The 57,671-nt window shown below is 40.8% G+C and carries 43 protein-coding genes and 2 pseudogenes (2 of these 45 only partly in view); 7 read left to right on the top strand and 38 right to left on the bottom strand.

Annotated features, from left to right (window positions below; translation table 11 throughout):
• Position 1: a 1-nt sliver of an ankyrin repeat domain-containing protein gene (locus BS614_RS07740; RefSeq protein WP_074093532.1), read on the top strand. It extends 1,055 nt beyond the left edge of the window; a 1-nt sliver of its 1,056-nt coding sequence is all that appears in the window; its start codon lies beyond the left edge, outside the window; only part of the stop codon is in view: it crosses the left edge, with 1 base visible at position 1.
• A gap of 96 nt (positions 2–97) precedes the next feature.
• On the opposite strand, the gene BS614_RS07735 is transcribed toward BS614_RS07740, so the two are convergent.
• Complete coding sequence (locus tag BS614_RS07735; protein WP_074093531.1) at positions 98–1,072, bottom strand: tRNA dihydrouridine synthase; 975 nt, start codon at positions 1,070–1,072, stop codon at positions 98–100.
• Between the two features lie 381 nt (positions 1,073–1,453).
• Between BS614_RS07735 and BS614_RS07730 the strand changes: the two genes are divergently transcribed.
• From BS614_RS07730 to BS614_RS07720, 3 genes are all read left to right on the top strand, one after another.
• Positions 1,454–1,660 carry a DUF2536 family protein gene (locus BS614_RS07730; protein ID WP_036668351.1) on the top strand — a complete coding sequence of 69 codons (207 nt, stop codon included), beginning with the start codon at positions 1,454–1,456 and terminating at the stop codon, positions 1,658–1,660.
• 262 nt (positions 1,661–1,922) lie between these two features.
• Positions 1,923–2,804 (top strand): GNAT family N-acetyltransferase, encoded by an 882-nt coding sequence (locus BS614_RS07725; protein ID WP_074093530.1) that lies wholly within the window; start codon positions 1,923–1,925, stop codon positions 2,802–2,804.
• Positions 2,805–3,089: 285 nt separating this feature from the next.
• Positions 3,090–4,856, top strand: a complete 1,767-nt coding sequence (locus BS614_RS07720) for a leucine-rich repeat domain-containing protein (RefSeq protein WP_244898285.1) — start codon at positions 3,090–3,092, stop codon at positions 4,854–4,856.
• A gap of 110 nt (positions 4,857–4,966) precedes the next feature.
• On the opposite strand, the gene BS614_RS07715 is transcribed toward BS614_RS07720, so the two are convergent.
• On the bottom strand, positions 4,967–5,548 hold the full coding sequence (locus BS614_RS07715; protein ID WP_017690637.1) for a TetR/AcrR family transcriptional regulator: 582 nt from the start codon (positions 5,546–5,548) through the stop codon (positions 4,967–4,969).
• 149 nt (positions 5,549–5,697) lie between these two features.
• Here BS614_RS07715 and BS614_RS07710 point away from each other — a divergent pair, with 149 nt between their 5' ends.
• Positions 5,698–6,639, top strand: coding sequence for a ketopantoate reductase family protein (locus tag BS614_RS07710; protein ID WP_074093528.1), 942 nt, complete (start codon positions 5,698–5,700; stop codon positions 6,637–6,639).
• Between the two features lie 125 nt (positions 6,640–6,764).
• Here BS614_RS07710 and BS614_RS07705 read toward each other — a convergent pair.
• The 19 genes and pseudogenes from BS614_RS07705 to BS614_RS07620 all read right to left on the bottom strand — a co-directional run.
• Positions 6,765–7,175, bottom strand: a pseudogene (locus BS614_RS07705) (class I SAM-dependent RNA methyltransferase); the annotation flags it as partial.
• Positions 7,102–7,451 (bottom strand): annotated as a pseudogene (locus BS614_RS32440) (AIPR family protein). The pseudogenes BS614_RS32440 and BS614_RS07705, both read right to left, overlap by 74 nt.
• A 411-nt stretch (positions 7,452–7,862) precedes the next feature.
• Entirely contained in the window at positions 7,863–8,897 is a 1,035-nt protein-coding gene (locus BS614_RS07700; protein WP_074093527.1) for a hypothetical protein, read from the bottom strand.
• Positions 8,898–8,943: 46 nt separating this feature from the next.
• Entirely contained in the window at positions 8,944–9,897 is a 954-nt protein-coding gene (locus BS614_RS07695) for a class I SAM-dependent methyltransferase (protein WP_051446948.1), read from the bottom strand.
• Between the two features lie 5 nt (positions 9,898–9,902).
• Positions 9,903–10,751, bottom strand: coding sequence for an FkbM family methyltransferase (locus BS614_RS07690; RefSeq protein WP_036606035.1), 849 nt, complete (start codon positions 10,749–10,751; stop codon positions 9,903–9,905).
• Positions 10,752–10,791: 40 nt separating this feature from the next.
• Positions 10,792–11,604 (bottom strand): ABC transporter permease, encoded by an 813-nt coding sequence (locus tag BS614_RS07685; protein ID WP_017690645.1) that lies wholly within the window; start codon positions 11,602–11,604, stop codon positions 10,792–10,794.
• 4 nt (positions 11,605–11,608) lie between these two features.
• Positions 11,609–12,418 carry an ABC transporter permease gene (locus tag BS614_RS07680; RefSeq protein ID WP_017690646.1) on the bottom strand — a complete coding sequence of 270 codons (810 nt, stop codon included), beginning with the start codon at positions 12,416–12,418 and terminating at the stop codon, positions 11,609–11,611.
• Positions 12,396–13,400 (bottom strand): ABC transporter ATP-binding protein, encoded by a 1,005-nt coding sequence (locus tag BS614_RS07675; protein ID WP_074093526.1) that lies wholly within the window; start codon positions 13,398–13,400, stop codon positions 12,396–12,398. Before BS614_RS07675 ends, BS614_RS07680 begins: the two co-directional genes overlap by 23 nt.
• A 32-nt stretch (positions 13,401–13,432) precedes the next feature.
• On the bottom strand, positions 13,433–14,611 hold the full coding sequence (locus tag BS614_RS07670; protein WP_074093525.1) for a radical SAM/SPASM domain-containing protein: 1,179 nt from the start codon (positions 14,609–14,611) through the stop codon (positions 13,433–13,435).
• Positions 14,612–14,654: 43 nt separating this feature from the next.
• Positions 14,655–15,749, bottom strand: coding sequence for a radical SAM/SPASM domain-containing protein (locus tag BS614_RS07665; RefSeq protein WP_074093524.1), 1,095 nt, complete (start codon positions 15,747–15,749; stop codon positions 14,655–14,657).
• Between the two features lie 27 nt (positions 15,750–15,776).
• Entirely contained in the window at positions 15,777–16,892 is a 1,116-nt protein-coding gene (locus BS614_RS07660) for a UDP-glucuronosyltransferase (RefSeq protein WP_074096735.1), read from the bottom strand.
• 44 nt (positions 16,893–16,936) lie between these two features.
• Positions 16,937–18,295, bottom strand: a complete 1,359-nt coding sequence (locus BS614_RS07655) for an ATP-grasp domain-containing protein (RefSeq protein ID WP_074093523.1) — start codon at positions 18,293–18,295, stop codon at positions 16,937–16,939.
• Positions 18,292–18,543 carry an acyl carrier protein gene (locus BS614_RS07650; protein ID WP_036668367.1) on the bottom strand — a complete coding sequence of 84 codons (252 nt, stop codon included), beginning with the start codon at positions 18,541–18,543 and terminating at the stop codon, positions 18,292–18,294. The genes BS614_RS07655 and BS614_RS07650 overlap by 4 nt, the downstream gene beginning before the upstream one ends.
• A gap of 13 nt (positions 18,544–18,556) precedes the next feature.
• Positions 18,557–19,504, bottom strand: coding sequence for an NAD-dependent epimerase/dehydratase family protein (locus tag BS614_RS07645; protein WP_244898284.1), 948 nt, complete (start codon positions 19,502–19,504; stop codon positions 18,557–18,559).
• Between the two features lie 371 nt (positions 19,505–19,875).
• The gene (locus tag BS614_RS07640; protein ID WP_074093522.1) at positions 19,876–20,931 is read right to left on the bottom strand and encodes a hypothetical protein; all 1,056 of its coding nucleotides are present in this window, start codon (positions 20,929–20,931) and stop codon (positions 19,876–19,878) included.
• Positions 20,932–20,980: 49 nt separating this feature from the next.
• Entirely contained in the window at positions 20,981–22,474 is a 1,494-nt protein-coding gene (locus BS614_RS07635) for a class I adenylate-forming enzyme family protein (protein ID WP_084174447.1), read from the bottom strand.
• A complete protein-coding gene (locus BS614_RS07630; RefSeq protein WP_074093520.1) occupies positions 22,471–22,713 on the bottom strand; it encodes an acyl carrier protein in 243 nt (80 codons plus the stop codon). Before BS614_RS07630 ends, BS614_RS07635 begins: the two co-directional genes overlap by 4 nt.
• 798 nt (positions 22,714–23,511) lie before the next feature.
• Positions 23,512–25,221, bottom strand: coding sequence for a recombinase family protein (locus tag BS614_RS07625; protein WP_074093519.1), 1,710 nt, complete (start codon positions 25,219–25,221; stop codon positions 23,512–23,514).
• A gap of 74 nt (positions 25,222–25,295) precedes the next feature.
• On the bottom strand, positions 25,296–25,442 hold the full coding sequence (locus BS614_RS07620; protein ID WP_074093518.1) for an SHOCT domain-containing protein: 147 nt from the start codon (positions 25,440–25,442) through the stop codon (positions 25,296–25,298).
• Positions 25,443–26,106: 664 nt separating this feature from the next.
• On the opposite strand from BS614_RS07620, the gene BS614_RS07615 reads away from it, so the two are divergent.
• Positions 26,107–27,291, top strand: a complete 1,185-nt coding sequence (locus tag BS614_RS07615) for a hypothetical protein (RefSeq protein ID WP_157116044.1) — start codon at positions 26,107–26,109, stop codon at positions 27,289–27,291.
• Between the two features lie 121 nt (positions 27,292–27,412).
• On the opposite strand, the gene BS614_RS07610 is transcribed toward BS614_RS07615, so the two are convergent.
• The 10 genes from BS614_RS07610 to BS614_RS07565 all read right to left on the bottom strand — a co-directional run bounded on the left by BS614_RS07610 (position 27,413) and on the right by BS614_RS07565 (position 47,761).
• Positions 27,413–30,523 (bottom strand): hypothetical protein, encoded by a 3,111-nt coding sequence (locus BS614_RS07610; protein ID WP_074093516.1) that lies wholly within the window; start codon positions 30,521–30,523, stop codon positions 27,413–27,415.
• 1 nt (position 30,524) lies between these two features.
• Positions 30,525–32,537 carry an SNF2-related protein gene (locus tag BS614_RS07605; protein WP_074093515.1) on the bottom strand — a complete coding sequence of 671 codons (2,013 nt, stop codon included), beginning with the start codon at positions 32,535–32,537 and terminating at the stop codon, positions 30,525–30,527.
• Between the two features lie 304 nt (positions 32,538–32,841).
• The gene (locus tag BS614_RS07600; RefSeq protein WP_074093514.1) at positions 32,842–34,674 is read right to left on the bottom strand and encodes a DUF262 domain-containing protein; all 1,833 of its coding nucleotides are present in this window, start codon (positions 34,672–34,674) and stop codon (positions 32,842–32,844) included.
• Positions 34,675–34,677: 3 nt separating this feature from the next.
• Positions 34,678–35,949: a DUF262 domain-containing protein gene (locus BS614_RS07595; RefSeq protein WP_074093513.1), complete on the bottom strand. Its 1,272-nt coding sequence runs from the start codon at positions 35,947–35,949 to the stop codon at positions 34,678–34,680.
• Positions 35,950–36,016: 67 nt separating this feature from the next.
• Entirely contained in the window at positions 36,017–37,930 is a 1,914-nt protein-coding gene (locus tag BS614_RS07590; protein ID WP_084174444.1) for an ImmA/IrrE family metallo-endopeptidase, read from the bottom strand.
• 42 nt (positions 37,931–37,972) lie between these two features.
• Entirely contained in the window at positions 37,973–40,882 is a 2,910-nt protein-coding gene (locus BS614_RS07585) for a type I restriction endonuclease subunit R (RefSeq protein ID WP_074093512.1), read from the bottom strand.
• Positions 40,883–40,992: 110 nt separating this feature from the next.
• Positions 40,993–42,126 carry a restriction endonuclease subunit S gene (locus BS614_RS07580; RefSeq protein ID WP_074093511.1) on the bottom strand — a complete coding sequence of 378 codons (1,134 nt, stop codon included), beginning with the start codon at positions 42,124–42,126 and terminating at the stop codon, positions 40,993–40,995.
• The gene (locus BS614_RS07575; RefSeq protein WP_074093510.1) at positions 42,119–43,618 is read right to left on the bottom strand and encodes a type I restriction-modification system subunit M; all 1,500 of its coding nucleotides are present in this window, start codon (positions 43,616–43,618) and stop codon (positions 42,119–42,121) included. The genes BS614_RS07580 and BS614_RS07575 overlap by 8 nt, the downstream gene beginning before the upstream one ends.
• Complete coding sequence (locus tag BS614_RS07570; protein WP_074093509.1) at positions 43,611–46,031, bottom strand: N-6 DNA methylase; 2,421 nt, start codon at positions 46,029–46,031, stop codon at positions 43,611–43,613. The genes BS614_RS07575 and BS614_RS07570 overlap by 8 nt, the downstream gene beginning before the upstream one ends.
• Positions 46,032–46,138: 107 nt before the next feature.
• A complete protein-coding gene (locus BS614_RS07565) occupies positions 46,139–47,761 on the bottom strand; it encodes a restriction endonuclease subunit S (RefSeq protein WP_074093508.1) in 1,623 nt (540 codons plus the stop codon).
• A 556-nt stretch (positions 47,762–48,317) separates the two neighbouring features.
• On the opposite strand from BS614_RS07565, the gene BS614_RS07560 reads away from it, so the two are divergent.
• Entirely contained in the window at positions 48,318–48,530 is a 213-nt protein-coding gene (locus BS614_RS07560; RefSeq protein WP_074093507.1) for a hypothetical protein, read from the top strand.
• Positions 48,531–49,122: 592 nt separating this feature from the next.
• Here the strand turns inward: BS614_RS07560 and BS614_RS07550 are convergent.
• The 7 genes from BS614_RS07550 to rlmD all read right to left on the bottom strand — a co-directional run.
• Complete coding sequence (locus BS614_RS07550) at positions 49,123–49,599, bottom strand: hypothetical protein (RefSeq protein ID WP_074093505.1); 477 nt, start codon at positions 49,597–49,599, stop codon at positions 49,123–49,125.
• Between the two features lie 266 nt (positions 49,600–49,865).
• Positions 49,866–50,810, bottom strand: coding sequence for a ParB/RepB/Spo0J family partition protein (locus tag BS614_RS07545; RefSeq protein WP_244898283.1), 945 nt, complete (start codon positions 50,808–50,810; stop codon positions 49,866–49,868).
• On the bottom strand, positions 50,758–51,585 hold the full coding sequence (locus tag BS614_RS07540; protein ID WP_074093504.1) for a ParA family protein: 828 nt from the start codon (positions 51,583–51,585) through the stop codon (positions 50,758–50,760). Before BS614_RS07540 ends, BS614_RS07545 begins: the two co-directional genes overlap by 53 nt.
• Positions 51,586–51,747: 162 nt before the next feature.
• Positions 51,748–53,169, bottom strand: a complete 1,422-nt coding sequence (locus tag BS614_RS07535) for a PIN-like domain-containing protein (protein ID WP_074093503.1) — start codon at positions 53,167–53,169, stop codon at positions 51,748–51,750.
• A gap of 335 nt (positions 53,170–53,504) precedes the next feature.
• Positions 53,505–54,722: a hypothetical protein gene (locus BS614_RS07530; protein WP_074093502.1), complete on the bottom strand. Its 1,218-nt coding sequence runs from the start codon at positions 54,720–54,722 to the stop codon at positions 53,505–53,507.
• Positions 54,723–54,770: 48 nt separating this feature from the next.
• Positions 54,771–56,288, bottom strand: a complete 1,518-nt coding sequence (locus BS614_RS07525; protein WP_074093501.1) for a hypothetical protein — start codon at positions 56,286–56,288, stop codon at positions 54,771–54,773.
• A gap of 810 nt (positions 56,289–57,098) precedes the next feature.
• Positions 57,099–57,671: the 3' end of a 23S rRNA (uracil(1939)-C(5))-methyltransferase RlmD gene (rlmD, locus tag BS614_RS07515; RefSeq protein WP_074093500.1), read on the bottom strand. It continues 1,203 nt past the right edge of the window; 573 of the gene's 1,776 nt are visible here — the last part of the coding sequence; the start codon falls outside the window, past its right edge; it ends in the stop codon at positions 57,099–57,101.

Below are 57,671 nucleotides of genomic sequence, written 5' to 3'. Positions count from 1 at the left end.
AACAGCAAAGCAAAAAAAGAAGCGGAAGAGTTACCGCTTCTTTTTTTGCTTTTAAATCTACCTGAATCATACTCCGTATCCATGATTACGTCTTACTCTACTTCACCTGTTCATTACTTTCAAACTCATTGAGCAATTCACGTACTTTAGAAGTGGTTTTGGCGTTCATCAAGCTGTTTCTCAGCTCACTAGCACCGCGGAAGCCACGAACATAGATTTTGAAAAACCGGGCCAGCGGGCTGAACGAACGCGGTTCAAGCTCGGAATATTGATCATGGAGATCCAAATGCAGCCGCAGTAGATGAAGGAATTCCTTACTGCTGTGTTCCTTCGTCTCCTTCTCAAAAGCAAACGGATTCTGGAAAATACCGCGTCCAATCATAATGCCATCCACGCCATATTGCTCAGCTAGTCTCAGGCCTGTCTCACGGTCAGGAATATCCCCGTTAATCGTCAGCAGTGTATTAGGAGCTATCTCATCCCGCAGTTTTTTAATCTCTGGAATCAGTTCCCAGTGAGCGTCTACTTTGCTCATTTCTTCTCTCGTACGCAGGTGAATGGACAGATTCACGATGTCTTGCTGCAAAATATGAGTTAACCAGTCGCGCCATTCATCGACCTCAGTAAATCCGAGACGCGTTTTTACACTGACCGGCAGCCCCCCGGCTTTCGCCGCCTGAATGATCTCCGCCGCAAGGGCTGGCCGGCAGATCAATCCACTTCCTTTTCCATTCTCGGCTACATTCGCTACCGGACAACCCATATTGATATCGATGCCTTTAAAGCCTTCTTTCGCCATACCGATACTCATCTCACGGAAGAATTCCGGTTTATCTCCCCAGATATGAGCCACAATCGGCTGTTCGTCCGCTGTAAAAGTCAGACGCCCTCGCACACTATGGTGCCCCTCCGGGTGACAATAACTCTCTGTGTTCGCAAACTCCGTAAAAAACACATCCGGTCTGCCCGCTTCACTTACGACATGCCGGAACACAACATCCGTCACATCTTCCATCGGTGCCAGTATAAAAAATGGTCGTGGCAATTCACGCCAAAAGTTTTCCTTTGTCATCTCAAAAGCTCCTCTATACCTTCCAGGACAGTCTCTGTCCTCATTAATAGTTAAAATAGTAAAACTCGTAACTCATACATCTGCTTGCTATCATTTACATGATCATTCGTTTTTCGTTGCAATTCACATTATGGTGTCCTAGCTTCTTCACTTATACCATGCAAATGAACTTCCTTCAAACAGCAGTATCTGTTATTACTTCCATTAGATCTTCAAATTATTGAAAGTTCGATGATCTCAAAATTGCCCTTTCCCGATTTTATCACGTCTTTATTAGATTTTCAGCCCGATTGCTCTTGCCGAACTGGAAAAGCTCCTCTAAAATGAAGCTCGACAGGCTTTTAACCTGCAAATCAAGATTTAAGGAGGCCTGAATTATATATGGAAATTTCACTGGATATGATTAAAGATAAAGTCGAATGCTTGCAGGCTTATGACTTCCGTGAACTGGAACGAGCGATTGAAGAACGAATCGGAATGAACAAAGCATTAATGCTGCGCGTGAAACAAGTTCAACATCAAGTAACGTTTGACCCTTTTCGCAACAAGATGTTATATAGTGCAATCGTGCATTTTGCCGTAGATTAATGGACCAAGATTTTCAATAGTGAAAAATAGTTCACTGACGCAATTGCATTTAAGCATATCCTATAAAGCATGCAAAAAAGAAGACGCGAATTCGCTCGCGTCTCTTTCCATATCATACTCCACTTTCTCTTGTTACAAATCTTGCTTAAACCAACAACAACTTATAAGCAGAATTGTCACCTGCAATCATATTTTACATAGTTAAATACGGAATCGTACCACTATACAAACAGTCATTTTTGAGGATTAAGGGGGTAATACCATGCAAGAATTAATATTTATGAAGAATTATAAAAACAATGAAGTACTGCGCAAGAGTTTTTTCGAGCTTGCTGTCAACACGTTTGAGATCAATTTTGAAGATTGGTATCAACAAGGATACTGGGGCGAGCGTTACATTCCTTATTCATATGTCGATGGAGACCAGGTTATTGCCAACGTTTCTGTTAACATCCTTGAGCTCATCATTCACGGTGAGAAGAAAAAAGCGATTCAAATCGGCACGGTGATGACACATCCTGATTATCGGGGGAAAGGACTCTCTACACGTTTAATGAATAAAGTTTTAGAGGAATACGAGAACAAGTACGATTACATGTACCTTTTTGCCAATGAATCGGTGCTTGATTTTTACCCCAAGTTTGGGTTTAAGCCTGTGGAAGAACATCTTTTTTCAATGAATTATACGGCAAAAAAATCACCTGAGCCTGCGAACATCCGAAAACTAAATGTAACTAACGCGGAGGATTTACGTCTTATTCAAAAATTGGCATCGGAAAGATTGCCTGTTTCTCAGCATTTAGCAACCCATCATTCTCAAGGAATACTCATGTTTTATTGCCTGAATGTCTTTAGTGATGATATTTATTACTTGGAAAACGAAAACGTCATTGTTATTTATCAGAAAGAAGACAATCATATTGAGCTCTTCGACGTTGTTAGCTTAAACGAAATGAATATGAAAGATATCTTGGATAAGATTGCAGATGAAGATACAGAGAAAGTAATCTTTCATTTCACTCCAGATGCAACAGATGATATCGTTCTAAAAAGTTCGATCACCAATGAAGGTTTATTTGTAAGAACCCATGGTGAACATCTCTACCCTCTGCACGTTAAACATCCGATTACATCTATTGCTTGATGATTTATTTAATAAGACCTACCACCAGACCATACTTAAAAAAGATCAAAAAGGAGCAGGATTCCCCCTGCTCCTTTACTATGTGAAACTTCTTTCTCTCATCAAACGTAAATTCACAAGGTATAATGAAATCAGATGACCGTTCAGCATGATCTTATGACCACCATAATGAAGGAGGGGACATTCGTGGCGTTTATCCCGCTAAACTGCCCCAATTGCAACGGAAGAATTGAATACAAGAAGGATGAGGTTTTAAAGTGTCCCTATTGTGAAACAGAACTTTTATTGAAGCAAAATCATGTCTATTACGTAGACCAGACTATTAATCATTACCATGGAACGCCCCCTAAAGTACCACCGAAGCAGACTGCCTTTGTAAAGGTAATGCTGATACTGATGTTAGTCCTAACTGGCGCGATCGGTACATATTTTTATTATAGCAACAGCTCCACCTATCCAAAAACAGAAGCCAATCTGCCTGTACGAAAGATGCCTGAAAGCGAGGTTCTGCTCTCATTTTTGCGAGATATCTTTGATAAAGGGGCCGCCTTGCTAACAGAGGAGGAATTGGCTCGTATTCGCTATTTAACCGTAGAGCATTCGGAGAATGATCAGTGGAAGTTTACATATAGCCTCTCCGATCCCTTCAGCGATGAACAGGCCGAGAAGATCACTTATATTACTCAGGACAAGAAACTGAATAGCCAGCGGATTGATCAGCGAGATTTTGAAGCTTTTAAGGGACTGACGGCATTGGACCTGACGAATACCTATGAAATATCCCAAACGGATCAAACCACTTTGGCCCATATGCCCGGATTAAAAAGTTATGGTGGCGCTTTTAACGAATCCTTTAGTACATTTTCGGGCTACTTTGGCGACAAGTCTAAAATTACGGAGCTTACCACTCAGCTTCGCAGCAATCAGGAGTTGGCCATGCTGCTGGAATTCCCCAATCTGAACTCTTTATCCATTACCTATGTGGATGAGTCCGTAACAGATTTTCACTTGTTAAACCAATTGCCAATCAAGTCCCTGTCGCTCACCTTTGTCGATGAACTCGGATGGTTGTCGTCCATGACCGGGCTATCATCCTTGTCTATACAGTACAGTGAAACCACAGACCTGCAGCCGCTGTATGCCTTGACCCAGCTTCAGGAGCTTCAGTTGTCCTATTTAACGAACGTAAAGTCCATCGACTTTGTGCAAAATATGCCTGCTCTACAAACGTTAGATATTGAAAATGTAAACTTCTCCAGTCTGGAGCGCTTGACCGGCAAAAACTCTATTACCACACTACGCCTGGCTTCTCTAAGTGAGCTTGGCTCGGTAAAGGCCATAAACAGTCTGCCCTCTTTGCGGGAATTAACGTTGTCCGGCTACTACGAGAATGCAGAAGCGCTGACACTGCCTAAAGTAGAGCGAGTGGAAATTCCAAGCTCCTTTCTCCCCGGGCTAAAGGCCCCGGTTACAACCAGTCTGACGCTCCGTGGCGGAAGTGGGGAATTGAACTTGGCTGCGCTGGGGAAATTCCCGAAACTGGAGCAACTCTCGCTCTGGGAGATCGATGAAATAACCCGTCTTGCCGCCCTGGACGGCTTGTTCCGCCTAGAGACTTTAAACATTTACGACTCGTCACTGTTCAAGGAAAGCGACGCCTTATTTCGTTTGAAGCAGGTGAAATCTTTGGTGTGCTCCGAGTGTAGGCTGAACTTTGAACAAAAGGCGGCCGCGGAGAACAGCGTACTTGAACATTTGACCTTAAACCAGTCATATTTTAGCATGAACAATACCTCTGTTACTGAAATTGATCAAATGATGCCTTACTTTGCCAAAATGTCCGCTCTGCGTTCCTTCACCATGCAGGATAGCAATTTGGCTTCTCTCGAATTCATGAGTAAATGGAAGGCCATAGAAGAGCTTCATCTCGAGAACAACGCCATTTCCAATATCGAGACCCTAAGCCAGCTGCCTAATCTGCAAAAGGTATATCTATCCGGTAATTCCGTACAAAACAAATCCGTGCTTGGTAAGGGTGTGCATGTGTATTAGACTACTATAATTAATGGATGGTATTGAAACAAAGACAAAAAAAGGGGTTCGAGAATCATGTATCAATTCTCGAACCCCTTATGTTTTGTTTAGCTTTCTAACCATCATCGCTACACTCCAGAACGCTGCGGATTGACCGTGCCAAAGATATGATACGGTGTTATCCCCTTTGAAAATAGACTATCGATCAGTTTGATCAATTCCTCCGACGATAGATCTTTGTCGTTGCGTATCCAAAGACGAAACATAGATATTAATGTTGAAATGTAAAACTCAATGATATATGGTGCCAAGACATCATCTGTTGGAAAATCCACAATCAATCGCTCAAAGGGAATTTCTCTTTTCAAGCGTTCCACAAAATGAACAGAACCATAGTCGCCCAATATAGCTTTAAGAACTGAAATCTCCTCTGCATTTTCTAAGCATTGAAGTGCATCTTGAATAGTATGTGTAGAAAACTCTCTGCCTGCCATTTCCTCCTTAATAGATTTCAAAATACGCTCCTCAACGCAGTCCAACAACTCATAGATATCTGTAAAGTATTGATAAAATGTACTCCGATTATATCCTGATTGGTTAGCAATCTCTTGAATAGATATTTTTTCGATGGGTTTTTGGCTATATAAATCGCAGAATACATTTATGAATGTCTGCCTTGTTTTGTCCGTAATTTCAGGTTGCTTTTTCATTATTTTCCTCCGTTTGCTGTTCGATCAATTATCCGACAGATATTAAAAATCTGATGGTTGATGACCGTATAGTGAATCAATACAATAATATTATACAACACGTTGTTGGATCATCAACAAGGATGAATATTGATTATTAGGAGGCTAAGATGAGAATTTTATTTTTCGGTAGAGGTGTAATATCGACCCAATACGCGTGGGCTTTCGAAAAGGCAGGCCACACCGTTGAGTTTTACGTTAGAAAAGGGAGAAAAGAAACCTTCGGAAGTCATATAGCTCTTGAAATGTGGGACGCACGAAGAGCGAAACGGTTAATCAAGGAAAACTGGAAAGTCAAGCTGCATGAGGAGATAAGCCCAAATTACGATCTTATTATTGCGAGTGTCAACACGAAACAACTTCCCGAAGCAGCACAATTACTATCGACTACCGCGGGTAACATCCCGATCCTTATTTTCAATAATATTTGGCAGGATTTAAAATCATCGATCTTGCCCTTGTCTATGAACAATGTTGTCTTTGGTTTCCCAGGAGCAGGAGGCGGCATTGAGGACAATAAGCTTAGGGGCGGCTTCTTAAAAACGATATTTCTGGAAAAACCACGTGTAGGCACGGAACAGATAAACAACAAGGTCAAAGAACTATTTGAAAGCGCCCATTTTAAAATCAATTGGATAAAGGATATGCAAAGCTGGCTATGGAATCACTTTGCCGTGAATGCGGCGATGGAGACCGAGGTGTTAAAACGGGGAAGTTTTCCAGCACTTATGAATCATCGTGACTCATTCGCAAATGTTGGTAAGAATATGCGGGAAATGGCACCTGTACTTAAAGCAAGAGGCGCAAAGATGGACGCGATTACTCTACTGTTGACCAAAATTCCATCAGCACTTCTCGGCACGCTGTTTAACAAGGTTATTTTTGCAAAGGGCAGCTTACCGCGACTTTTCATTGAATACAACAATAGTAAAGCCGGTTTTGCAGTACTTGAAGTTGTGAGAGAAGCAAAAAAGTTAGGTATACCTTCACCACGTCTTACTGCGGCATTTGCAAACACTGAGCAACAACACAAAGCTATTGAAAAAGGATAAACTGGAAAACTTGATATTGTTCAGACCAACATCAACTCTACTAATGGTTATAACAACTATAGCCCGAGCTTTAGAAGCTTCGGGCAAAGTAATTTATTAAAACAGGTAAATGTAGCTTCAAAACACTACACCCTAACCAACATCGCTACACTATCCACATGCACCGTATGTGGGAACATATCCACCGGCGTTACCTCAACCGTGCGATATCCATCATCCTCAAGCACACGAAGATCACGTGCCAACGTACTCGGATTACAGCTCACATACACCACTCGCTCTGGCTTCATCTCCAGGATCGTTTCAAGTAAAAGTGGATCACAGCCCTTGCGCGGTGGATCAACTACGATCACATCAGCTTCAATACCTTGTTCTTTCTAGCATGGAATACCTTCCTCGGATGCGCCAACTTCGAACTTCACGTTACGCATCTCGTTCAAGAACGCATTGCTGCGAGCATCTTCAATCGCTTCGGGCACGATCTCCACCCCGTATACCTGATCCGCATGTTGCGCCAGGAAAAGAGAGATCGTTCCACTCTGTGATGTAATCTGCGAAAGAAGCAAAGCTATACTGCGCCACCTTGGATACAACATCTGGCTTTTTAAGCCAAGAATTTTCACTCTTAGATAGAGAGGTTTTTTCAATGAGTTGAGTTTTCGGATTTTCGAGCTGAAATTTAGTTTTTCTGTTTTTGTCAGATACGCCTGTTCGATGAGATATTCTCCACTTACTCTTTCATAAAACCAATGTGTTCTGCGTTGTGACCCTCCTATATTTGGAGCCCACACACGCTGTGAATTGCTTTTCATTTCTTTATAATATGGATTATTTGAAGAAAAGTCCTTACATTTTGCTCAAAAAGCCTCTGTCCGAATTAATCATAGATCTTTACAAGATCATCACCTGTCATAAATGAAAGATAAGACGGCCTCGTTGAACTAACGGGACACGGTAGTTCAGAGGGAAAAAGAAAAAGAGGGGTTAATTGCCCCTCTTTGCTATTTCCGCCAATACATCTCAACTATTAGTCTTTCCTGACCAACAGTGAGTAACACTCCACATGACTAGTGTGCTGTAACAAAATCAAAACAAAAAAACGGCATCTCTGCCGTTTGTGTTTAAAGTGTTGACGCAGACAGCGGCGGTTTTCATACGATGAAAAGACACATGCACAGTATGCCTGTTGATGCGGCTCATTTCTAGCAATAATAGATGTGATTTTACCTGAAAGCCTTTAACATTAAAAATAATTGATTATGAAAATGTACTTCATTCGTATATATTTTTGTAAATAAACCAATGCACTTATCTATGATTTCCCCAGTGAACTTTTGGGACATGATGGCTTTATTCGAATAGATCCTTACTGTCTTCCAGTCATGAATAATTTGGTCCAATAACGGGTCAAGCGTATGTTTTGCATTGATATGATCAATGTTGTACTTATAGAGAGTATTTAACCTGTATTTCTCAGAACATTTTCTATAAATAGTACTGCTCAATGTTTCTATAATCGTTTCATTTTTTATAATGAGCTCGTAATTTTCTGCCAACAACAGTATATTATTCAAACTTTCCGTTATTTCATTTTGATACCTGCACATATTTTCTACGAATGTATCGATGGTTGTGTGTGCTAAATTCTTATTGTTCAAGATCTCATGATTACCGGGGGGCACTAGCGCATATTCCCAAAAGTAGTCTGGCATCTTTACGTGTTCCGAAGTCATACATGACCATTTAAATTCTGAAAATGGCAGAGAATATTGTCTATATTCTGTAATATCATCAACCGTATATATTTCCTCGTTCGTAAGATTGAAGCCATAGACAAAAACAGGGTGCAGTCCATGTTTTTTGTTATAGTAAAAGTCTCTCCCGCGTTGATAAAATAAATCAATAAATATGGAAATCGGATGACCACTTGAAATAGAGTTTATGATCTCATCTTGTAACGTATCTAGTTCAGGGGATTTTTTACGAATAGAGATCCCCATTTCCTCAAGGATCTGATCTCCCTCCTCAAGATCCAACACCTCTAACTTGAAATATCCTCTTGTTTGTATTTTTTGTTTATCAAATCTATAAATACTAATAACATTATTCAAAATCGGCAACTCATCTTTTTTAAAATATCTGGCAAGCGTTAACAACAAATTATAGCCGCAATTAAAATAAGGAAAATTATGATGAGGATACATTTTTGTCATGCCGTCGAAGGGCTGAAAGGTGTCCAGGGAAATAATTTCTTCCATAAAATATTTCTCCTATACTAAAATTATTGTTGATATTACGGCTATATTACCTCTTAACAAGGTTCATCATACGGTATTGTCGCGTTCCAGCCTTCATCTCTTCATATTTCTTCGAGCCGGGCAATGCGATGAATTCATTGATATCTCCAATATTCGTGCTCGCTTTGGCGTTGCTCGCAATCCCTTGTGTGCCAGTACGCTGCTTCGCACTCTCATCGCATGATAGAAGAACATTCGAAGTCACATCCTGATTGCGGATTACAGACAGGCCTGCTTCCTCTAACAGCCTGATGTTCTGCGCTACCTGATCTCCCAGCATCAGCTCCGTATACAGAAATACGCCGCCAACTCTCATTATCCGGTACACCTCTTCATAGAATCGTGATCGGTTTGGATAGGCATGTGCGGATTCTATATTTAACACCACATCGAAGCTCTCGTCTGCAAACGGTATATTCTCCGCATCGCCGACGAGATACAAAGATTCACCCCCTCGGGATTTGGCATTGCAGTAGGCAATATTCGCCGGGCAGATGTCGAGACCGACAATAGACAGCGGCTTGAAATATTTAGACAGAGCTGCTATGTTCCCTCCCCTGCCGCATCCGATGTCGATCACCTGCCGCTCCCGAATCGCCGTCCTGCCCACTGTCTCAAGCAGCAGCTTGACCGAGTTTCTATTCCATGCATCGTCGGGCTCGATCACCGCATGTTGCTCATTCCCGTGCGGGACGTAACCATAATTTAAGAAGGTGGCGAATCGGCCTATACCGGACAGCGCAAGAGAGTGCGAAATCTCGCTATAATCCCGAATTTCAGCCTCTTTCCGGTTCCATTCGGAAGGGTGGACAAACTGCTCACGCCGGTCGAGCATCGATACATAACGGTCATCGTTCGTATATACCGCATCGCAGCTGCAGCATTGCAGCAATGCCTCCGACTGGACCAGCACGCCCTTGCAGCTGGAGCATACCAACCTTGCATGTAAATGTTGTAGCATGACTATCACCCAGCCGACGTATGCATTTGATTCAACGCGTACACATTATAGTAATTTGGGATATTCAAATCTTCGTAGTAATCGATCACGGCATAGAAGCCGTTGGTTTGGAAGATGTTCTCGAGCCTGCTGATCTGCTCTCCGTCCAGTCCGTGTACCTCCATTACAATTTGCCTGATTTTGCCCCAATCTTCCGGTTCGATTCCTTCCAGCACCTCGAACTCACTTTTTTCCACGTCGATTTTGAGAAGATCAATTTGGTTCAGATCATAAAAACGGATCATTTCGGAGATCGTAGTTAGCTTGCAACGATAGATTTGTTCATTCAGAAGCTTCGGCGACATAAGATGATCGACAAAGCGGTTTAGCATTCGCCGGTCAGCGAAATTATCTTCGTAATGGTTGATTAACCCGTATCGGAGATCTTGATCGTGGTTCTCCCTGTATTTGATCTGGACAGAGTCCGTGGACATCGTAGGAAAATAGGCAAACTCCGCTTCCTTGATCTCATTGGAAAGCCCGACGTTAACCGTCGTTACGCGAGGCAGCGAGCTCGTATTCATCTTCAAGAGTTTAAACGTCGGAGGCAGTGGCTCAAAGGCATACACCCTGCAGTCGCTCTTGCTGCTGACATATAGGCTGAACATGCCGATATTAGCCCCGACGTCCAGGACCGTGCCATGATCCGGAAGCGTAATACCGTGCTTGAAATACATCTCCTTGTGGAAAATCTCGTTGTAGAGAAACTCGGTCTCTCCTTCGTTGTTTTGATAGATTTCAATCCCGTTGTGCAGCCGTTTCTTTGTAATGGCCTCTGTCTGCAATGGATGACGCTCATGCTCCGTCTTGCTCATTCAATTCACCTTCTCAACAATTTGTTTGTAGGGCATTTCTCTAACTGCTGGCGCTTTCATAGCGTTTGACGGCCAGCTTCCAGAACAGCCTGACCACTAGAAGCGATATAACGGGAGCTACAAAAATCCATATCCCAAGGAACAAGTCCAATCGATCGATCAAATAAACCGACGGCATGTTGGTGATGAACAAGATCGGCACAACATACAGCCCTATTCTCCGCAGCCATTTGGGGTATATGTACATCGGCATATTGTTCAAATCCCAACATTTGTCGAGTATTTCGAAGATCGAACCGGACTTCACCGTCCAGAAGGCAAGGATTTGCGGAAGTAGAAGCACCGAATAGGTGACGATCGTGCTACTCAAGATCACGCCGATATATCCGGCCACGTGGATCAAGCTTGGCTCGATGTCAAGACGCCGCCAAGCCAGTACAATCATCGTGATCCCGGCGATCAGGTTCGGGATCGGAAACGCGAAGTTAACATGCCGGAATGAAATCATGAACTGCAGTGATAGCGGCTTCGTCATATACAAGTCCAGCGTCCCGTTGCGGATATGGCCGGCGAATCTATAAAAGTTATCCATAAACAGTCCTGTATAGATTGCGATCATAATCGTATAGGTCCCCGTGAAGATCAACATCTGGTCAGGAGAAATGCCATTGATTTCGATCCCGAGCTGGAAAACGAACAAGATATAGATCAGCTTGGAAAACAGAAATACGGTCTCCATGATCAAACCGGAGTAGAAATTCGCTTTGTATTCCATGTAACCGACCAAGCTGTTCTTTGCGAAAATAAAGAACATACGTACATGCTTCCGAAACTCCGTCAAGCTGATACTCACAGATCTAACCTCCAACGGCTACATATTTCCTCATCCCGGAATCCCACGACAACTTCGAAATCATCATAAGCACAATTACCCAGACCGCTTGTAAGAGGAGTCCGCGCACGATTTCATGAATCGCCATGCTCCCATTGATGATGTTAACCGGGAAGAATACGACATATTGAAACGGTAAATAGCTGGAGATTCTGGCAAACGTATCTCCGAAAATATTAAGCGGAAAGATGGCACCACTTAGCAGATAGACGCCTTGATTGAACGCGATATAAACGCCCCAAACCTCGGTAATGATGAACGCGAGAGCACTAATCGAATAAAAAAGCAGGAAGTTGATGAGCAGTCCGAACAGAATGCTGACCAGGAACATAACGATCTGCACCCCTCTAAGCTGAAACCCCCAAATCTGAGTAAAAACGATCATCAGTATGACGAATAAGACAAGGACGACCCCGATCTGAACCGTTTTCCCACCGAAAAAATTGCATATCCGATAGCTGAAATAATGAATGGGCTGAGCGATAAATTTGCTCAGTCCACCCGTCTTGATATCATTCGCGATTTCCCCTTCGAAGCCGGCAGAAACCAGCTTGGAGACGACGCCGGACAACACGGAATAAATGATGATCTGTGAATAAGTATAGCCATTAATAATCTCTTGCGGCGAACTGCGAAACACGGCCGTCCAGAGGAAGCATTGGACGAGAATGATGAAGCCGCCGCTGATGATACTCATAAAGAAATCAGTCCGATACTCCATCGCATTCTGAAGCGCAAGGATGTACGTCCTTTTATACTTCTGTAAGGCTTTCATGTCTGACCCCATCTTTCTGATACAAGCTTTCGATGCCTCGCTCGACAGGTATATCTTCAACTGTGAAATCAAGGATCGGGAACCGGTCCAGCATCATCTTGGAAAGCCGCTGGAGGTCATGCTTATCGATCTCCATGACGGCATTCATGCCGTCATGTTGCATGATAGCGCCATAGTCGCTTAGCGCTTGCCTCGGCACTTCGTCCGTAAATTGCAGCTTGATGATCTTTTTTGCATGAAACAGCTCGTTCACACGCCGAAGATCGCCGTCGTATACGATCTTCCCTTGATTGATGATGATTGTTCGTTTGCATAAATCCTCAATATCCGCCATATAGTGGCTTGTCAGAATGACCGTTGCTTTCGTCTGCTGGTTATAATACTTCAGGAACTCCCGAATGCGCTTCTGCGAAATCAGATCGAGTCCGATTGTAGGCTCATCCAGAAAAATCACCTTAGGCCGGTGGATGAGCGACGCAATTAACTCCATCTTCATCCGTTCCCCCAGCGAAAGCCTACGTACCTGAATATTGAGCAGATCTTTAACATCAAGCATCTCCGTAAGCTCATCCAGGACAAGGTTGTAGGGCTTATCCTCGACCTCATAAATGCATTTGTTCAGGTACAACGATTCGTTCGCCGGTAAATCCCACCACAACTGCGATTTCTGCCCCATCACGATCGAGAACTGCATCTTGAATTCTTTTTTTCGCTCCCAAGGGACATAGCCTAATACCGTCGCTTGCCCGCTTGTCGGATACAAGATGCCGGACAGCATCTTAAGCGTAGTTGTTTTGCCGGAACCGTTCGGGCCTAAGAACCCGACCATCTCGCCTTGCTCGATTACAAGTGATATCTCGCTAACCGCTTCTTTGATCAGTGATTTCCGCTTCACTAAATTTTTTAGCGATTTTTTGAACCCCAATTCTTTTTCGTAGTAATTGAAGCTTTTGGATAAGCGTTCCACTTGGATAATGCTCACTGGTTCACCTCATTTATGCTCATGTAGAATAGTTAAACACCGTGCAAATGCAAGACACTGCACTTGGAACATGCCGGTGTCAGTCGTTCATCCATCATTTCCCTTATCCTTCTGTAGGTCATGCCGTGCCATAATTCCTGTACGGACGCTTCATTTAATTTGCCGATCTCGAACTCCTTAAAAAATTTGCATGCAACAATCGTTCCATCGGGCGTAATATCCATCCGGTTCGAGAGAGCCAGGCACTTCTTGTTCATCGTACCTTTACTCCTCACCTCTTTGCCGAGCACGAAATCTTCGATCTGGTCATAATCCAGATTCGGCTGGTAGCGTAAACGCATTTTCCAGACCCGATTATTCACCCGGTCCAACTCGCTCATCAAAGCAGGGATACGCTCCGGATCGAGCTTGTAGTTAAAGGCGTGCCAGCTTCGTTCGCCCTTGTGCTCGCTCGCCGGAAGGAAGTCGAACTTCTGGTCAAAGTAATCGTCCATTCCCTGCGTGCATTCGTCCGAGATGTACCACGGGAAGCAGACCATGACCATATCTACACCGACGTCCTCCAGAAAGTCCAGCAGATCGTAAAGCTTGTCGGTCATACCATCGTTAACGACGGTATGGATCGTAATTTTGCCCCTGAATCGGTTTTCCTTGCGCAGCTCGACTAGCATCCGAATAGCATCTATCGCCTTGTTGAATACCCCTTTGCCGCGAAGCGCATCATTCTCTTCTTCGAATCCATCAAGTGCAATGAGCAGCTCCAGATTGTCGGAGATTCTCAGCAAGGCGTCCAGCTTTCGCTCGATCAGCATCGCGTTCGTGCAGATCGTCGTCTCGCGAGGATGGGCTTCAAGCAAATCGGCCAAACGGTCGAAATGGCTGTATACGAGCGGCTCGCCGCCCCAGATATAGAGTCTCGACTTGGCAGGTTCCGTCTCAAGGATCAGCTTCTCCAGCAGCCCGTAGTCGAGCTGTTCCCGCTGCTGCTCCGGTGTCATAAAGTGATGGTAGCCGGTGTCGTTCCATTGATAGCAATGCTTGCAGCGCAAGTTGCATTGGTTCGTCAGTTTAATCCCGACCGACTCTGGCAACGGTGTCGCGTAACCCGCTATTTTCTCCATGTTCCGCTTGGTTTCCACCGTATTCTTGATAGTACGTTTCAATATTTGCAAATCCTTTGGGGAACGTTTAATCTCTGATTTCGGATTCATATCAACACCACCCTTCTTAAACCTATTAGGTCATTCACATGAATCAATAGATATAATACCTTGAACAAGCCGTACAAATCGGAAACATATTTTTTTTCATATACGCGCGATAATCTTTGTACTTGTCACTACTCCAGATATCCAGCAAACTCTCTTCGTTCACGTTGCCAAAGGTCAGATCATAGAAGGCATGGCAGGGAGAAACGTCGCCCCTTGCCGTAATCTCCGCATAAACCCATGGAAGGGAGCACCGATTCCGTTTATCAGCCATCTGATGGAATTGCCCCGAGAAATAGTTGCTCAAATTTTGTTCATCTATCGTCTTCGGATAGGTGATCACATGGATGCTGTTTTTCAAGCAATACGCTTTAACATTATTGAGCTGTCTCGTCAATTCCGGAATATCGATCTGGCTGAACGAACTGGTGTCACGCCACACCATCCCCTTGGCATAAGGAGCTTCATGAACGTCGAATTTGTCACTAAGAACCTCCACATATTGGGCATACTGCTCTTCCGTTGCATAGAGTTGCACTTCCATGCTGATATGGTCCAACATTGACAAGTCGATATGCTTAAAGAAAAATTCCTCAACGTACATATAGTTCAAGGGCGTAATGATAAAGGATACACCCATTTTCGGAAATTGCTTGCCCTTGCTTTCCCGAAGCTCATAAAGCTTCTCGATCCCCTTGATTACTTTCTTGAATACGCCTTTGCCTCTCTGCTTATCGTTGATTTCCTCAGGGCCGTCGAGCGACATCCAGATCTTATTTGGAGCAGTCTCGACAAGCATCTCGGCATGCTGCTCAAGCAATGTGCCGTTCGTGGGGAAGTCCGCTTTACTTCCATAGTGATTGATCATGGCGAGAATGTCGCTCAGCCAAGGGTACATCAGCGGCTCGCCGCCGAAGAAATCGTAATACGGCTTGCCCGGGCTGCACTCGACGATGATCTTTTTAATGAGATCCGGATCCAGATGCGCTAACGTTTTTTTGCTTTTGTAGGGACCTTCGAGTCCCCACTCATAGCACATCTTGCATCGTAAATTACACTCCTCCAACAGCTGCATGACGATCCATCTCGGATAGCTTGTCTTTGTCTTATCTTGGGCGATACTCAATTTGTTTACGCTCATCGCATAACCCCTTCTGCCATTGAAATCTTACCCCTTCGTTAACGCGACTCTCGCACAATAATGATCCACATAATTCGTCCGTTCTCCGGGTCTGTTCATGATCGCTTGATGCATCTCCCTAAGGACCTCTACGGAAAAATCCATCTCCCGCCACTTCTCGTAGCGTATTCCGAAACCCAGTGATTCCCACAATTCCAAATTGCTAAGCTCGTGACTTCCGAACGGCTCCAGCAGAATAAGAGGGGTTTCGGATGCAAGCGAGTCGATTAATGTGCCCGCTCCCGGCTTGGCCACGATAGCCATCGCCTCCGAAGCGATATCGAATAACCAATGATGATCAACCTCAGCGGCGTATGACTTCGTGTCTTCTCCCGTTATTTCGATGTATGGCGGAAACTCGTGCAGGCCGTTCGCACTCTTCACCCATGCACACCATTCCGGATCATTCATCCAATATCGGTGATCAGGATCGGGCTTCGCTTCCTTCCAATCGTAAGCTACGATATCAAGCCCATAGTTATGGGAGGCAAGCTCTGGAATTGTACTTTGATAAGTGCCCATCCCCCAGCCGCCGCCATGAACAACAAGCCGCCGCTTCCTTGAGTCGAAGGGCAGTGCCGTACGATGAAGAACCGGGATTTCGCATCGAATTTCCATCTTGTCGGTGTCATAGAGACAAGCATTGTAATAATACTCGTCATAGCTAGGATGAAACTTCTTCAAGCTCTTCCAAGACGGGGCCAGATCTGAATCGACGTAGAGCAGGTCTACATGAATTTGATTCGGCAGCATCTTCTCCCTATACAAATCCAGAATATAGATCCAGTGTCCGGATAACGATATGAATTCGTACCGCTCTTCCGCTTTCCACGCCTCCAGCAATAGCTCGACCTGGGCATAATCAATGCTGCCCCGGATATCCATCGGCATTCGGGCCGATAAATTGGCAAGTGCGAAATTATTGTGGTAAGCCTTTCTGCTGTCTACAATATGATCCATCTTGTCTTGCTCCAAATAGCTTTCGAACACGAGCACTTCCGTCGCGATATCCCTTTTCTCGAAATCACTTGCAGCTAACAGGCCGGGAATATAGAAACCCAGACCGAAACCCGAGCATAGAATCGTCACTTTCCGCTCACCCATAAAATTTCTTCCTCCATTCATGGCTTCAAGCGCTTCGGACTGCATCAGCGGGCGATCTTGAAGGATAACGACGACAGCACCTCATTAACCTTAGTGGTCAATCGTTCGTTATCCCATTCCCCTTCGATCAACGAATAATATAATCTGCCTTTCACCTGCTTATTCCGGATCCCCTTGCACTCGCTGACGACTTTGTTAATAAAGAGCGTATTCGCGCTTAAAGGTAAAATACCGAATCCTCGATCAGGCTTATATAGAACACCCTCGCGGTCCAGCGATTCAAGCAATTGATCGAATGATACATCGCATGCAAACTGTAAAGTCGCATGTGTCATGCTCCCGGCCGTGTCGTGCTTTTTCAGGTAGCGGTCAACGTAATGCTTGATCAGACTCATCGATCTTCTTGCATTCACCTCAACAATCGGAACGATGCGGCCGTCTGTCAACAGCATAGAATCGACGCATACGTCGCCGTGATAACCCGACCGATAAAGCTCGCTAGCCGCCCGTTTCATTACATCAAAATACTTCGCTTCCTGCAGCATATGAAGCAACCTATCGTCTGCTGTATAGGAGCCTTGGTAAGCGAAATTGTGATTAACCAACTGCTGCACTGAGATATGTCGGTAAGTGCCGTCCGGATCGATGTGGAATTGGCAAGAAAAATCCAATTCCTTGCGGAGGAACGGCTCAATAATAAACCGAACCGTTTTTCCCTTGCTGCACTGATCGGCGACATAGGATGTGACTCGCCGCAAAATCGCTTCCGACTCGATCAGCAAATTGCCTTTCCCCGATACCCCAAACTCATCTTTGATCAGGAAGGGTCCTTGATTCAGCAAAGTCAAGCCGCTTGCCAGCAGCTCTTCGGGAGAATAGACCGTCTGGCTGTCACACCGAAGATCAAGGCGACGGTTCAATTCGGTTGAATACAGCTTCGAATTGACAGTCTGAACCGTTTCGATAGCTGGAAAATCCTGTTCCAGCCCGTAACGCGCTGCAGTACGATCCGCCCCCGGAATGACGGCAAAGGGCGACAACCGGGCGCCGTCCAGCAAGTAGAGATCCATGTCACCCATTCGATCGGCTGATGTGAGCAGGTCGAATATATTGGCGGTTCTGCCTACGCTTCCTACATCAGGACTCTCGAGATCGGTTGAATTGGAAAGAAATTTAAATCCGATCTCATGCAAATACTCTTTATGGCAAACGTTCATTCGATAGCGAGTAATGAGCTTATCCTGCGCCTCGCAAAATGGGAAGAGCAGCTCATCCATGGCCATCACGATATTCTCCGTTTCAGGATCGTGAAACGACGGCAGTTTGGCTAGATTAGGGTCGCGCCAGAAGCGTTCCGCGTCAAATGTCCCGATAATGAGCTCGAACTTGCGTCTATCGTTCATACAGGCGCTGTTTTCTGCAGCTCCGAGATATAATTGCAGAAGGTCGTGACCGACTCCATAAGATTGAAGTCGAATTGTTCAAAATCGATTTCAATACCGAAACGCTCTTCCACCTGTAGTACAAAAGTAATTAGCTGTAAAGAGTCCAATCCCCCGTCTTCCATGATGTTCGAATGCTCGTTCAAACTGTTTGCCAGTTGGGCGTCTTCCTTGATTTCGCATATCATCGCTATGATCTGTTCTTGCATAGGTACCTCCCGTTTAATGGATATATTGACCCTGGTAATAATGGATCGTTCTAGCGAGTGCATCATGCAAACTGATCGCCGGTTCCCAGTCCATAATCGTCCTTGAAATGGTAATATCCGGCTTCCTTCTCCTTGGATCGTCTTCCGGCAGCGGGAGAAACTCTAACTGCGCGTTGGACTTCATTAGCTCCTTCAATATTTGGGCGACTTCAAGTATGGTGACTTCCTCCGGATTCCCCAAATTGACTGGCTGTTCATACGTGGTGCTCAGCAGTCTCACAATCCCTTCCAGCAAATCGTCGATATACTGAAAGCTCCTCGTCTGTCTGCCGTCGCCATAAATCGTAAGGTTTTGCTTAGACATGATTTCATTAATGAAATTGGTAATGACGCGTCCGTCATTTAAATCCATCTTCGGGCCGAATGTATTGAAGATCCGAATGACCCTTACCGGTATACCGTATTTCCTGTTCATCCAGTAGGTGATCGCCTCTGCATACCGCTTCGCTTCGTTGTAGCAGCTTCTTGCTCCAACCGAATTTACGTTGCCATAGTAGGTCTCCGGCTGAGGGTGAACAGTTGGGTTACCGTAGATCTCGCTTGTTGAAGCCAAGAAGAAAGCAGCCTGCTTTTCTTTGGCCAGATACAGCAGATGCATCGTCCCTTCGCTGTTGACCCTCATCGTTTCGATCGGATAGGACAAATATTTAGGCGGACTGGCAGGACTTGCAAAATGCATCACCCAATCGACAGGGCCTTCAATTGCGAGCGGATAAATGACGTCATGCTCGATAAACTTGAAATTGGGCGACCGTAAGAGATTGTCTATGTTGACAGTAGACCCGGTCAGAAAATTATCGACGCCGATAACGGTATGGCCTTCCCGCAGCAGCCTCTCGGCAAGGTTGGAACCGATGAAGCCTGCGACTCCTGTTAATACAATGAATATTATGATCCCCACCCTTACTTAAGGTTTGTGAAACCACTATTAATTCAATCGAACAGGTATGGTTCTATGCATGAATCACAAGATGTCGGGTCAAATACTAGGAGAGATTCTTGAGGTGAGTGAATTCGCTGTGGTTGTGCCGGAAAAAAGCGCTTGAAGCAATGCGGATCGTTGAAAGACAAGAAAGCAATAGGCTGTCAGCAAACGGAATCTTTAAGACAAGAGCAACGGTTTGGCTTACTCAACACGCTGTCTCCCAACGATTATAATCCCGGCATCACTCCTTCCATAAATATGCCCGGATCACCACGGGCTTCGCGCTAAGGCTTCTATTCGGGTGCAAGAAGAGATATCCACAACTGACATCATCTGCCCCCTCAACATTACTGAATAGCTACCTTCTTCAGCCATCGTTCAAGGAATATGGATTCTTCATTTTCTATATTCGTAATCAGCGTTTGTAAACTTTCGGAAATAATTGTATCCTTTGTCAAATTATATTTAATCGCTAGATTCACAAAGATTTTTGCTTTAAGTTCAATAGCTGTGAATTCATCTATATGCTCTTGATTTAATTCAATTAAATGCTGATTATCGTACAAGTACTTGAATCTTAGCGTCATTATCTTCTTATGATCATAAATTAAATGAAAGGGTCTTATATCAAGCATAGCCTTATGTTCCGATGTCTCTTTCACATAATTATATAGAGTTGTGTATATTTGCATGCCGAAGTCAAGATTATCCCTGTCGCCCCCGTAGTTAAACATCTCCCAATACTCCGGCGTTTTGTTAGTGAAATAATTTCTTATCGAATTCACTAGGGTATCTGCACTGAATTTATCCTGATATTGATCATTGAATGTATACAGGTAAACCATTTCTCTTAGATAATCATGATTCGTTGTTAGATGATTCGTGTCGAACGCAAGATTGAAATCATTAAATGATATCTCAGCCTGACTATACACCCCGTTCTTAAAAAAATCGGAAACATACAACATCTCTCTATCCAAATCATAGCCGTAAACAAATATGTCATGATGCAATTGAAGTTTATTGTAGCGATCGCTTAGGGGCACGTAGAAATAATTGATCATGGTGTGGACATAGTTATTAGCATTAATATTTTCTACAATAAAATGAATAACAGAGTCCCATTTAGTTGTTACCGTATCTCTATGTATCTTTTGAGTAGTAATCCATTTGCACGTATCCGAAGGCCGCAGTTCATAAGTCAGAGGGAAATAAAAATCTCCCCAATGATGTTTATAATCTTTGTTAATAAACAATTGGATATAATTGCTAAATATCCATGAGTGTGCACACTCGTAATGGGTAAGTATGGACAAGAGATGAGCATGTTGCGTATAGGTTGTAATCATCGGATAACTGACCGGCAATATTTTTCTGCCTAACGTTTGAGTTGAATTCTTCAACCTTTCGTTCACCCCTGGTTATCTGGTTAAATGGCTTAAGGATTTCGAATCAGTGTATCTCATTTAGCAATAAGCGCTTCGTGCTTGCCCTGTCCAGTTTTCCTGTTTTTGTTTTTGGAATGTTATCGATAATCCTCCATTGTCTAGGCACTTTATACGTTGACAAATGCAAGTTGCAATGTCGTGTCAGTGCATCTATATCAATCAGGCATTCATTTAAAACTTTCAGAAATGCGATAGGTACTTCGCCTAACAGATCATCGTGTACACCAACAACCATGACCTCCTCCACTTCTTTCAAGCCGTACAAAAATTCCTCAATTTCTTCCGGATAGATATTGATACCGCCGGATATAATGATATTCTTCTTTCGGCCTGTGAGTATAAGACACCCTGATTCATTCCAATATCCCAAATCTCCTGTCTTTAACCAACCCTCAACAATGGTAGCGTTCGTTAACTCCGGGTTTTTGTAATAACCGAGCATCACATTCGGGCCCTTGACCCAAATTTCTCCGATAGCCGCTCCTTCAACCTCATTCTCTTCTTCGTCAACAAGACGAATAGAAACGTCATTTATGGGTGATCCACAGGATAGGCAGCGCTCTCCCCGTTCCATCATGGTCACCCGCGGAGAAGCTTCGGTCAATCCATAGGTTTGAATAATGTCCGCGTGAGGAAATACAGTCTGAAGATGGTCTACTAATTTCGCGGGAATCGCCGCACCGCTAATTACAATAAATTCAATGGAATCAAAGGCACTCCAGTTCTTTGTCTGATGGAAATCGGAAACAAAGTGCATCAATTGCGTAGGCACCGCTGAGAATGCCGTGACCGCCTTATTCTGAAACAGTTTAAACACTGTGCGCGGCAGCAAGGGCAAGCTGATAAGTTTAATTCGGGTTCCATATAACATACAAGAAATCAATTGCGTGACAATCGTAGAACTGAAATGAACGGGCATCGTTACAAGAAACGAATCTTGATCCGTATACCCCACCTTTCCGCCATGTGCCAACGCATTCGTTAATACATTCCAATGGGATAACATAACGATTTTAGATTTTCCGGTTGTGCCCGATGTAGGAAGGAGAATCGCACATTGATTGGGATCGGACTGATTGGTTAACGAGATCGATTCGAACGAAGGCATTGGTTCTTGCGATAAATCCTGAGCGGTAACCCAAGGAATGTCGCAATTGATATGCGCTGGCTGTGCAGATTTGCTGATAACCAATTTGGCGTCACTGGCATTTAAAATATTTTCAATTTCAGTATTGGACGCCGAATAAGGAACCGGTACTAACACATAACCGCAGAATTGAATGCCCAGCGCCGCAAAAATGAACAAGGGCTCATTATTTGTGTATAATGCAAGATGACTTCCGGACTCAAGCTCAAAATTCTTGTGGATATATAGAGCAATCAAGTAAGCTTCTGTCATCACCTCTGCATAAGTCCATTGCTGCTTTAGATCTTCAAGGATAATATGATCTTGGCGATTAGAGGCCTCCAGAAATAGGCGCTGAATGATCGTCATCATAGCGTTTTCACAGTCAAATAATTAAGGATTAATCCAGCCGTGGAGAACTTCTCAAATAACAGATCTTCATCAGGGATCGAGATGTTAAACTTCGATTCCATTAAAACAATAAGCTTGATGAAGCCTACTGAATCGATCCCTTGGTCCAACAAACGGGTATCGTGGTCTTCCGGATACTCGATGTCCAGTTCAGCAAAAATTTCATCTCTCAAGATAGATTCTATTGATTTAGACATCATATTCCCCCGTTAGATAATCTTTAGAAAGGCTGATTAAAGAGGATAGTATACGTGATGAGCAAGTGAAAGTGATTTTGAAGAAGAATAAGTTCATAACGATGGAAAAGGTGAATTTGCACTGAAAGAGTTGTTTGCAGAGATGCTGCAATTCATGCTGGAGGTGGAATATGACACGGTTCATGTCATAAAAAGCTTGACGCGAAGAGTACAACGACGGAAATACTTGAGGGTTCCCTCGTCAACATCGCAAAGCCTAAAAAAAAAGCATTTTCCCAAGCAATGAAGCGTTGCTGAAAATGCTCTACAAAACTACGATGAATGTCACTCGTAAATGGACAGAGTGTATATAAAACTGGGAGTAAGTCCCCAATCAACTCTCCATTTTCTTCCTCGACGGGATCGAACTATACTGCGTAAAGTTTTGCTTGGAGAGCGTTTACACTAGTAGATTTACAGCACCAAGCGCTCGATATATTTAATATAATTACATATATGCCAATTGTCAACAGTTTTGAAAAAGCCCGTTGATGCCCTCTGGAATTCCATTCGTCATCTGGCTGTTTCTAGTATTACAGGTACAAAAAAAGACACGGAAGAACAACTCCGTGCCTATATAAAGCAATCATCCCGCTTCACCGAACTTCAAATTGAAGGTCAACAGGTCTTTAAGCAGTTATTGAAGACGGTTCAATCAAAGCCATACATTACATATTTCCCGTCCTCAATCCATAAGGAAGTTGGAACAACGAGAGGCGTAGGAGTTAATCCTGCCCCTTCCATTTTAGCATCGCCACCGACTCAACATGTGTCGTTCTCAGCAAGGGAAGACGCTTCCCCCCTTTCATTTACGTAGGATTTTTTTTGCTTAAACATCTTACTTTCGACGGTATTTGTGAAGCCCGTTTTATAAATGAACTTCAGCTTGTGTGGTTCTGGCTGTGTAGGATCAGCAAAGTCTCCTATAATAACCTTCTCAACAATGCTTTCGAAAACATTACGGTCAAAGGCAGAAAGCACTTCATGCTTTTGCAGCACCTTTCTCAAATGCTCCAATCTCTTTTCCAAATCAATTTCCTGCCGCGAGCCTTTTTCTAGCTGAGTCTGCTCAGCTAAAAGCTTATTGAGTTGCACTTCCAGTTCCCCATACCGGCTCTCATACGTAGCTCGATCTATTTTTTCATCCAAGCAAAGGTCAATGAGCTTACAACGCTTTTGCTCCAATAGCTTGATTTCATTTTTCACTTTATTTAGTTGCCGAATATGGTTCTGATTATTAAGAACAGTTTCCATATTTCCCATCAACTCATCTAATACATCCGTATGATTACTGCACAATCTCCGATAAGATTCAAGAAAAGCACCTTCAAGTACATTTTCGAATAGAGCCTTGCTATGTGGACAATACTTCCTGCCCTTTTTCGTTGCGGTCACGCATTGCCAGATTACCTTTGTATGGTTCGTTCCACTATGCCAGTTTCGCCTGGATAAGTTACTACCACAAAACGCGCATTCTAGCTTACTGCTAAAAGCAAACTGTCGGCTATATTTATTACGTTTTCCCTTTTCAACGCCTCTTAATCTTGCTCCTCTTCGATGCAGGATAGCCTGAGCCTTTTCGAAAATCTCTTCACTGACTATTGCCTCGTGATGATTTCTTATATAAAATTGATCTTCCTCGCCGTAATTCTCCAGCCTTCTTTTTGAAATCGGATCAACTGTAAAGGTCTTGCCTTGAAGCAAATCACCCTTATATTTTTCATTTTTAACAATACCGAGAATCGCACCATCCTGCCAAATACTTCGACCTGCCCGTGTTTTATGACCCGCGGCAGTTAATTCCTTAGCAATCATATGAGCCCCATAGCCAGCTATGTAACGCTCGAATATATAACGAACGATCTCCGCTTCCTTCTCATTTACAGATATTTTCTTCGTTTGAACATCATAATCATAACCCAGGCAGCTTTGAAATCCAACAAGCTCGCCACGCTTCATTTTCATCTTCAAGCCCTTTTTAACGTTGGAGGAAATATTTTCAACCTCTTGCTGTGCCACTGAGCTTAAAATAACTAATAACAATTCGCCGTCCATTGTCATCGTATTGATATTCTCATCCTCAAAAAACACAGCTACATTCTGCTCCTTGAGCATTCGCACATATTTGAGTGTATCTAGCGTATTTCTAGCGAATCGGGATATAGACTTTGTGATAACCATATCAATTTTTCCATTCATGCAATCATCAATCATTCGCTGGAAGTTCTCACGCTTGTTGACCTGTGTTCCCGTGACTGCTTCATCTGCATAAATATCAACAAGCTGCCAATCTCCTCGTTTGTTCACAAGCTCAGTATAATAGGCAACCTGTGATTTATAGCTACTAATCTGCTCCTCAGTATCTGTACTTACTCTTGCATATGGGGCTACTCTTAAAATATCAGAACTCCCACCAGCTTTTCGGTCAGATATTTTTCGGCTGGCCTTAATCACTTCTACTTCATATGCCATTGTTACTCCTCCCTCAGCGCTTATTATCTCGGAATTAGTATAATAAGACTGGGTGTAATCAACAATTGTGCGAATCAGGTTGTCAGGTCAGAAATCACACCGTAGTCCTTCATGATTTTGCTTTTGAGCGCACGAAACTCCTGTTCGGTAATTAGAGATATGGATAATAACTGCTTGAGCATAGCAATTTGCATGCTATATCGGATCAGATTGTGCTTCATACAATACCTCCCAATAAAGCAGATTAAGAAAATCATTATTAAAGGGTTTTGTTCACGATAAACACATAGTTTGCTACAAGTTTAAATGAAAGGGGCATGCGAATGCCCCTTCTCCTCTGTTTTGGTTTGACAATTCACTTATCCAGCGAACGATGGTTAGTCATTCTCATAGGTATCTAACCTCTCCCAGGTTCTCTGCGAGCTGCCCCCATTGCGATAAGCTGTGGCTGGACAGAAGTATCATTGTACCTTCGCATGAATTGTCGCCTTAAATGGAACCACCATTTATTTACTGCATGGCAAAAATCGCTCGCATCCTATAGAATAAAATAAGATGATTATGGCGCACCTGCAGACTGGCTTACTCCTTTTAGAGCATTCGAAGAACGTGCTGGTTAAGATGATTTTTTTATTTTCAATGAACAAGGAGAAGATATCCCTCTACTTGTCATTTCATTTTCTAGTTAAAATCGGACCTGCTTTTGAATATAAAAAGTTTATATGACTATATGGTTAATTTAGAATACCGAAAAAGCATTATCACAATCTGAATAATACTCATTTTTATAAACTCTTCTTGTTGTATAAACAATGGGGGCCTAAAGAGTATTGATAGATAATGTTTAAGAACACAAATGAATAAGAAACCCATTTAGGAGAATTGATGATGAATAAAAAGAAATCTATAATTCAACAAGATGACCATATTATTCTTCCAAAAGCCACTTTACGTCGCTTTGCTGATAATAAGACAAAAAAAATATGTTGTCTTAAATTAAGCGATTCAAATAATTTAGCGATAACTAAGCATTATCCCAAATCTTTTCACACTAAATCCAATTACTATAATCCAGAATTTGATAATATAGTGAAACGATATGAAACACTAATTGGAAAATGGCATAAAGAAATAATGAATGCGATTAAAACTAATACCATTGAATCTTTGATTACTAATCGTCTTGAAGAACTCAAAAAAGACATAATAGAATTGATCACTATACAATTCCATCGTACTGTTTTAGCTGATGAAAAATTATTAGCGCAATATATAGAACAAGAAAAAAAACGATATGAGGAATTTAGTGCAAATTTTTTCAGAAGTGGTAGAATACCAGAAGGCTTTTTAAACAACAAGCAACGATTTTTCAACAAAGAAATTGATCAGGTTCAGTATTATTCACAAAACATATTGGGACAACCCAACGAGGGAATCGAAAAGACTTATAAAGATTCTATTCCTTATATTTTCTATATCCCAAATGAAGTTGATTCCACGTTTCTGCTTCCCCCTCAACATTTTGTACCAAATAATGCATTTGCAAGGTTCATCTTATCGCCAAGACTTGCGTTGGCTTTATATAAAGATAATTCTCCCCAGCGCACTATTATTCTAAAAAAAGAAGATGTAGACTGTTTAGTTCCAAGAGCTATTGAAAGTGCTTTATCAATATCAAAGGAATATCAAGAAATTATCGGTGAAGAAAAATATCTTCATTATATAAAAAGTAAAATTGAAAAATATATGTCAATGATTACAGAAATCGCAGAAGAGCAAATAATTATAATTAGTGGAGATGAAGAAATTTTACAAGATGACCAAACCATTCTTGAAATGATAGTTTCTATAATGTACTTTAAACCAGAAAGTAAAAAAATTATCATAGAGACAGGGGTACTATCAAGCAAATTATTAAAATTGGATGAAACAACAAAAAATGAAGGCTTGTATATGTTTGCAAAGTGGGGATACAAAATTGTTTTAATACATCAACACGATTTAAGCAATTCGAACTCTGGTATTGCAATAGCCAAAACTAAGGAAGATGCAATAAAACTACTTTCATAATTAATTTGAGCGTGTCTAAAAACTCGGATTAATGAGTTTTTAGACACGCCCTAGTCTCGGGGGGTTCTTACCTTTCATTTTACAGACAATATTATCGTTATATCTTCTTCGCCCCTCTAGATTAACAATTATCTATATACCACTTTACAGCCATCAAGGGAGTCAACAGCACGGCATATTGATCCTTGGCTGTGGTGTAGTTGTCATCATCCTCATACAACTCAACCGTTTGTACAACAACTCTTTTCACTGCATGAATCGTACATTTGAGATAATATGCAGGTATTTCTTTGTGCTCCCCTAAGTATTGGAGCCACTCCCGGAAGGAAATATCCTCTTCTTCTCCAAAACGAACATCAATAATACTTAAGGACTCTGTTTCATAATAGTGATTTGCGCACATATACAAAGATATCTTATATTTTTTTCCGACACTATTATCATTGTATGGAATACTCTCTCTCAACATAAAAGTATTCAATATATTAGATTCATAGTCACAGATTGAACAACTGGTAGAATAGCCGAACAGCTTATTGCTCAAATCCCGGGTAAAATACATTTTTCTTTTCTTAGTATCACTTCGGAAATCATGCCTCTGGACGACGCTATTTAGAACCTCAAACTCAGATGATGACAGATCATGCCGCGGCTTCCAATAAGGAGAAAACTGATCATACAATTTCACAATAGGTTTGTCCACCTTCTTATAGACTGTATGCAGCATGTCGAACGATTGCAACAATCCGTCCAGTAGTTTAGCAATTTCGGCCGTTGTGACACGCTTCGAATTACCGGACTGCAGCCTTCCGGGCAATATGCAGATCAGATCTTCGGACCGCATCTCGCCAGTAATATGACTAAGCAAACGAATCCTTTGGATTTCATCATCCTTAACTCCCATAACATAGATTTCCTTGCCAAAGTCTAGTGATTTACCATCGGAATCACTCTTCTGCAAAGCCTCAATGAACACGATTTTGTCCAACAACTCTCTGATGGTCAGAGGTGACTCCCCTGTCACACGACTAATCGTATCCACTTCAAAGTCCTGGTACTCATCTGTCAAACTAACGGTCACAAAGAAGTACTTGGACAGCTTGCTGTTTTCGAACAAACTAGGGTTTTCGATTTTGGTAATCTCCCTTAGTTCTTGATACTGGTACTGGCAGTCAGATACATCATATTGTGCGATTTTAATGGAATTGTACTTGATCTTCAGTAGGTTTTTTTGATCTGCATCATAAGTGCAGGTAAGCCGCTTGGTACCATTTCCGTATTCGTAATATTGATAATTCATAAATCGTTTAATACATGTGAGCTTATCCGAACGGTCGACATCTCGCAGCAGATGATCCTGAAATAAATCTAACAAAAATTGATGAAAAGTATATTCCGATTTTAGAGGAGTGTCTTGGCCTCTGTCTCCAACGTTTGCAACCAAGTCGGTCTTGGCCAGCAACGTAATATCATCCAACACAAAGTCATTTGCAAATAAATACTCCCTACCGCCGACTGTTAACGTCCGTTCCCCATCATAATGTCTGACAAGGGATCGATTGGCCTTAATGGCCTGCATTAATTTGGCCAACGTTTCCTGAGTAAACATCAGGTCCACTTCCGCTGACAGCAACGCAAATGTTGCTTGATCCCTGGGAGTTAGTCCATTTAAAAGCTTCGTACTCTTGCTTATTTCAGGTTTAATTTTACTATTCTCTTCATACTGATCATACTGCATAATACAAGTTTTTAGCAGTTTTTCCTTATCGCGAGCAACGAGATCAAACCGATGCCTCAACTCAATAAACTTGCTGTATTCGGATTTCCGATGTGCTCCGTTACCTGGATTAACAAAAATAAAGCAGCCTTCTGGTATGTCTTTCTCATTGGGCATGACCATATTAAACACTTTAAAATCACGCAGTCTAATATAGTTGTCCTTCAATTTAACGCTCGTATGATCAAGTAGAACGTTGAAGACCTTGTCCCATTTTCCATCTGCATTTGCAGTTTTCCGCTTATAATCAATAAAATCGAATAAAAACGACAAACGATACGAAAAGATAGGCTTGGCTTTTTCCTGACTCTCAAAATACAATTCGTGTTCAGACATTGTGCGAATCATCGCTTCTACATCTTCGGCTATGAACATTTCAACCCTGTTGCGCTTGTTATCCTGTACTCCTTTGCGATCGCTCGTAATATAGTATTTTTCATCTTCATTGTCAAAATAGTCTGGGTCGGTTGTTGGAATGTTGATATAGAAAACAGGCAGATCGGGATTAGATGATTGACCGGTCAGCTCATAAGTTGAAAACAAATTGTATCTCCACTTGTCAATGTAATCCGGCATCTTCTCACTAAGTCGTGATGCTGGCAACAAATACTCAAACATACTCCGCTTTCCTTGGTACAAATCCAGTACAACGCCTTCTTCGTTCTTGCTGAAGGTTACCCGTCTTTTTGCCCCGGCTATCTTGCTGCAAATGGAATACTCGGTGTCCCCAATTTTTATTTTAATCATCTTTTCCGGCTTCTTGACCGCTGCGAATATAAGGTCAACTGGTGTTAAGTATTTTCCCTTATCGCCGTCTACAAGCGTAGACAAGTCTTGCTTGACTTCTTTATACAACTCGGCCGATAAACCCAGCGTAAAAATCGTTCCTGTATCCCTGTCTGTCTTGGCTTGACTAAGTAAAAGTTCAGTAATTTGAATTGTGCGAAGGTTAGAAATCTCAATACTGCGAATGCTCATATACAGTTGCAGGCAGTCGGCGCCTTCCCTGTGGAGAGATTCAATACGCACGTACTCAGAGGAAAGCATCGCCCCTTTAGCCCCAATCCCAAAAGCACCTGTTTTGTTGCGATCCTTGGATGTATGTTTCTGGCTCAAAAAAGAAATAACGTCGGACATCTGAAAACCTGTCTCATTGTATCGTAATACAATTTCCCGATTGGATGGGTCAAATTCAATACTCACTACCGGATTCTGTTCATAAGAGCAATCCAGAATATTTTGCATAATTTCCCGAATCAGCGATTCCTTTAAGTAGGGGGTAATTCCAGCTCCTCCGTTATCTACGTCATAGATATTGTTGTAGTGTTCTTGTATCGCACATGCGGCCTCGCCTGTATTAAGAAGCAGCCAATTTGCATTATCTTTGACCAACTCTGCATTTTTTGTACTCAAGCCTCTGTTTATGTTACGAATTGCCTCCGAGATATGATTCATCTTATGCTCCTCTATTGAATTGTTCAATCAATTCTCTTAAACTACAATTCTCCCTGTTATCCTCGGCAGTTCTCCATACTTTCCACACATTGTAGACCACTCCAAAGACAAGATCCTCACTTACCTTGTCTCGTTGGATTCTTCTATGAAGAAAAGCTGCAACAGCATCCAACGATTTAAGTGTGCTGATTTCTTGCCGCAAAATTGAAATCCCCTCATCGTACCGCTTGATGTCGGCTGCGAACGATGCATACGCAGGTGTATAAATCCGTTCCTTCAATACAGCATAGGTTAATCGGGTTCCATCTTTGCCGTATACCACTGCACGGTTTTCCTCTTCCGCAAACTGACGGATCTTGTTGGACAGATTATCGCCGCTACCGTAGCCCATCCGAGTAAACAAATTCCTCAAAACCTCCTCCGCCGCCTCTATAGTAAGAGCATCAATGTCTTCCTTCGTCCTGATCAGTTTCATTAGTCGCTCCCGATCTTCCTGCATTATTTGTTTTACGGATGTAATCCTGACATAGACCTGAATTAATTCAGTAAGCCATTGGATATATCTGGTGGAACTATACAACAGATTTTTGCTCGGCAACAACGGAATCACATCATTCTGGAATCGGCGAAATAGTCTGTATAGATATACCGTATCGAATAGTTTGTTCGTATCTTCAAAGTAATACAGGCTCAGTTCATTAAATTGTTCCATGTTAGTTACTCTGTCGATTCTACCAAAGCGCTGCTCCAGATCAGCCGGCGTATCCGGTAACTCGTAATTAATGAGATGATTGAATCTGGACAGATTAATGCCCACAACACCTATCTCATGCGAAATAACAAGGATTCGCTTTGTACTAAGCTCGCTGTTCTTATTGTCCAACATCGCTATTTTGTTTCGCCGTTCTTCGGGCAAATACGTTTTCCCATGCATAGCTTCGATTTGATCCTCGCCAAACCGACATATGAGCGCTTTTCTCAGATAATCGATTACTAACCGATGTTTGGCAAAAATAACAATTTTATTATCCACGCCTTCCTGGAGGATTCGATCCGTTACAGTGATAAGCTTCGCCAATTTATCATCAAACTGCGTTATGACCTCTAGATCGCTTTCCAGATAGGAATGCTTAATAAACCTTTTGTACACCTCGTCGGAAGCAAATGCACGGCTATAATTAAAGATACATCCCAGCTTTCGCTCCAAGTCTATACTAGAATAGGTTGATTCTATACGCTGTACTGTTACGTCATCAACAGTATATACAATCGGTATAACCTTTCTATTCCGAAAATCCTGCTTATTCAGCATCATTTCTTTAAAGTTACGGGAAATCGGATAGTCTGTGCTGAATGACACGGAACGAAGCGGATCAACGGTCTTATCGTTTAGATCAATCGATTGGTTCAATAACTTTCCCACTAGATTGCATTCCTGATTGAAATTGTCTCCTGAGGTTTTGATGGGCGTAGCGCTCAGAAACAACACGCTCTTCGCGCGGAACTGCTCAAGAGCACGGTATCGTTCGGAGGCCTCGTTCTTACTTCCATGTCCCTCATCCAAAACGATTAGATCCCAATCAATATTGTGGGTCTTTATCCGATCAATAGCCGCATTGGAGTTTATCTGATCACGACTGTCATAGGTAACAATACATAGATTGGAGAGCTCGTTCAGTTCCTTAGAATCCGGCCCGTAAACGTCAATAGCTTCTTTATTGCCATTAATAATTTTAAAATCTAGTCCGAACTTAACCAATAATTCGTTATACCAATTAAATACCAGATTTGGTGGACAAACCACCAGAATTTTATTTCCGCCGTTCATTATACTATTCCAAATTACAATGCCCGACTCAATTGTCTTCCCACAACCAACCTCATCAAAGACAAAAGCAAAACCGTTATGTCTGACCTTTTCCATAATAGCAAACTGCAACGGGAGCAATCTTTTCTTTGATCTCTCCATCATTTGAATATTTTGCAGTACAATATACTGAATCCTGTTTGTCATCACTTTACTCCTCGATAATCGAACTGTCCGCTTTAATGTCGATGCGATCATTTATCAGCTCATAGTTGTTCTCAAATAACACGATAGAAGTACATCATATCCTTTCGACAGCGTGTTGTTTTATAAGTATTGAGTTATAGTCGCCGGTGGTGCCTTATTCTAAACCTCTCATAAAACCACTCTTATTCAATATATGTACTAACTCAGTTATCCTTTTTTTCTTGTTTGAAACGGCTCGTTAAGCTTTATTATGACTTAATACTACCATTTCAAACTTGGTATAGGATTGCTTGGGGAACGACATTCAATCCAACTCAAGTGCTGACCTTATTAAGTTAAACATTTCTTCTCCATGAGCGATTGCCACTTCTTCTGTCCATGCGTTGGCATCGGTAGTTAAGTCAGCCATTTTTCTTAGTTTCAGACTTTGTCCACCAATCCCGTTGCGAAAATTCGCCTTTTTAGCAAGTGGCAAATTATTAGAAAACTTAGAGTTTAACCCACTTGAAACAAGGCATAGGTTACCGAAATGATTCAGGTCTTGCTCGTCCCATTTGACATTGCTGTCGATGGGATGCTGCGGATACCAATGCTCCACCGAATTACGGAATTCAAATTGGAAATCCTGCTTCGTTTTTTGCCACAACAAGTAATCCAAGTAATTGAATACTATGTGCGGAGTAATTGGTCCTAAAGAAAACTCACCATCGTTCATATATTCACTTACTGCCACTTTTGCGATGTTTTCCAGTTTGTCTGAATGTTCATTTGAGTCATAGCCATCCATATGAAAATAGAGCCACGCAAGGAACTCTGTAGCCCAATGCATGACCAGCGGGGATGTATATGTCACCCTTAACATGGATTGCAACATTCGACTTGCGATTGAGTCAGTAACATCCACATAGTACGCTTTTGGCTGTCTTTTAGCATATTTTCTGCTATTACTCCATGAAACCTTGAGTGATTTAAGACTCCATCTTCCTTCTGTATCGTCGCTGCTGAACTCTCTTTTTAGCATAAAATTATCAAACAAAAATCTACATCTTAACAAGCATAGCCCGAAACGCTCTACAGTTTCACCAACATGCTGTTTACGAGGAAATACTGTTTCGAAACGTTGAATGAGTTTTTTGTCATCAATCAGTTCTCCACTCCACGTTTTTTTAGTGCCCACTTCAGCCTCATTTTCCTCTACTTCAAAAATCTTTAATACGTGCAAGAGAAAATGTCGAAATGTTAAAAAACTTTCAAAACGTATATTGTCCTCATCTGAATGATCGAGGCGAGATGTATTTATTGATGTAACGTCTGCGCTCTCAGCAATCTCACTTATTGAACGCATTGCCGTGCTGTCTGTTTTGCAACTTTCTAAATAATACCCGTCAGAATCATCAGGGTAACAATCCCAGTCATCTCCAAAGTAGTGCTTTCTCTCAGCTACGTCAAAGTGCATTTGCACATAGCCCGTCATATCGCTGCAAGCATCCCATATGCGAGCAAAAGCATCCCTTTTTTTTTCATCGGATATCATCTCTATTAATCTGGACTTTACGATATCCTGCTGCTCCAGTTGCTCACCACGATTGTTCATAATTTCAAAATATTTGTTCAGGTCGGTGTTTTGCGGGACAATTACTCTCAAAAGATTGACCTTTTCCAGTTTTCTCTTTAATTCTTCAGTTTTCAGAGTTCCTGATGAATCCTCAACTTTACCAAGAATTTTCTTACATATAACATTAAAACCTGAAAGTATACCGCCATCTGCATTTTCCCGCCAGCCAACCTCATCAATGTTTGTCAATCTTACCAGTGTATTATCGGACCTCGGTCGGTATTCAAAAGAGACAGCGTTTCTCTCAAACGGAAAACTTAGTGCAGTAAGCAAAAGGTAGAGAGCCGTCAATCGTTGCTGACCATCAATCACCTCAAACTTTCCATCTTTGCGCTCAAACACAATGAGGTTACCAAGATAATAATTATCTGTCTCAAAGTTTAGTATGTCATCAATCAGCTGCTCAATTTCTTTATCTTCCCATGCGAATGCCCTTTGATAAAGTGGTATGATATACTTGTTCTCACTGAAAATATTCCCTCCTGCAAAAACAGTTTTAATGTTATGGACGTTGTTTGTCATTATTCAGCACCCACCCGACAATCCCATTATTTTCTGCACTACGTTTAAAAGTAAATTTTTATCATCGTTCCTGGGAGAATAACTTATCTCTTCCGAAGACAACACAGGAATCATTATTCTTAATACATCCGACTCCTTCATACACTTTTGCAACAAATAAAATAGTGGTATAGTTTCTTTGTCACCAACTTTTTCCCCAATGGCATAATTCCCCACTGTATCAAAGCCTAATTTCTGCATTTGCAAGCGAACCATAAAAGCCCAAGCGTACAGCCGTTTGATAACTCGGTCGTCAAAATTTCTGAATCTGTCACAGTAGTACAACACCACACAATAAAACAATTGTTTGGCATAAGAGAATCCAACACCTGTCCCGCTCAGGAATAGTTCAAGTTCGGCCTTTGAAACTGCCCCCTTCACATCCGAAAGCAGATTAAGGTAATGATCTACATATTCAAAAAAGTTCTTGCCTGATACAAAGGTCTGGTCAATTTGAAATATAGGCATCCCCTTAACCGTTCGCATAGCATAGTAGTATTGTAGATCAAAGCTGACTCCTTTGAATTCGTCAATGTCTGCAGATGTGAAACTATGACCTTTATTTTTTTCAATCCAATGTTTTATAGGAAACAGGTAATCTTGAAAGAGAATATGAATTTCCTTTGGATCTGTTCTCTCCCATTTGTCTACCGTGTGTTTCATTTCATGTGGATGGTCGCGCATTTCTCGCAAATGGAACGCTTTCAATAAATCATGGGGCTCCAAAGCCCTACCACGCGTGTTTTGTGAGTCAAATAACTGAAATGCTTCTGGGAGATTTTTCGTGGCCACAACTACAAACTCTAAAACACTCGATATCGCTTCAATAAAGCGCTTTTTTTCAATTAAGCTTTGCTCTGCGAAATATGTCCTAATTGCCAAGTAATTTCGTCTTATATTTTCTTCCGATATTTTGGAAGAGAGTTTAGTCTCTAACATTGGCACATTATATGATGCCTCCAGAGCTTTGCAAATAAGGGCTAGCGTAATAATTCTCTGTTGCCCATCAACGATATTTAACGTTCCGTTGGTTTCGTCGTTGTGGAAAATAATCGTTCCAACACGATATTTGAAATCGGGATATTTCTTAATCTGATCTATGGCAAATTCAAGGTCTTCCATAAGAGCGGATACATTTTTAATACTCCACTTATATGGACGCTGATAGTTAGGCAAATGAAGATTTTTTAGCTGAAGAACCTTATCAACTGGTACAATTTCTGGATGTTCAAACACTCTTCCCCCTCCTAATAGTGGCTGATCATAGCTGAACAGCCCTTGAATTGGTTATCGTCAACGATGGTTAATGTCTATTACTCGGAAGACGTTGAGATATACCTGCATCTTCCAGCCTCTTGTTCCATTGATGTAAGGTTTCATCTGAATGAGATGCTATTAACCATCTATATACCATGTGTTCATGCGTCATTTTCCATTGATGTCCAGCCTTCGAAATAAAATCCTCAGCATAAAACTGATGTAGATTCAATCCAATACATAATGCCAGAACCGCTGGTAATTCCTTTGTTAACGCTTCCTTATTCCTGTAATCACTTATTATTCTAGAACTTAATCCAGACCGTTCAGCTAAAACCTCATTGGTTATGCCTCTTCTTTTTATATGACATTCCAATGTTCTTGAAAAACTTCCTGGCAGATTCAATAGTTCATCGGAAATTTCTTTGGAGAAAACACTTATTTTTGCGGTCTCCTCTGCACGCTCTTGTGCATTTTGATTATCTATATAGTTGGGATTGTACGTTGCCTCAACAAAATTGACAGCACTAACATCCCTACAGAGAAAACACCTTCTATAAAAGGAATCATCATATAATTTGCTGATTCGATTTGTTCTATCAAAGATCAAACAACACTCATCAACATGCTCTATTGCATACTCAGTCAACTCTACTGAGCCATCTTCGTAACGTTGTACATATTGGGGATCGTTAATACAAAACATGGCATTTACATAAACAACTTTACCTAAGAACACCATATCAGAGAGAACTCGTGACATTTTTACTACATTAAAAGCATTTATCTCATCAATGACAAACGTTTGATTCCTTCCTAATTTGCCACTTTGGAAGGAATATGGCGAATAGTATCTGCCATCAACATATACAAAAGTCCCTGCTGCCTGCTCAAACCCAATGTCAATTGCTCGTAGTCTTGCTGCTAATTTGGATACGCCAAAAAAACAAGCAAGTTCCTCAATCGCAAGCTGCAGTTTCTCAGCATTTCGTAGATTTTTCTTTTTACCATGTAACCGTACCAATATCTCATTCAGTTTTTGTTTTGTAGTTTTTAATGGCATTAAGATTCTTGGTGTTAGAACGTTTGCTTGCCATTCCATCCAGTGTAAAGCTTTATCAATTCCTACCGTATCTCTTCCGTATTCCTCAACTACTTCACAATTTATTGAAACTACGTCATTATTCAGCAGCTTCTGTAATTCGAAAAAGTTTGCATGGAGATCGTGATGAACACATTCATGAACAATTGTATTATTCTGAGAACCAATATTTCTCATAAAAGATACATTAGGATTTACCAATATAGTTCCCACATCAACTTTTTGTGTTCGCGTGTGTTTCATGTCTTCCTCGAATACTTCCACCTGAGCCTCACCAAAGTACGACTGACCAAAGATGTTATCTGGCAAAGGTGCATAATGCATAGTTAGACACATATTGTCCAGCAGTTCAGCCATGTCTAATGGCATTGGATTCTCCAGTGCATCTGGATAATATTTTTGTAAGAATTTTTCAGCTTCATTATCCAGGTCTTCCGAATATAAATAAGGGACAAGGTACTTTGATAGTGCGCTTTCTCTGCTAAACCTCTCTTTACTGTAATTCCTAACATCAATTATCATAACTTTTCGAAGGCCTGATATTAGATGTCCGTAGAAGGATAAAATAAACCATTTAGAATGCTTATCGGCTACATAGTTTTGTTTTCCCATCCCTTTTAGAACAATTTCAGCATTGATAGTAACATTAAAAAAAATCTGACGGTGTTCTATACCATAGAATGTTATGCTTCTTACACGTATGTTCTCTATATCAATATATGATGGATCTAATACATAATACGAATTAAGATCAAACGATCTTCCTTTTTGAAGGATGGCTTTTTTTATTGCTTGATGCATTTCATGATAATAAATGTTTTCGAGGTAAGCTTCGAATGAATTATAGTTATTATGCACCTTGTCCCCCCTACCGGATTCTCATCACATCTGGTCTACGAATTAGTAATATTGCTCAATGTACTGATAGGCTTTATCAAAGACTTCTTTGTCCTTAATTTTATATTTGACCCAGACAACACTCCGAAGAGCTTTTTTCACTTCCTGCTTTCCTGCAGTTGTCCCCTGCCAACCATCGAATCTTACAATCTTAACGATATCATCTATATCACCAACAATTCGTTCGACGATAATTGGTGTCTTTGAATTCCTCAAACCATCAAAAAGGTCTGTTAGTGCCGCCTTGCCTTTATCCACTTCTTCCTCAGGCACTACTTCTTGTTCAGCTTCTGCAGCTTCCCGCGCAAGCTCTAACAGCAGTTTTAGAAACTCAATACTGGTTATTAGACCTTGTTCGTGTTTCTCGCGGAGATTCTCAAGTTTTTCTCCTAATTTAACAAATTTGATATCATTACTATATTTGCGAATTCTTGCGACTAAATCAATTTCAACTTTGATCGTTGTCTTTCTCAGATTTTTTTGTCTTTCAATAAATTCATCAATTAAATCTGCATCCATCGTAAGAATTTCCATATCATCATGTACTTCTCCGACTTGCAGATTCTCATGAACCAATTCCAAAGTTTTCGCCCCAAGAGAAGCCCAAATCAACCCGCCTCTTCCATCAGTAGGTTTTACGGATTCGAATACTCTTGAAAGCCATTGATAATCAAATTTCATCGAATTCAGAAACGGATCTGGTGATAGAGCATCCCACGCTCGATTAAGTACTTTATAATCTGCTCCAAATTCATCCTTGATTTTATTGTTTGGCAAACATTCTTGTGCAGCAATTAAACCTTCCCAACCATCTATTGTACGGTCTACTCCCATGAAATAACTCAAACACTTGCGCATTAATGCAGGAATTTGTTTTTTGACTTCTTCAATATTCGAGATGACCTTTTTCATGCTTGATTCGTCAAAATCTAAAGCAGTTGCGACATTATCAAAGATACCTATGTAGTCAACAATCAAACCATGAGTCTTACCTTCATCATAGGTTCTGTTAGTACGACAGATGGCCTGCAGCAAATTATGATCTTTCATTGGCTTATCCAGGTACATAGCCTGCAATATAGGTGCATCAAAACCAGTAAGAAGCTTTGACGTTACAATAACAAGCTTCAAAGGATCGTTAGGTTCTCTAAACCTGTCTAAAACCTTACCTTCTGCATCCCTATCACGTTTATACGCTTTATACTTATCATCTTTATCATTATTAGTGTCCATTACAATAGTAGTTGCTTCCGGACCTAGCAATTTATCAAGTTCTTCTTTATACATAAGACAGCACGCTCTGTCATAACAAACAACCTGACCCTTGTAACCATTCGGTTCAATTTTCGCCTGGTAATGCTTCGCTATATGCTCACATATCTTTCTGATACGTTTCCGGTCATACATAATAGCTTTCATGTTAACTCTCCGAGACAGCTCTGCTTTATCTTTATTAGATAAATTCTCTGTTAATGATTCGAATTCAGCATCGAGCTTTTCCCTATCGACATGTAGGTCAACTGGTACTGGTTCGAAATTCAATGGTAACGTCGCATTGTCACGAATTGAATCCGAGAAAGAATACTTGCTCATATATCCACTCTTATCCTCAACTGCACCAAATGTATTGAAAGTATTCTTATCAATACGGTTAATCGGTGTACCTGTAAGGCCAAAGAAAAACGCATTCGGAAGAGCAAGACGCATCTTACCACCCAGATCACCTTCCTGAGTTCTATGAGCTTCATCCACCATAAGTATGATATTGTCTCTAGGGTTAAGTTCCTTTTTAACATCACCAAATCTAAAGATTGTTGTTATAGCAATCTTTCTCTGGTCTCCTAAGAAGAAAGATTCTAAGTCATCTTTTGAGCCTAGACTTACAAGATTAGGAATATCCGATGAATTAAATGTTGCAGTTATCTGCGTCTCTAGATCAATTCGGTCATCAACTATAACTACTGTTGGATTGTTTAATTCAGGTATCATTCTAAGTTTCTGTGCTGCAAAAACCATTAGTAAGGATTTTCCAGAACCTTGAAAATGCCATATTAGTCCTTGTTTTGGGAATCCAGCCTTTACGCGTTCCACAATAAGATTCGCGCCTTCATATTGTTGATAACGGCATATCACTTTATATTTGCGATACTTTTTATCGGTTGCAAATAATGTAAAGAACTGAAAAATGTCCATGATCTTCTCTGGTAAAATCATATCTTCAATACTGATTTTCACATCAGCAAGACTTCCTTCACTTTTATGTTCTGGAGTATGCCATGGCCCCCACATTCCAACTGGCATACAAACTGAACCATATCTATAACTTTTGCCTTCTGTAGCGAAATTGAATATGTTAGTTACAAACATGCCTGGTATGCTTTTTTCATAGGCAGCTATATCTCTCGCAGCATCCAACCATGTTATAGAATTACGAACAGGCGTTTTCAACTCACCAATCGCCACAGGAAATCCATTAATCAATAGAACAATATCTAGCCTCTTACCATTCTCTTTTTGAGGATATACCCATTGATTAGTGACAACAAATTCGTTCAGAGCCAAGTCTTCCTTAGTCATTGTTCCAAAGAAACGAATGGGAATCATTCGCCCATCTTTGCCGAATGGATAGGAATTGTCTTCAAAAACCATTTTCTTGAATATTTCATTCTGTGTTACTAGATTGTGCGGCTGAACCGTCAAAATGAGAGTACGCAGTTTATAAATAACTTCATCTGCACGGGATGGTTCTTCAGCAATTTCAGGATTAAGACGAATGAGAGCCTCTTTAACCATTGTCTCAACCATTACGTCAGAATATTCACGTTGCAATTCTTCGGCGGGGATAAACTTCCAACCATTGTTATTGAGCGATGCAAGAACCATTTGCTCAATCGTGTTGTCTTCATTAAACATCAGTTGTACCTCCAATCTTAGTAAAAAATAAACGATTACATAAATAACGCTTTGCTTTCGTAGTAAACGCATCCTGTGAGTTGATCAAAAAAATGAAATAGCATCTTATGTCAGCCAAGATTCTCAGAAATGATTCTCTTGTAAGTAGAATTCAGTTCTTCAAGTGCTTTTTCCAATTCACATTTTGATTTGTCGGCTTGTCGGAAGAAGACTTCAAACTCATTCTGAAGTTCAATTGGCGGCAAAGATATTGGATATTGATCTAGGAACGTAATTGGAACTCTTCTTTGTCCACCTGTGCCCGTCATAACCTTTTCTGCGTCTTGCCTGAACTTACTAAACATTGTGATAATATACAACCAGTATGAATTGCTTTTCCCAATGATAGGTCTCAAGACATGAAACTCTGTAGAACCAAAACCAGTCCCATTTTTGAGTTCAACTGCTATACCTCCCTTACCATTTTCCATACAAGGTGTAATTTTCGCAAACAAAACATCATTTTCTGCAAAGTATGTAAAGCCTTTATAGACTTCTGAGTAAGGTCTCAGAATGGTTGAGTCAACAATACCTTTTTCACTAACTGAAGGCATTGCTACAAAGGAATACTCAGCTTCAGAATTTAAATCTTTAGGCCTTCGTGGATTAAGTTCACAGCAACTTCCTAATGTTGTTAATCCCCAACCCTTTATATCACTTCCGAGTTCTCCAAACTTCTCGATAAATTGAGCTTTCACCAACTCATCTGTCTTCTTCAACAATTTTTGATAAGTCTTTTTAGTTCTGTCAATGGACCATAAGATCTTTGCCAACTCACGTTGCTTTTCCATATCTGGCAGCTCAAATTCATAGTTTTTAAGATTCTCCCATTTGACACGTGGCGAAAGAGAACCAGCCGACTTTCCAACTGCAAAGTCGAACAATGCATCGTTCTGAATTATGAAAGGAAGCAATTCTGGAAGTATCCTTTCAGGTATTGACTCGATTACTGTAATATCTCCTGAACAAATGCCATCAAACGGGGCAAGCACAGCTTTCTTTAGATAAGCTCTACGACGACCAAATAAAATATCTCCTTCGCGAAACAATTTTGAAAAAGTATTTTCTTTTCCTTCGTCCCACGCTGTCAATGTAATTTCTTCTGGAGTCAGATGTTCAAGGCCTACAATCGGATATCCATCTTTACTGCTCTTGCAAGTTTCTCTGCGTTCTTTAGCAACATCACCTAAGAGTACCCTACTCATTGTCTTCGCCTCCCTTCCCAATCATTTTATTCAATTTCATGTATCGAAGTTTCATAATCTCTGAAGTGGTTCTCCAGCCTTCATAGTGTTCCTGTAAATTTCGATCATCGACTTCAACACTCTGTCCTGGGTGCTTTACATATAGTGGAATGCTTAGAGAAAAGTTGTTTTCTTCCAAATCCTGAATTGTTACAACACGAGCAAAATCGCTATCCGTAATATAATCGTCATAAGCTTTGGAAATTTTTTGGATGTGCTTTTCCTCCAAAAAACTCTGCGCATTTTTGCGTTCAACTTCTTTGACTGCATTGATGAAAAGAACTTTGCCGCGACGCTCAGGACGCTTATTCATTCGGCAGATGATGATACAAGCCTCCATTGGAGAGTTATAGAACAGATTAGGTCCTAACCCTATAATGCATTCAAGCATATCTTTACGGACGAGATCTTCTCGCATCGTGCTCTCTTCATTTCTAAATAGCACACCATGAGGGAACAGAATTGCACAGCGACCGGCTTCTTCATTAAGACTTTTGATTATATGCTGCAAAAAAGCATAATCAGCACGTCCTTGTGGTGGGACACCAAGGAAATTCCGACCGTATTTGTCACTAGCGAATGCTTCACGATCCCATTGACTGATAGAGTACGGTGGATTAGCAAGAATTAAATCGAATTTTCTCAATTGCCCTTTTTCAATAAAAGCAGGTGCTTTCAAAGTATCACCATTGACAATGTCAAAGTCTTTCACACCATGAAGAAAAAGATTCATCTTGCCAATGGCGGATGTAAGTGCGTTAATTTCTTGTCCAAAGACCGATACATTACGCCATTCTTTCTTCTGATCCTTCAAGTATGCAATTGCTGAAATCAACATCCCAGCACTGCCGCATGTAGGATCATATATGGATTCGCCGGATTTAGGTTTTAGCATTTCCGTCATCAAGTGTACCACCGTACGGTTCGTATAAAATTCCTGCGCGGTATGGCCGCTGTCATCAGCAAATTTTTTTATCAAATACTCATATCCCTGACCTAGCTCATCCTCCGGGCAGTTCTTAATAGAGAGTGTTTTAGTACCGAAATGTTCTATTAACTCTTTCAGTAACCGATCAGGGAGACGATTTTTATTCGTCCAGGCACCATCGCCAAAGATCCCTTGCAGTTTATTAGCATTTGCATTTTCTATTTTTCGAAAAGCATTTACAATTGCAACTCCAACATTCTCTGTTACTGATCGCACATCACGCCAATGAGAGCCCTCCGGCACGATGAAACGGTGATTCTCCTCCCACGTTAAAGCTTCTTCGTCTCCATCGTATTCTTCAAGAATTTGTTCGCATTCCTCATCATAAACATCGCTGATACGCTTGAAGAACAACAGCGGGAATATATACTGTTTATAAGCTCCGGCATCGATATTTGTCCTTAATAGAACAGCAGAATTCCAAAGATAGGACTGCAATTCTTCAATTGTGATACGCTTACTCATTGACATATCCCCCTACCAGGAGTAATTTCATCATTTTTTCTTCAGCTTCAATCATCTCGTCAAAAGCTTCATAATACTCCCTGCGAACATGTGAAGGCGACACAGTTTCTTGTTCTTTCTTTTCAATATAATTGTTAATTGCCAACGTGTAGTCCTTACCGCGAATATCATCTACATTGACGATCTTTACATGTTCAATTACATTCTCATAATCAATGAAATAATCAAACACTCTACGAATGTCATTCTCCGTCATGATGTTCTGTGCTCGCTGAGGAGTATAGATATTTGAAGCGTCAATCATGCATATACGTCCTTCATGCTTCTTCGGCTTTTTATTATTCAGAAGCAGGATACAGGCAGAGACACTCGTTGAGTAAAAAACGCCACCTGCTAACGTAATAATGCATTCCAACTTATCGGATTCAACAAGTTCTTTTCGAATCTCGCCTTCTTTACCGCCACGGAACAATACACCTTGAGAAAGTACAACAGCACATCGTCCCTTATCGCGATCCATGGATTTAACCATGTGCTGCAACCAAGCAAAGTCTCCATTAGAGTCCGTAGGGCATCCCCATAAATTGCGACCATATCTGTCAGAACTAAACTGTTCAGCACCCCAATTCTTCAAGGAAAATGGCGGATTCGCAATGACACAATCGAAGGTTTTTAGCTTACCGCCTTCCACATAATTTGGCATTCGCAACGTATCGCCTTGAGATACCTTGAAATCATGCGCCCCATGAAGGAACAGATTCATTCTGGCAATTGCAGAAGTTGCGAGGTTCTTCTCTTGACCATAGATACGACCATAAGTCAGTTTATCACCCTTCATATAATGGATAGCTTCAATAAGCATCCCACCGGTACCAGCTGCAGGATCGTATACGGACTCACCAACTCGTGGTGCCAAGAGTATAACCAGAAGTTTTACAATTGAGCGCGGGGTAAAAAATTCTCCTGCGTTCTTCTTTGATAAGTCCGCGAACTTTTTAATTAAGTATTCATAACTGTCTCCCATAACATCAGCAGAATAGTTACTATTTCCTACTTTTATTTTTGACATATGTTCTACAAGATCTTTTAATCGTTCATCTGATAACTTTGTTTTGTCTGTCCAATTTGCATCATCAAAGCTGCTAAAAACACCGTCAAGAGTATCGGGGTTGGCACGTTCAATTCCGTTCATGGCCTTGACTATTGCTACTCCAATATTTTCACTTACTTCACGAACATCCTGCCAATGGCAGCCATCGGGAATGATGAAACGATGGTTTTCAGGGAAACTAGCAAATTCTTCATCACCACCAGATTCTTCTAGCGCAGCTTGTGTTTCCTCATCATAAACGTCAGATAGTCGCTTGAAAAATAGAATTGGGGTTACATAGCTTTTAAACTCATCCTGATTAATTGGGCCGCGCAATATATTGCAGGCTTTAAAAAGGTGAGAATAGAGTGTTTGACTTGATGTTTCCTCAGTCTCTGAATTACTGTTTTTTAGTGCTTTATCAGCAGCATCCATTGCTGAATGGATCATTTCTTCTCTACCTCCCGTTTTTATTTTGGCTCCTACAGACTCTTCTATAATGCTGACGCTCCCTGAAGACTGTATCTTTTCCATCTTTGCGGGATATATGTTTTCAAACTTAAGCAGTATCTTCAGGAGCCGCTCATCAAGAAATGTCAGTGCGTGCTTTCTGATATGTGTCGACACCCCGTAGTAGGCTTCTGCCACACTCCCAGTAATTGCAGCCAATGTATCACTATCGCCACCAATAGAAACAGCGTTCCGGATTGCGTCTTCAAAATTGAATGACTCAAAAAATGCAACAAGTGCTTGCGGCACTGTTTCTTGGCATGTCTCATTAAACTGGTATGTTTCCCTAATCCCCTCAAGCGTGAAATTCATAGGGTAGTAGTGCTTATCAATGTAATCGCGTATTTCTAAGATATTTTTCCCGATACGAGCCAGAAAGACTGCAACAGCAATAGCCTCCGCACCTTTTATCCCCTCAGGATGATTATGTGTTACAGCTGTCACCTTGTGCGATAGTAATTTAGCTTCTTCAATGGTGTAAGCTACATAGCCACAAGCGCTAACTCTCATTGCTGCACCGTTACCAAAACTGTTGTATGGTTCAGGAGAATCACTATACATCCATTTTCGGAGCATTCCTCCATACCCTTTGCTTGGATAGGCTCTTCCAATAACTTGCATGGATTTAACAACTTGATCGCTCAAGTCACTAAAGTCACGTTTACAGATCATAAGTGCTTCACATATCGCTAATGACACTATCGAGTCATCAGTGAAAAAACACTTATATGTTAAAAAATCAAAATTTTTAGAGCGATGATTATCCCATTCAAATCTGGAACCGACAATATCGCCAATAATAGCCCCAATCATGCAATTTCCTCCCTGGTGCCGGGCAAATACTCTTAGTGAAGCCTCAGCGTACATACAAATTTTCAAAAATAAATCCCCGTTACAACAAAGTTTTTTATATCAACATTTTATTGTTTCACATTCATAATAGTTTTTTGAAGACGCCCCATAACTTCAGTCCATCTACCCTCAGCAAGTCGAATGCTTTCTACATATCTGGAACGTTCCATCTCATATTCTTCTGCAATCACCTTTTGTTCATCGACCCTGGGCAACGGAATTTCTAACGTTTTCAAGTCTTTATAGCTAATATTATTGACAACCGTTCCTTGCTGTTTTCCTGCTAAAACTTTGTTCCCCAATGGGCTATCCAAGAAAATTTTTAGATATGTCCCTAAAAGCAGTTTTTCATTCGGTCTTATTACAATAATGTTTGATGACGCGATGCAAGGATACTTCTGTTCTTGATAAATTGCTATTCTGATCGCTGTTCCACGCGCTGGTAGTAATAGATCCCCATCTCTAAGTAAGTAATTTGCAACTTTACGCTCTTCCTCCTCGATGTAATCAAGACCCGCATAATCAATGTCATAATCATTAAGATTCGATATATTTACAACCCCAAAACTACCATTGTCATCTTTTTTGTTGATCGTCTTTCCGCGAAAAACTTCAGCAACATTACCTAATTCTTCTTTTTTAATACTTGAGTTCTGATAATGCTGCCAATCTTCATCCACCATCGCAAAGATATGATCAACATTCCAGTAACCCATTTCCAATAACTCTTCCAGCATAACAAATGTATCATCTATAAGAACCAGTTCATTGATTCCATTTTTTTTAATGTTGCTTGAAGCAGCATCGTACCTCTTAATCATTACATCTTCTGTTCGCCCAGTTGTGATCGTAAACATATATGTCTTAATAGCAGTAGATGAAAATATCCCAGTTGGTAGCTCAGCTATTTCCTCCAATTTATACATGCCTTGTATAAACTCTCTTAAATCTTTAATCGATCCCGCAGCAAAAGTTATCCGGGCTGGAAGTACAATTACCAGTACTCCCGAGCTATTCAAGTGTAATAGTAAATTTTCTACAGCTATCATTTCATATTCCCTACAAATGAAATCTCCGTTATCTTCTCTTCGTTCTCTCGCTCCAAATATAGGTACAGCCAGAATTAAATCAAACTTCCTTGCTGAAAACTCATACTCATAAATACTTGTCTGCTCGACAATAACATTGACATACTCCTTAAACATTTCGTCGAGAAGAACTTTACTCACGCTATTCATGGTAGTTATGAAGAATTCACAATCAGAATGTCGAGTTACTAATTCAGTAAGGTAAGGTACAAATTTTTCAGCTTCAGGTATCAACACCATCTTAGTGTTTGGATTAAAATGTTTTTCAAATTCTGTAATCAGAACTTTTGGTATGTAAAACATCCCTTTAGGATCTGCAGATGCCATTACCATTTCCCAATCAATATCTTCATCATCCATAGCCATAAAAGCACCAAAAAACGTCTTAGAATCCGGGTATGGATTTTTCATTCCGTAACTATTTGATATTGAAAGCATTAGCTCATAAGCTTTCTGCTCAGTAGGCTTTCTTGAACTTAATAAAAATTCATCTTTTGTCTTTTTTAAAAGGAACAATGCAACTTGCAACTCTGACTGAGCAGTATATCCCCTCAACGCATTATAACGATTCCAAATATAGTTCACCTGCTTGTCGTTGCGCATCTTTATCCCTCCCTTGCAAAACAACTCACTGTTATTTTCATACATAAAACATAGCACCACACATAATTCGTGTCAACCAATATTTATTTTTGGTATGTTAATACCAAAAATAAAAGAATCATTATATCTTCTTATTTTATTGTTTCATACGCTACAATAAAATAATTTTGAGAAAACATGAAGTCCGACTTCGTGTTTCTTTTCAAGCATTATCAGAGAGCCCTTGCAAATAAACAGTATTTTGTTTATTTGTAAGGGCTCAATTTTGTTCAATAACATGAAGTCCGACCTCCTGTTAGGACGATTATGGCTGAATTACTATTAGTACATAAATTGAAACTTTCACAGAACGGCCACCTGCAGGGCAGTCCAGTTGTGTGAACTACAACTAAATATTTGCAATCGACTACCGCTTTGAAATCTTCGCTATCTCTAATTTCGTTACTCAAGCTGACAGGTTCTGTCCTTGGATAGTGAAAGAGCAAATCTCTGCCATTTATCTTCAGAAGGTTCAATATGAAGACCCAAATCACCTTAGGAAAGGAAGGATATGCAAATGAATATACTTTTCGATATCATTCATTGGTTATTAAATAACATAGATACACTTCATAAAGTTCATGATAATTTGGTGGACGAGTTGATAAGATACTTCGAATTATATGTAGTGTACCGTCAATTCCGCAAAACTCATCAAGAGCACAGTTCCCTTAACCAAGAACAAGTGGACTCTTCCGAGAATGACGTCAACAATAGTGACAAAGCTTAAGTAATAGCTACAATCTGTGAAGTCCGGATGAGAGAATTTGTTATTGTCAAAGAACAAGCGAGGGTGAGCTCCTCTACCATCGGTTTCATTTTTAGGTCAAATCGGACCCTTCTCTCAAATAATTTGAGAATAAAAAAGCGGCAGCACCAAACTCTTAATAGAGCTTTGATATGCTGCCGCTTTGCTTTTACATTCATTCCATACGTTAGAAATCCTCATAATTTAAAATAATCATCTGAACTGATTTGATCACTTAGAATAGTTAGTTCATCTAGTTGGATTACGTTTTCACTTTCACTATGAAAATATTCAACTTTTGTCTGTAAGGATTGAATTTCCTCAATCACTTTTTGGAGGTGAATAGAATTGCTTATTAAGTATGATCTCAATAGTGCAGCCAACATGTACACAGACATCATTTTTTCTTCCCCTAAATATAATTGATTTCTTTTATCAATTGCTAAATATGTAATTTTAGGAGGAATAGTAATTTCGCACTCAAATAGTTTCTCGATATTTTTATAATCTCTCAAAAATTCTTTATGTTTATTTATTTGCTGATTGTATATTTCATAAAGACTGTTCTGGATTTTTAAATGGTTATAATCAATTTCTGAGATGTAATGGTTGCTCTTCCATTGGAGTGAGGGGTCATCCCAAAGGCGCCTATAGCCACGACAAGCTGGTGATGGGCAGCCCGATATTCAGGGCGCAGTCGTTCAGGGCGAATAGCCAGCAATTCATTTTCAAGATGGGCTTCACTGGTAAGTGCATGACATTCATTCGCCGTTAACACAGGCATATCCAGCGGAAGCTCGGCCCGCTCCTGCTGCAAGGAAGCTACCTCATCCTGAATCCGCTCCGTAAAATCCTGCATAGCCTTTAAATAATCGGTTCCCTGTTCCGCACCATAATATTGCTCCATGCTGAGCGGATTTTGCCGCGTGCAATAACAAACCAAATAGGGCTTGTCCTGCTGCTCGTCTACAGCAAGAATCACTTCAACCTTGCCAATTTCAATGGCTTGAACGACCTCATATCCCTTTACCATCCGTTTCTCCTGCTCCATTAAGCATCCTCTTTTCCCTGCTTTTCTTGTTCCCCTGTCCGTTGCTTACGATCTGAGATGCAAGGACGCTGACTTCCCTCTTCATCCTCTTTCTTATGGCGACCAAAGCCAGGCTTTTCCTTCATTAAGCGTTCATAGGCACGTCGCTTCCCCCTTAGTAAAATCCATTTTCCTCTCACCTCCTCTCTCTGAAAAATGGCATTACAAAAACTCTCCATTTACAGGAGAGCCGGTTATTCTATTCGGTTTTATTGTATATTGGAGAATTAGCGCTCATGTTCTCGCTGCCGCTTTCGATACCAGCCCTCCAGTAGCTGCACAATGAGGTCTTCCTTCTGCTTTTCAGTGAACTCCCTTGGGAAGAAACGGTCAATTCTTTCACGCTGGATATGCAGCTTTTCCTTCTGATTTGGCTTCTCCTCCGTAAGAATAGAGAAAATAACATCCATATTCAGTCGCCCATCCTGGCTTAGCTTCTTCATACGCTGCCCCTGTGCCAATGATGGTGTACAATCCTCAGACTGCATTGTTTCGTAGAGATCCTTCTGCTCTTTTTCGGACAAGTAAGATAGCTCTACTGCTGGATTAAAGGCAATTTGCTTCTCATCCACCATTTCAAGAATGGTTGGGGTGAGCTCGGTTAGGCGGATGTAACGGGAAATTTGGTTTCGACTTTCTCCGACTTGTTCAGCAAGTATTTCTCTTGATTCTCGCCCATCCAACTTCCGCCCAACTTGGGCGGAAGTTAAATCCGTTCGCTGACCCTGCCTTTTCATCGCTTCCAGTTTCATTCTATAAGCAAAGGCCTTCTCACTCGCTGAAATGTTCTCTCTTTGCAAATTGCTATCGACCATTATGATTGTTGCCTGGTCGTCGTCCAGTTCTCTTACAATACACGGCATTGTTTCTACACCCGCAAGCTCACTGGCTTTTTTTCGCCGATGCCCCGCAACCATCTCATAGCTGCCGTCTGGCTTCTGACGTACCAATCCTGGAACAAGAACTCCATATTGCTTCACACTATCTGCCATTTCCAGCATAGCTTCATCTGCCTTGACCTTGAAGGGATGGCCGGGAAACTCACTGATTTCAGCAAGTGGAATGTCCATTACTTTTTCCCGTTGCGCATCAGCACGGCTTTCATCTGTCGAGAATAAATCATCGACCGTGCTCAGCTTGATGCTGGCGCGTCTGTCGTCTTTCGCTGCCAATACGCTGCACCTCCTTCGTAAAAGCCATATAAGCCTTCGCAGCCTGACCATTTGGATCATGCGCGTAGATGCTCTTTCCCTTGGCACTCGTTTCCGCCGCGCGGATGGACAAGGGAATTTCATCCTGAAAGACGCGCAGCTTGTCCCCATACTCATGCCGAAGCACATGAGCAATATCCTTGGCAAAGTTAGTGCGGCTGTCTACCATCGTAAGCAGCACGCCATCCACCGCCAGTTTCGGATTAATTTGACGGCGTACACGGGCAATGGTTTGCAAAAGCTGAGCCATTCCCTTTGCTGGCAAATAATGCGCCTGTACCGGAATAATGACACTATCTGCTGCTGCCAAGGCATTAATTGTCAGCATCCCCAGGCTTGGCATGCAATCAATAAGAACATAATCATAATTTGACTTTACCTGATCTATATATGAGCGCAGAATCGTTTCACGGCTCATCGTGTTTACAAGAGAAACCTCAACCGCTGATAACTCAATATTGCCTGGCATGAGTGCGACACCTTCCTGATGCTGCAAAATTCCTTCTTGTGAATCGAAGGACTCCTCCATCATCGTTTTGATAAGCAAAGTAGCTAACGAAACAGGAATGCTGTCTGGTTCCCGGTAGCCCAAGGAATCTGTCAAATTCCCTTGCGCATCCGCATCCACTAGAAGTACCCTTTTGCCTTCCTTAATTAAGCCAATTCCTAAATTTACAGCCGTTGTTGTTTTGCCCACACCGCCCTTTTGATTAGCCAGGGCGATTACCTTTGTCATCTCATTTCCTCCCTTCAACGTAAAAAAGCCGACTGCGCTGAATTTCAGGGCAATCGGCTTTTAAAGGATATCTATATGAAAAGAGAGCATCCGGCGAAGGATGCTCTCTTGAGTATCTTTAATAAAATCATTGAACAAGTCAATTACGCTTTCCAGTTCATATTAATCATCCGAATCATCGTAATCTTCCAGTTCGTAATAGTCATCTGGTTCGGTATTTTCCTCCGGCTCGTCAAATTCTTCTGGTTCATAATAATTATCTGGTTCATCATATTCGTCTTGCTCATAATAATCATCTGGTTCATCATGATCATCTTCATCATCAGGATATAGTGAAGTAACACTTAAAAGCGAAATAGATTCGATCTCAATCTCCTCTAGTTGGGAATCAATAGAAATTGCTCCAGTTTGCTTTGACTTCCATTCAAGCGGAATGGCTCCACTAATGATGCCTGCAAAGTGACAAGAAGGGCTTCCCAACTCCATAGTTTCACCACCAGCATGAGCAGATGCATCTAAAGATAAATAAAAGTTTATATGAAGCTTTACAATGACCTCGTCTCCATCAATTATATAATCAATACTATCTAAACTGTAATCCTCATTCTCACCAAATTGGAGATAGTCCAAACAACTATCAACAGCACTCTCTATTTCCAGTTGTATATCACTATTCTCCTCAATATATTCGGTTACTTTATCCATTAAATCTTCAGGATACCATTCTCCATACTTCTCCTCTACCAAACTATAAATAATAGTTTCATCAACTAAACTGGTAATGTCGTCACTAATATACTTTTGAGCTATTTTCAGCAAATCGACCAAAGTAATAACATTTACTTGTGATTTTTTTGAAATCTCCTTACTAAACCACTCAATAACAGATGGGTTTAATTCACGTTGGTTTGTCCTTTGATTAAATGGAAACCAGTCAGGTTTTACATCAGCAGTTATAAAGGTGATGACACACTCGTTTTCATTAGCGATTTCAACCAGTTGATTCAATATAATATAATCGCCCATCTTGTTTTCGCCTTTTGCTTTATCTTTATATCCAGGTAGTCCTTTATCCTTATCATGATTGTATTTTTCTTCTATATCCTCTTGTAAAAGCTTTGTGAGGTACTCACTGGAAAAGAACTCTTTAAACAAAAGGGACAATTTATTTTCTTCAATAAGTAAATTGTTCTGATGATCGGTTATATTAATGTACTTTATAATTTCTTCATTCTTTATAGTTCCTTCCAAATAACCTTGCAATAAGGCAAGAAAAGCTTCTGAATATTTATATCCATCACTTTGCTTTTTTAGTGTTCTTAGAGCCTTCTCTTTATTAGAATGATTTACGAAAAAATTTGTTGCTTCCAAATACTTATCCTTCTTTAATTCAATTCGTTCTTCAAAAACTCGTGTGGTTTCTTTTTTCACTTGCTCTAAGAGAACTATACTTTGTGTCTTACAATCAAAAATATCTTTAAGTTCTAAGGACTTATTAAAATACCATTCGTATAATCTTAAAATACTAGAACTATCAAAAACTAAAACTGATTCGTTCCATATCTCACTTTCATTATAATTCATGCTTTCATCTCCTATGTAGGATAGCGTTTTTGATCATATCAAGAATCCGAACAATGTCCAATTTAATGGATTTATTTCCAAAAAAAGAAGCGTATGAATATATAATACGCTCCTTGCTTTAAATAATCTATAGAATCATCAAGATAGAAATACTTATTCCTATTACGACCTCCGCATGGCTTGTGTAGCAGTTGCAGACAAATTGATGTAGTGGTGTTTACCTTTTATAAAGTTCTTCAAACAAATAACTAGGGAAAACAGCTAATATATTTGAGAGCCTTGTCATTAAGCCAATCTACAAGGTTTCATAGTTCTACAATTCGAAAACATTCGTATTAACTTGGAATGTGCACAACTATGTGATAAAGTTTTGTAGCCACGTTGTTACGCATTAATTCGGCTACTGCGAACCTTAATTCGGGATGTTGATTGTATTTCGGTATTTCAAATTTCACTAATTCGAACGGATAACTATATGTTTGAACAAAACTTACATATCTATTCCAAAACGATAGAAAATCTGTCACTTTAACATATGAAACAATAAAATTGCATATATAGCCTAATGTATCATACCGATATATCTTGTCGATGTGTAAAGATATGTTTGACTTTTTAACACTTGATAAATTTAAGGCTTCTATTATTGAAAAAGGACGGTTGTCTTTTCTGACTAAGATGTCAACTTCTCCTGCTTCCTTACCTGCACTTGATGTCCCTAATCTAGTTTGGTCTCTGTTGCCCGAATATCCCATAGCATCAAGTAAATCACGAATATAGTCATTGCGATGGTTCTCAGGTGAATCTTTATGTGAGAAGCTCGCCTGTAATTTTTCACAACAGAAAATTAAATCTTGTAAAAGAGTGTCCTCGCACACTTCCTTCTTAATGATTTTTATGGGCTCACTCAGATTTCCTTTCAATTCTTCAAATCGTTCTCGTAAATCTTTAGGCATGAGGTCCTGATATTCATTCAAGTCTACATCGGGAAATAGGATTGTAAACCGTTCTGGACTTCTTATATATATTATTAGCAATCTTTCTAAGCTATCGGGTAAAAAGTCATGATCCGCAAAAAGAATATAATAATACTCTTCAAAATCAGTAATTGCATTTATAACACAATTTCCACCATCTTCTGAAGTATACGTCTTTTTAATTTCTGCAGCCAAATTATCATCTATTTTATTTGCAAGGAGGTCTTCAGAATCGTCAGTACAGTCATCCCACCACTGAAGTATAACATAAAGCAGAAATTCATATTTTGGTTTTACATACTCTCTTATTACATCAGAACGGATAATATCGTATAGATCATAAACCATCTTACTCCATACATCATTATCTATTCTCAAATTGTTATAAGGTAAAAAATCCTCCGGTGTAAAATCATTGTTATCTTCCAGCAAATCTAAGAGTACTCTGATTATGCATTCTACGTTTTTATTAACGTGTTTAGTTGCCTTTATTTCAATATCTGTTAATGATGAATAGTCAAATAAATCCAATGATAACAAATAATCACCCGCCCCAACTTTTGAATTAATTATCATGATGAATTTCACAAAAATATATGGTTTAATCACTGTTTAACTGAGTTATTATAAAATATCTGCAACATATCCATCTTTCGTCTTTGAAAACACAACTTTAGATGGGAACACTTTCTCGCCCATATTTGCTAAGCCAACAATAGTCATCGCCCATTCAGACAGTTCTCTTGGAATTCGATAGCATTTTACTTCATTCTCTTCTACAATCGTAACTACTGGGATCATCTCTTTACTTAAGCCTACTGATAATACATCGAAAGTTTGATGTCCGTTTTTTATTACAAGCAAAGGTTGCCTATCAATGTCAAAATAAACCTTTGCACCTCGACGATTTATTACAAAATCATTAGATAAGTCATTATCTGTAACAGCATCAATCGGCAACGCCGGTATTTGTCTGTCGTTTCTCATCTGTTCAAAATAATCAGCAAGATGCTCACAACAATAAGCATTGAAATATTCACCTTGTATATCAATATCTTTTTTTATATCTTCTACCGATTTAAAGCGATTCATGAAACTTAAGAGAGCAATGAACTCAATTAAATCATCGGAGTATACTCCAGCAAAAGCCTTATACCATGCGTTGTTTAATTCAATTGCTACTTGGTGAAATTTCTTGTAAAGGGCAAGTTGTCGCTCATTGAGGATGAACCATCTCTTATCGAGAATCTTCTTGTTTATCATTTCTTGAGGCGAAGCATATTCCATTGCGTTATTTAGTGCTTTAAGCAACTTTGAAATGATGCCCGCCAACATATCAGCCATACGAATTCCGCAGGAAGTCAATGAGTCTGCCTCGGAAACTGAGCACAAGCCCACTCGTTCAGCAGCTTTTACAGTGTTACTATTTTCGCCTTCCTTATCTATAGTAATTGAATAATCACAAATTCCTTTTTCATCCAAAAATCTGCTAAATCCCACAAAAGCAATCTCATAATTCCAGTCAATTGTTTTAATTCTGGATACGTCGCCCAAGAGCAAGAGAATTTGGCTGAATTGCTCGATTTCCTTTTGCTTCAAAGTTTCGTTTGCCTTATCTTTTTCGATTTGGGCTATAAAGAAGTCTTTCAATAAGCCAATAAGTTCACCTGTATCATTATACATCCCCGCCATAATTTTGCTTGGCTGATATAAGACGATTGCCTTCGTGATGGAATATTTCATTGCATCCATATCCACAAAAAGGCTGTTATCATAGTCCTCAAATAGCTGATGAATTATGTATTCGATTTTGCTTGTGACAGCATAGTAGACAAAGATTCTTTCATCGAACAGCGTTACGAAGTCCTCTAACAAGGAGAGGTTATCAGCGTTTAAGGAGGCAAAGCCACTTTTTAGTTGGCTTTGCTTAATAGTAGTGCTTTTTAGTTCGCCGTTTGACTGCCTGTGCTGATACTTAGACTCAAATGTTGCGTATCTTTCATATAAGCCAGCCTGTTTGTTCGAGTGCCAGCCAACGACAACCGCAATAAAGCTGTCGAAGTAATTCTCCGCAGTAATGGTTTTGTGGTTGATTTTCCGGCTATGCTCAGATTCATCATAGTAAAAACTGTATTTGCTCATCGGCTACCTCATTTCGCACTGTGGTAAATCCTCATTACTTGGTTTACTTTGACGGCATATGTCATTACCCCAGATAATTTATTAAGCACACATATTATCAACAAAATTCTCAAGAACTCTTCACCATAAAAGTTTTTTGATGCTCCTTTTATCGTAAGTTTTCAAGTATAGTGGGCGCTAGCCCCCGAAATAACTGGGCTATGCTGATTTCCTCACCTTCGTTCAGATGAGTGTAGCGCACTTATTTTTTTGTAAGTAGAACTAGCTGTAGTTATGCCCCTGCCTGTAAAATTCCCTTTTCTCTATCTCTTCAAGCTCTTCCTGCAATTGTATGGCTAAGCAATACCCCTTATCTGTAAGCACATGGTATTAAACCTTCGAGATAAACATCCTTTTTTTACATAATACGACAATGACTTTAGAATTAAAACATCTAATTAATTAATGGCTCAAAACCATAACTAGTGGTTGACTACGAATCTGATATTTGACCGTTCCGGGTAAGTCCATCACTACAGTGCAGTAATTTAGAACACCGATCTACTTTCACTATCAACCACTAATTTTTAGATTGAGCCTAATTAATCTTGATATCAAAAAGAACGCCCTAAGGACGCTCTCTTAAAATTATAATCTATATTATTTCAGGCTAATTTCGACTATCCCCCGACATGTCTACACACTCGACGTCAAAACCAAGGTCCAGCACGACCGAAACCTCAATTGTTTCCTTTAGAACCTTATTTTTGAAATCGGGACCATCCTTCGTAAAAGTCGTAAACGGCGCAAAGTGTTGAAAACAAAGGATTTCTAGGTATCTTTGCGTTGCATTCCTATTACGACCTCCACATGCACAGTGTGTGGGAACATATCCACCGGCGTTACCTCAACCGTGCGATACCCGCCATCCTCCAGCACACGTAGATCACGTGCCAGCGTACTCGGATTACAACTCACATACACCACGCGCTCCGGCTTCATCTCAAGGATTGTATCCAGCAAACGTGGATCGCAGCCCTTACGCGGCGGATCGACAACGATCACGTCAGCTTCAATGCCTTGTTCTTTCCAGCGTGGAATAACGTCCTCGGATGCGCCAACTTCAAACTTCACGTTACGCATCTCGTTCAAGAGCGCATTGCTGCGAGCATCCTCAATCGCTTCAGGTACAATCTCTACCCCGTACACCTGATCTGCATGTTGCGCCAGGAAAAGAGAGATCGTTCCGATGCCGCAATAGGCATCAATTACGGTTTCTTTGCCGGTCAGTCCGGCGTACTCTACAGTTTTCCCGTACAGCACTTCCGTCTGCACCGGATTCACTTGGTAGAACGAACGCGGAGAGATCGCAAACTGCACATCGCCAATAAAGTCATAGATTAC

Source organism: Paenibacillus xylanexedens, from assembly GCF_001908275.1.
Lineage (GTDB): Bacteria > Bacillota > Bacilli > Paenibacillales > Paenibacillaceae > Paenibacillus > Paenibacillus xylanexedens_A.
This window is presented reverse-complemented; position numbering and strand designations above follow the sequence as displayed.

Excerpts from the sequence above, each read along its gene's own strand:
- BS614_RS07540 (WP_074093504.1), bottom strand. The coding sequence starts at position 51,585 with ATGACAAAGGTAATCGCCCTGGCTAATCAAAAGGGCGGTGTGGGCAAA.
- BS614_RS07725 (WP_074093530.1), top strand. The coding sequence starts at position 1,923 with ATGCAAGAATTAATATTTATGAAGAATTATAAAAACAATGAAGTACTG.
- BS614_RS07620 (WP_074093518.1), bottom strand. The coding sequence starts at position 25,442 with ATGAAGCACAATCTGATCCGATATAGCATGCAAATTGCTATGCTCAAG.
- BS614_RS07630 (WP_074093520.1), bottom strand. The coding sequence starts at position 22,713 with ATGATGTCTAAATCAATAGAATCTATCTTGAGAGATGAAATTTTTGCT.
- BS614_RS07610 (WP_074093516.1), bottom strand. The coding sequence starts at position 30,523 with ATGAATCATATCTCGGAGGCAATTCGTAACATAAACAGAGGCTTGAGT.
- BS614_RS07710 (WP_074093528.1), top strand. The coding sequence starts at position 5,698 with ATGAGAATTTTATTTTTCGGTAGAGGTGTAATATCGACCCAATACGCG.
- BS614_RS07730 (WP_036668351.1), top strand. The coding sequence starts at position 1,454 with ATGGAAATTTCACTGGATATGATTAAAGATAAAGTCGAATGCTTGCAG.
- BS614_RS07680 (WP_017690646.1), bottom strand. The coding sequence starts at position 12,418 with ATGAAAGCCTTACAGAAGTATAAAAGGACGTACATCCTTGCGCTTCAG.
- BS614_RS07565 (WP_074093508.1), bottom strand. The coding sequence starts at position 47,761 with ATGCGCAACGACAAGCAGGTGAACTATATTTGGAATCGTTATAATGCG.
- BS614_RS07635 (WP_084174447.1), bottom strand. The coding sequence starts at position 22,474 with ATGATGACGATCATTCAGCGCCTATTTCTGGAGGCCTCTAATCGCCAA.
- BS614_RS07655 (WP_074093523.1), bottom strand. The coding sequence starts at position 18,295 with ATGAACGATAGACGCAAGTTCGAGCTCATTATCGGGACATTTGACGCG.
- BS614_RS07650 (WP_036668367.1), bottom strand. The coding sequence starts at position 18,543 with ATGCAAGAACAGATCATAGCGATGATATGCGAAATCAAGGAAGACGCC.
- BS614_RS07665 (WP_074093524.1), bottom strand. The coding sequence starts at position 15,749 with ATGAGCGTAAACAAATTGAGTATCGCCCAAGATAAGACAAAGACAAGC.
- BS614_RS07670 (WP_074093525.1), bottom strand. The coding sequence starts at position 14,611 with ATGAATCCGAAATCAGAGATTAAACGTTCCCCAAAGGATTTGCAAATA.
- BS614_RS07660 (WP_074096735.1), bottom strand. The coding sequence starts at position 16,892 with ATGGGTGAGCGGAAAGTGACGATTCTATGCTCGGGTTTCGGTCTGGGT.
- BS614_RS07605 (WP_074093515.1), bottom strand. The coding sequence starts at position 32,537 with ATGACAAACAGGATTCAGTATATTGTACTGCAAAATATTCAAATGATG.
- BS614_RS07600 (WP_074093514.1), bottom strand. The coding sequence starts at position 34,674 with ATGACAAACAACGTCCATAACATTAAAACTGTTTTTGCAGGAGGGAAT.
- BS614_RS07695 (WP_051446948.1), bottom strand. The coding sequence starts at position 9,897 with ATGCTACAACATTTACATGCAAGGTTGGTATGCTCCAGCTGCAAGGGC.
- BS614_RS07530 (WP_074093502.1), bottom strand. The coding sequence starts at position 54,722 with ATGATAATTAATTCAAAAGTTGGGGCGGGTGATTATTTGTTATCATTG.
- BS614_RS07580 (WP_074093511.1), bottom strand. The coding sequence starts at position 42,126 with ATGAGTAGGGTACTCTTAGGTGATGTTGCTAAAGAACGCAGAGAAACT.
- BS614_RS07535 (WP_074093503.1), bottom strand. The coding sequence starts at position 53,169 with ATGAATTATAATGAAAGTGAGATATGGAACGAATCAGTTTTAGTTTTT.
- BS614_RS07625 (WP_074093519.1), bottom strand. The coding sequence starts at position 25,221 with ATGGCATATGAAGTAGAAGTGATTAAGGCCAGCCGAAAAATATCTGAC.
- BS614_RS07615 (WP_157116044.1), top strand. The coding sequence starts at position 26,107 with ATGATGAATAAAAAGAAATCTATAATTCAACAAGATGACCATATTATT.
- BS614_RS07575 (WP_074093510.1), bottom strand. The coding sequence starts at position 43,618 with ATGAGTAAGCGTATCACAATTGAAGAATTGCAGTCCTATCTTTGGAAT.
- BS614_RS07690 (WP_036606035.1), bottom strand. The coding sequence starts at position 10,751 with ATGAGCAAGACGGAGCATGAGCGTCATCCATTGCAGACAGAGGCCATT.
- BS614_RS07735 (WP_074093531.1), bottom strand. The coding sequence starts at position 1,072 with ATGACAAAGGAAAACTTTTGGCGTGAATTGCCACGACCATTTTTTATA.
- BS614_RS07700 (WP_074093527.1), bottom strand. The coding sequence starts at position 8,897 with ATGGAAGAAATTATTTCCCTGGACACCTTTCAGCCCTTCGACGGCATG.
- BS614_RS07525 (WP_074093501.1), bottom strand. The coding sequence starts at position 56,288 with ATGAGCAAATACAGTTTTTACTATGATGAATCTGAGCATAGCCGGAAA.
- BS614_RS07585 (WP_074093512.1), bottom strand. The coding sequence starts at position 40,882 with ATGTTTAATGAAGACAACACGATTGAGCAAATGGTTCTTGCATCGCTC.
- BS614_RS07560 (WP_074093507.1), top strand. The coding sequence starts at position 48,318 with ATGAATATACTTTTCGATATCATTCATTGGTTATTAAATAACATAGAT.
- BS614_RS07550 (WP_074093505.1), bottom strand. The coding sequence starts at position 49,599 with ATGGAGCAGGAGAAACGGATGGTAAAGGGATATGAGGTCGTTCAAGCC.
- BS614_RS07715 (WP_017690637.1), bottom strand. The coding sequence starts at position 5,548 with ATGAAAAAGCAACCTGAAATTACGGACAAAACAAGGCAGACATTCATA.
- BS614_RS07570 (WP_074093509.1), bottom strand. The coding sequence starts at position 46,031 with ATGATTGGGGCTATTATTGGCGATATTGTCGGTTCCAGATTTGAATGG.